This is a genomic window from Allobosea sp. 10L422, from assembly GCF_056395345.1.
Genome location: NZ_JBFTJI010000007.1, coordinates 57,672 through 115,342 on the forward strand (window position 1 = coordinate 57,672; position 57,671 = coordinate 115,342).

The window sequence follows — 57,671 nt, forward strand, 5'->3', positions numbered from 1 at the left end:
GTCGGCGACGCCGCGCTCGGCCTCAGCGTCACCGCCCACTGGAACACCGACTTCGACAACGCGGCCAACAAGAAGTTCATGGAGGCCTGGACCAAGGCCTATAACCGCGTGCCGACCTATTACGCCAGCCAGGGCTACGACACCGCGCTCGCCATCGCCTCGGCCTTGAAGGCGACCGGCGGAAAGACCGATGTGCCGGCCCTGCGCAAGGCGCTCGCCAAGGCGGATTTCCAGTCGGTACGCGGCGCCTTCAAATTCGGCCCCAACCAGCACCCGGTGCAGGATTGGTATTCGCTCAAGGTCGAGAAGGCCGCCGACGGCACGCCGGTGCTTAAGACGACCGGCAAGGTGCTGAGCAACCACAGCGACGTCTACGCCAAGGACTGCAAGCTCTGAGCCGTAGAAGGCTCGGATTCTACCCACTCGCGAGACGCGCCGTCATGGTCGGGCTTGTCCCGACCATCCACGTCTTCGCTGGTCAAGGCCCTGTTCACAACGTGGATGCTCGCCACAAGGGCGAGCATGACGAAACTGGAACAACGCCGGTGTTCCCAAGCGAACGCGGCTCACTCTAGCCCCGACAAAAATGACGCTCGTTCTCGAACAATTGCTCAACGGTTTGCAGTTCGGCGTGATGCTGTTCCTGCTCGCGGCCGGGCTGACGCTGATCTTCGGCATCATGGGCGTGATCAACCTCGCCCATGGCTCGCTCTACATGGTCGGCGCCTATGCCGCCGCCTTCGCCGCCGCCCAGACCGGCTCCTTCCTGCTCGCGGTGATCGCCGGGCTGACCGCCGCCGCCGTCATCGGGATGGTGATGGAGCTGGTCGTGCTGCGCCGGCTCTATGCGCGGGACCATCTCGATCAGGTGCTGGCGACCTTCGCGCTCATCCTGATCTTCAACCAGAGCGTGACCATCCTGTTCGGACGCCAGCCGCTCTTCGTCTCGATTCCCCCTGCGCTGAACGGCTCGGTCCAACTCCTGCCCGGCCTGACCTACCCGGTCTATCGCCTCGCCATCATCGCGGTCGGCCTGCTCGTGGCGCTCGGCCTCTATCTCCTGATCAACCGCACCCGCATCGGCATGCTCGTGCGCGCCGGTGCGACCCATCGCGAGATGGTGCGCGCGCTCGGCGTCGACATCCGCTTGCTCTACACCGCCGTCTTCGGGCTCGGAGCCCTGCTCGCCGGCCTTGCCGGGTTGATGGCCGGGCCGATCCTCGCCGTGCAGGTCGGCATGGGCGAGCAGATCCTGATCATGACCTTCGTCGTGGTGGTGATCGGCGGCGTCGGCTCGATCCGCGGCGCCTTCTTCGGGGCGCTGATCGTCGGCCTCGTCGACACCTCGCTGCGCGCCTTCATGCCCGGCCTGCTGCGCCATGTCATGACCGGCTCGGAGGCCGATGCGCTCGGCGCCGGCCTCGCCTCGATGGGCATCTACCTGCTCATGGCGATCGTGCTGCTGGTGCGGCCCAAGGGACTGTTCCCCGCCCATGTCTGACGACGCCATCACCCGCCCACATGCCGCGACGCCCGCGCTGGGCCGCATCATCGCGCTGGTCGCCCTCGCCGCCGCGCTGATCGCCCTGCCCTTCGTCGTCAAAGCGCTCGGCCAGCCCGCGCTGGTGCCGCTGGCGACACGCGTCCTGATCTACGCCATCGCCGCCGCCAGCCTCAATCTCGCGCTCGGCTTCGGTGGCATGGTCTCCTTCGGCCACGCCGCCTTCTTCGGCATCGGTGGCTATGCCGTCGGCATTCTCTACCGCACGATGATGGACGACGCCCTCTTCCTCGGCTTCATCCCCGGCACAGACCAGCTCCTGCTCACCCTGCCGCCCGCGATCCTCGTCGCCGGCCTCTTCGCCTGCGTGATCGGCGCGCTGTCCTTACGCACCAGCGGCGTACAGTTCATCATGATCACGCTCGCCTTCGCGCAGATGCTGTTCTTCCTGTTCGTCTCGCTAAAGGCCTATGGCGGCGATGACGGCATGACGATCCGCCGCCGCAACGCGCTCTTCGACCTCAACACCCGCGACGACGTGACCTTCTACTTCATCTGCCTCGTCGTCGCGGCGCTGGTCTTCCTCGCGCTCTGGCGCATCGTCGGCTCGCGCTTCGGCATGGTGCTGGCCGGCATCCGCCAGAACGAGCGGCGCATGGCCGCGATCGGCATCGCGCCCTATCGCTACAAGCTCGCCGCCTTCGTCATTTCCGGCATGGGCGCCGGCCTCGCGGGCGCGCTGATGGCGAACTATCTGCGTTTCGTCAGCCCCGACATGCTGCACTGGACCAAATCCGGCGAGCTGATGATCATGGTCATCCTCGGCGGCGTCGGCACACTGCTCGGGCCCCTGCTGGGCGCCGCCGCTCTCGTCATCCTCGAGACCGTGCTGACGGGCTGGACCGAGCATTGGCAGCTCGTTCTGGGTCCGATCCTGCTCCTTGTGGTGCTCTTCACGCAGGGCGGGCTCAACGGGCTGATCAGCCGCGTCGGCCTCGGCAGGAGCGCGCCATGACCGCGACGCTCCTCTCGATCCGTGGCCTGCGCAAGCGCTTCGGCGGGCTCATTGCCACCGATGGCGTCGATCTCGACATACGCGACGGCGAGATCCACGCGCTGATCGGCCCCAACGGCGCCGGCAAGACCACGCTGCTGACGCAGCTCTTCGGCGAACTCACCCATGACGAGGGCGCGATCACGCTCGAAGGCGAGGAAATCGGCGCGCTGTCGACGCCGCAGCGCGTCGCGCGAGGCCTTGCCCGCACCTTCCAGATCAACCAGCTCCTGCCGGACTTCACGATGCTCGACAATGTCGCGCTCGCCGTGCAGGCCCATGACGGCCACAGCTTCCGCTTCTTCGGCAATGCCAGGCGCGACGAGAGCCTGCGCGGCCGCGCCCGCCAGCATCTCGCCACGGCGGGCCTCAGCCACCGCGCCGAGGTCAAGGTCGCCGATCTCTCTCATGGCGAGCAGAAGCAGCTCGAATTCGCAATCGCGTTGGCCTGCGAGCCGCGCCTGCTCCTGCTCGACGAACCCATGGCAGGGCTCGGCCACGCCGAGAGCGAGCAGATGGTCGCGATGCTCTCCGCGCTGAAGGGCCGCGTCACCATGCTGCTGGTCGAGCACGACATGGAGGCGGTTTTCGCGCTGGCCGACCGAATCTCCGTGCTGGTCTATGGCCGCGTCATCGCCACCGGCACGGCCGAACAGATCCGCGACAATCCGGAGGTGCGCACCGCCTATCTCGGCGAGGGAGACGCCTGATGCTGAGCGTGCGCAACCTGCAATCGGCCTATGGCAGGAGCCAGGTCCTGTTCGATGTCGCGCTCGATATCGCCGAGGGCGAGGTCGTGACCCTGCTCGGCCGCAACGGCATGGGCAAGACCACGACGGTGCGCTCGATCATGGGGCTGCTGGCGCCGAAGGGCGGCGATATCCGCTTCGAGAGCCGGGACGTGCGCGGCATCGCGCCCGAGAAGATCGCCCGCTGCGGCATCGGCCTCGTGCCGGAGGGCCGGCAGGTCTTCCCGACGCTGAGCGTGCGCGAAAACCTCGTCGCCACCGCTTCGAACCGGCTGAAGCGTTCCTCGCCCTGGACGCTAAGCCGTGTCTACGCGCTCTTCCCCCGGCTGCAGGAACGCGCCGGCCAGTCGGCCCGCACCCTCTCCGGCGGCGAGCAGCAGATGCTCGCGGTCGGCCGGGCGCTGATGACCAACCCGAAGCTCCTCATCCTCGACGAGGCGACGGAGGGCTTGGCGCCGGTGATCCGCGCCGAGATCTGGGGCTGCATCGAGGCGCTGAAGGCGCAGGGACAGTCGATCCTGCTGATCGACAAGAACATCAATGTCCTCAAGCGCATCGCCGACCGGCACTACATCATCGAGAAGGGCCGCACGGTCTGGTCGGGCTCCAGCGCCGACCTCGCGGCCAATGCGGAACTGGTGCATCGTTATGTCGGCGTCTGAAACGGACCTCATCGAGATCATCGCGCACAGCGCCGAGAACGACCCGGTCGAGGCCTTGCGCGATGCACTGAGCGACATCCTTGGCGGGCTCATCGCCGCGGGCTGCGGCCCGCATCATCTGCGCGAAATGATCTGGGAGACAGACCGGCCCGAGGCCTTCCATCTCTCCCGCCATAGCGTCGAACTGGCCTACCGCGAGGTCTTCGCCGGCTTCCGCCCGCCGATCCGCCTTCAGCCGAGAGCGGAAGCCGGGCTGACCATCCGCGCCCGCCACGCCGCGCCGCAGCCGCTGCCCGAGACCATCGTCGAGGACTACAGCTTGCGCGAGCTCGGCCGGCAATACAGCCCGCGCCTGCAAGCCGACATGAAGGCGCTGTTCCGGCAATGGAGCCGCGACGGCGAGGCCTTCCGCGCCCGCCATGGCGCCGCCGATCTCGCCTATGGCCCCGGCCGCTTTGAGACGCTCGACCTTTACCGCCCGGCCGGGGCGACGCGCGCTCCGATCTTCGTCTTCATCCATGGCGGTTACTGGCAGGCCTCGGACAAGGTCCAGCATGCCCAGTTCGCGCAGGCGCTGCTCGATGCCGGCTATGCCGTCGCCATGCCCAATTACGGCTTGGCACCTGATACGCCGCTGGAAGCAAGTCTCGCCCAGAGCGTCGCAGCGCTGAACTACCTCGTCCGCGAAGCCGATGCGCTCGGCCTCGAACCGACGCGCCTGCACATCTCCGGTCATTCCGCCGGTGGACATCTCGCCGCGATGGTGCTCTGCGCGCCGGATGCCCCACCGATCGCCTCTGCCCTGCTGCTCTCCGGCCTCTACCACCTCAACCCGCTCGGCAACCTGCCGCTCGGCCGCCTGCTCGGCCTCGACGATGCCGCGCGCGCAACGCGGCTCAGCCCGATCGCCCAGCCCCGCCCGCAGGCCACGCGGATCGCTTTCGCGGTCGGCGAAGGCGAGAGCGACGCCTTCAAGGCGCAATCGGCGGCACTCGCCGCAACATGGCAAGCGCCGGCGCCCCTGATCTGCCCCGGCCATCATTTCAGCATGCTGGAGGGACTGAACGGCGGCACGCTCCTCGACCTTGCGTTGAGAACGGCTGAAGGCTCATGACGACGCGTTCGGCCAAGCCGCTGCGCCTTGCCCTGATCGGCTGGGGTGCCATCAATCGCCGCGTTGCCGAGCTTCTGGCCCAGCGGGACGGCGGCGACATTACTATTGCGGCCATCGCGGTCCGTAACCCCGCTGCGGCCAGTGACATCCCGGCCGGTGCCAAACTGATCACGACACCGGACGAGCTGGCCGCTCTCGACCTCGATCTCATCGTCGAGGCCGCCGGACGCGAGGCGGTCGGCATCTGGGGCGAAGCAGCGCTCGGAAACGCCCCGGCATTCGCCGTCGCCTCGACCAGCGCCTTCTGCGACGACGCGCTGCTCGATCGCTTGATCGTCACCGCCGAAAACCGGGGCAGCCAGATCCTGATCCCGCCCGGCGCGCTCGCCGGCATCGACGGCATCGCGGCCGCGGCCCTGCTCCCGCTCGACGAGGTCGTCCATCGCATCGTCAAGCCGCCGGCCGCCTGGCGCGGAACTTCGGCCGAAAGCCTGATCGCGCTCGATGGGCTTGCCGATGCGAAGGTCTTCTTCTCCGGCACGGCCCGCGAGGCCGCCTCACGCTTCCCGCAGAACGCCAATGTCGCGGTGATCTCCGCACTGGCCGGCATCGGGCTCGATCGAACGCGCGTCGAGCTCGTCGCCGACCCCGCCGCCACTGGCAACGGCCACAAGCTCAGCGCCCGCGGCGCCTTCGGCAAACTCGATATTGCCATCGAGAACCGGCCTCTCGCATCGAATCCGAAATCCTCGGAGATGACGGCGCTCGGACTGGTCAGGCTGATCGAGAACCGCGTGCGGACGCTGGTGCGTTAGACGATGCCCTCCAAGTCATGCCCGGGCCTGACCCGGGCATCTCGGAGGCCAGCCCGCCGTCGCGAGATTCTCGGGTCGAAGCTTGGCTTCGCCCGAGAATGACGCACGCAACGAGCGCAGCTCATTCATAACCAGATCGATCTGAATTTATCTGATTTAGCCGACTGGATCACAGAATAAGCCGCCCCCTATGGTCCCCCTGAGAATGGCGGAAACCACCCGAACAGACCGCTGAACGCACCGCCAGCCGAGGCTTTCATGACGACCTATCCCGATCTCAAGCTCTATATCGGTGGCGCCTGGCGGAAGACGGCGGAAGAGCAGGCGGTGATCAATCCGGCCGACGAAAGCGTCATCGGCACCGTGCCCCTCGCCTCCCATGCCGATCTCGACGATGCGCTCGCCGCCGCCGCGGAAGGCTTCAAGGTGTGGAGCCGCGTGGCGCCGCGCATCCGCGCCGAGATCATGCTGAAGGCGGCTGCGCTGATGCGCGAGCGCGTCGAAGAGATCGCCCACTCGATCACGATGGAGCACGGCAAGCCACTTGCCCAAGCCCGGCTCGAGGTGATCAGAGGCTGCGAATTCTTCGAATGGGACGCGGCCGAGGGCCAGCGCGCCTATGGCCGCGTCGTGCCGAGCGAGCCCGGCATCCGCTACATCGTCACCCATCAGCCGGTCGGCACGGTCGCGGCGTTCTCGCCCTGGAATTTCCCGATGAGCCAGCCCTGCCGCAAGATCGCGGGCGCGCTCGCGGCGGGCTGCTCGATCATCATCAAGGCGGCCGAGGAGACCCCGGCCGGCGCCCTCCATATCGCGCGTGCGCTGCACGATGCCGGCCTGCCGCCCGGCGCCTTCAACCTCGTCTTCGGCGTCCCCGCCAAAATCTCCGGCTATCTCATCCCGCAGGCGCAGACCCGCCTCGTCGCCTTCACCGGTTCGACAGCGGTCGGAAAGCACCTCTCCGAACTGGCCGCGCGCCACATGACGCCGGTGCTGATGGAGCTCGGGGGCCACGCCCCGGTCATCGTCTGCGACGATGTCGACCCCATTGCCGCAGCCCATCTCTCGGCCACCCGCAAGGTCCGCAATGCCGGCCAGGTCTGTACCTCACCGACACGCTTCTTCGTGCAGCAGGATATCTATGAACGCTTCACCAAGGCCTTCGTCGAGAGGGCGCAGGCCGTAACGGTCGGCAACGGCCTGGACGCGAAGACCGAGATGGGGCCTGTCGCCAACCATCGCCGCATCGAGGCGCTGGAAGCGCTGACCGCCGATGCGCGGGCCCGTGGCGGGCGCGTTCTGACCGGCGGCGAGCGCCTCGGCAATCGCGGGTATTTCTTTCCGCCGACCGTTCTCACGGAGCTGCCGGACGACGCCCGCGCGCTCCGCGAGGAGCCCTTCGGGCCGATGGCGATCATCAATCCCGTCCGCACGGTCGAGGAAGCCATAGAGAAGGCCAATTCCCTGCCCTTCGGCCTCGCGGCTTACGGCTTCACGCACTCTGCGGCGCGCGCCGACCAACTCGCCGAAGGTATCGAAGCGGGCAACGTGTCGATCAACACACTTGAGGCCTCCGTCGCCGAAGTGCCGTTCGGCGGCGTCAAGGATAGCGGCTATGGCCGCGAGGGCGGCGCCGAAGGGCTGGCCCATTACATGACCGTCAAGACGCTGTCGCACCGGATGGTCATATAGCCGCAATGCGCCGGGCAACCTGACCGGCTATCCTTCTGGCGGGATCGCCGTAGGGACGAAATATTGCGCATGGACGGGGTGAAAGGCTGGCGGCCTCGGGTTTTCCCGTCATTCTGGCCGCGATGATTCGCCCCGCTCCCCTCTTGATGCTGGCGCTGGGTCTCGGCGCCTGTGCCGTGGGGCCGGACTACACGCCACCTACGCTTGACCTGCCGCAACGCTGGAGCGCTGCGAATAGCGGGCCGAAGGCGCCGAAACCGAGCGAGTGGTGGCGCACCCTGCGCGACCCGACGCTGAACGCGCTGGTCGAGCAGGCCATCGCCGGCAATCTCGACGTCGCCCAGGCCAAGGCCCGCATCCGCGAGGCCCGGGCCACGCGCGAGCAGGCGGTCGGCGCGCTCTTCCCGCAGGTCGACGGCAACGCCTCCGCCATACGCTCCCGCTCTGCGATCGTGACGCGCAACAGCTTCCGCGCCGGCTTCGATGCCTCCTGGGAGATCGACCTCTTCGGCGCACAGGATCGCGCCGTCGAGGCCGCGACCTATGGCACCGATTCCGCTTTCGACGACCTCGACGGCGCAATGCTGACACTGATCGGCGATGTTGCGTCGACCTATGTCGAGGCGCGTGGCCTGCAGGCGCGGATCGCGCTGGCCCGCAGCACGGCCAAAACGCAACGTGAGACTGAGGCGCTGACCCGCACGCGCTTCCGCGCCGGCGACATCTCCGCCATCGACACCTCCCGGGCCACCGCCCAGGCCGCGAGCACGGAATCGCAGATCCCCTTGCTCGAAACCTCGCTCGCCCAGAACCAGCATCGCCTGGCCGTGCTGATCGGGCGCCCGCCGGCGGCGACGGCGCCTTATTTTGCGCGCGCAGCCGCAGTCCCCGCGACACCCGCCCCGCCGCGCACCGGGATTCCTGCCGACGTGCTGCGTCGCCGGCCCGATGTCCGCTCGGCCGAGCGCCTGCTCGCCCAGGCGACGGCGCGGATCGGCCAGGCGGAGGCCAACCGCTATCCCTCGGTCTCGCTGACCGGCAACATCTCGACCTCGGCGCTCAAGCTCGGCGATCTCGCCAAGAACAGCGCCATCGGCTGGACGATCGGCCCGAGCCTCAGCGTCCCCATCTTCAACGGCGGCGAGCTCGCGGCGGCCGTCGATGCGGCCAGGGCCCAGCGCGACCGGCAGGACGCGGCGTTCAGGCTGACGGTGTTGACCGCGTTGCAGGACGTCGAGGACAGCCTTGTGGGCTTGCGGCAGGAGCGGATCAGGCTCGGCAGCCTGTCGGAAGCCGCCCAGGCCTCGACCCAAGCCGCGCAGCTCTCGCGCGCGCTCTACACCTCCGGCAATGCGAGCTTCCTCGACGTGCTCGAGGCGCAGCGCACCCAGTTCGGCGCCGAGGAGGCGCTGATCCAAAGCCGGGTCACGCTCGCGACACAGTTCATCGCTCTCAACAAGGCGCTCGGCGGCGGCTGGCTCAGGCCCGTCGAAGTCTCGGCGCCGGCCGTGATCGACGGCGAAACCGGGCCGCGCCTACGCCTTATTCCCGTAGAGGAACCGCAACCATGAGGCCGCGCCGCCTCCTGCTCCCTGCCCTGATCGTCGCCGCTGTCGGCGGCTACTACCTCTGGCAGGCACGACAGCCCGCACCGGCTGAAACCGTCAACCTGCCGACCGTCGAGGCAGCGATGGGCAATGTTGAGGAAGCCGTGCTCGCTTCCGGCGCGCTGGAACCGGTCCGGCAGGTCAGCGTCGGCTCGCAAGCGACCGGCCGCGTCGTCTCGCTCAAGGTCAAGCTCGGCGACAACATCAAGGCAGGCGACCTGATCGCCGAGATCGACGGCATTACCCAGCAGAACACGTTGCGCTCGGCCGAAGCCGATCTTGCCGCACTCAAGGCGCAGCGCGCCGAGCGCTCCGCCAGCCTCGCCTATGCGGAGGCCGTGCTCGCCCGCCAGAAGCTGATGGTCGGCCAGAACGCCGTCTCCCGCGACGCCTACGAGAACGCGCAGATGACCGTCTCGACGACGCAAGCCCAGATCGAGGCGCTCGACGCCCAGATCGTCTCGGGCCAGGTCAAGGTCGAGACCGCCCGGGCCAATCTCGGCTACACTCGCATCACCGCGCCGAGCGCCGGCACGGTCCTCGCCCTCGTCGCGCAGGAAGGCCAGACGGTAAACGCCGTTCAGTCCGCGCCCACCGTCGTCGTGCTCGGCGACGTCTCGACCATGACGGTCAAGGCGAAGATCTCCGAAGCCGACGTGCTGCGGGTGAAGGCCGGGCAGGAGGTGTATTTCAGCGTGCTCGGCGCGCCCGAGCAGCGCTTCCCCGGCAAGATCTCCTTCGTCGAGCCCGCGCCCGACACGCTGAAGACGCAGAACACGACCTCGTCCTCCACGGCGAGCAGCAGCTCTTCGGCCTCCAGCACCAGCGCGGTCTACTACAACGCCCTCTTCGAGGTGCCGAATCCCGAGGGCCGCCTGCTGACCTCGATGACCGCGCAGGTCACGGTGATCGTCGGCCGGGCCCAGAACGTCGTCACCATCCCCTCGACAGCCATCCGCCGCCGCGGCCCCAACGCCTTCGTCGAGGTGCTCGGCGAGGATGGCAAGGTGGAGCAGCGCAAGGTCACGATCGGTCTCGACAACAAGATCGTCGCCGAGATCGCCACAGGCCTGAAGGCGGGCGAGCGCGTCGTCACTGCGCGCAGCGGCGGCGGCGCCGACGCGACCCGCCCGGCACGCCGTTCCCGCTCGCCCTTCGGTTTCTGACGATGGGCGTGCCGCTCATCCGTCTCGCGGGCGTCCGGCGCGATTTCGGCACCGGCGAGGCGACCGTCGCCGCGCTCGACGGCGCGGATCTCGTGATCGAGGCGGGCGAGATGGTCGCGATCGTCGGCCAGTCCGGTTCCGGCAAGTCGACGCTGATGAACATCATCGGCTGCCTCGACCGGCCGACCGGCGGAACCTACGAGATCGACGGCCGGCCGACGCGTGACCTCGACCCGGACGAACTCGCCCGACTCCGGCGCGAATATTTCGGCTTCGTCTTCCAGCGCTATCACCTGCTCTCCGAGCTGACCGCGCTCGCCAATGTCGAGGTCCCCGCGATCTATGCCGGCATTCCGCCGGGTCCGCGCGAGAAGCGCGCCGCGACGCTGCTCGACCGGCTCGGTCTCGGCCCCCGCAAGACGCATCGCCCCTCCGAGCTCTCCGGCGGCCAGCAGCAGCGCGTCTCGGTGGCACGCGCCCTGATGAACGGCGCACGCGTCCTCCTCGCCGACGAACCGACCGGCGCGCTCGACCGCAAGAGCGGCGAGGAGATGCTGGCCCTGATCGAGGAGCTAAACCGCGAGGGGCACACCGTCATTCTCGTCACCCACGACATGAATGTCGCCAACCGCGCCCATCGCATCATCGAGCTCAGCGACGGCAGGATCATCGCCGACCGGCGCACGGCGCCGCGCTCGGAAAAGGTGCCTCCGCCCTCTCCTGTCCCGCCGCCGGCGGGGCGCCTGCGCGCCGTCTTCGGCCGGCTGAAGGAGGCGTTCGGCATGGCGGTGCGCGCCATGGCCGCCCACAAGCTTCGGACGACGCTGACCATGCTCGGCATCGTCATCGGCATCGCCGCCGTGGTCAGCGTCGTCGCGCTCGGCGAGGGCGCCAAGCGCAATGTGCTGCAGAACATCTCCGGCCTCGGCACCAACACGCTCGAGATCTTCCCAGGCGCCGGCTTTGGCGATCTGCGCTCCGGCCGCGTGCGGACCCTGACCGTGCTCGACGCCCAGGTCCTCGCCGGCCAGCCCTATGCCGCCAGCGTGACGCCGACGGTGACGACGAGCGCGACGATCCGCTTCGGCAATGTCGAGGCCACCGCGCAGGTCAACGGCGTCAGCGAGCGCTATTTCGACGTGCGCGGCAGCGTGCTGACGCGCGGCTCCTTCTTCGATGCCGCGGATGTCCGCACGCTCGCGCAGGACGTGGTGATCGACGAGAACGCGCTGGGCGTGCTCTTCCCGCAGGGACGGGCGAACCCGATCGGTACGGTGATCCTGATCGGCTCGGTGCCCTGCCGCATCGTCGGCGTGATCCGCCAGCAGCAGGGCGGCTTCGGCGGCAGCCAGAACCCGCAGGTCTTCCTGCCCTACACCACCGTGCAGGGCCGTTTCCTCGGCGACCTCTCGCTACGCAGCATCACGCTGCGCGTCGACGACGAGACACCGATGGCCGCCGCGCAGGAAGCCGTGACGGAACTCCTGACCCACCGCCACCGCGCCAAGGACTTCTTCATCCTGAACCAGGACGAGATCCGCAACACCATCACCAGCGCCACCGCGACGATGACGCTGATGATCTCCTCGATTGCGGTGATCTCGCTGCTGGTCGGCGGCATCGGCGTGATGAACATCATGCTGGTCTCGGTGATCGAGCGCACCAGCGAGATCGGCCTGCGCATGGCTGTCGGCGCGCGCCGCAGCGACATTCTCCAGCAATTCCTGATCGAGGCCTCGCTGGTCTGCTTTATCGGCGGCGCGCTCGGCATCGGGATGGCGCTCGCCATCGGCTTCGCCTTCGAGGCTTCGGGCTCGCAGGTGAGCTTCATCTATTCGGGCGAGGCCTTCGTAGCTGCCATAGCCTGCTCGACGCTGATCGGCCTGACCTTCGGCTTCCTGCCGGCCCGCAACGCCGCGAGTCTAGACCCGGTGGTCGCGTTGGCGCGGGACTAGGGCTTTCGCCCGCGCCGCGCAGGAGCTTCCGGCAGGATGCGCCCGGCGCTCGACAGGATGCTGGTTGCCAGCGCCCGCGCCGCCTCCTGATGCGACTGGCCGCCGATAACAACGAACTCGATCGTCCCGAGCGTTGGTAGCACCTCGCGCGGCTCGACCTCGGCAAGCCCCGGCGGGATCAACCGCGCCGAATGGGCGGTGATGCCGAGCCCGGCAACCGCTGCCGCGCGAAGGCCCGCCAAGCTGCCGCTGGTGCAGGCGACGCGCCAGGGTCGCCCCGCCTGCTCCAGCGTCTCGATCGCATGGACGCGCGTGATGCTCGGCGGCGGATAGAGCACCAGCGGCACCTCGCGCTGCTCGGCGAGCCGCGCGCCCGGACGCCCGACCCAGACGAGTCGTTCCTGCCAGGCGACCTCGCCGCGCGCGTCACCCTTGCGGCGCTTGGCGAAGATCAGGTCGAGATCGCCGGCATCATATTGTTCGTAGAGCAAGCCGCTGAGGCCCACCGTCAGCTCCAGGTCGACTGCGTGATGCTGCATGGCGAACTCGGCCAGGATGTCCGGCAGCGCCGTGTAGGCGAAATCCTCGGAGACTCCGAGCCTGAGCCGCCCACGCAGGGTCGAACCTTCGAGATAGCGCTCGATCCGACGACCAGCATCGAGCGCTTCTCGCGCGAAGGGCAGAATGGCGTCGCCGTCCGGTGTCGGGCGCACCTCATGCGTGTCGCGCGCCAGCAAGCGTCGCCCGACCCGCTTCTCCAGCCGCGCGACGTGCTGGCTGACCGAGGATTGGCGCAGGCCGAGCTGGCGCGCGGCTTCCGTGAAGCTCAGCGTCTCGCAGACCTTGAGGAAGCTCTGCAGGAGGACGGAATCGAGCGGCTTCTTGTCCAGTTCCATGCCAATCACGATCCATGATGAGCGATATCATGTCCAGTCCGGATCAAAATGAACATGAAAGGGATTACAAGGCTGCATCCAATCGGAAGGACCGCAGATGATCCGCCGCACGCTCGCCCGCTTCGGCATCGACCCCTATCTCATCGCGCTCATGACGACGGTCGCGGTCGCAGCCGTGCTGCCGGCACGCGGCGTCGGCGCGGAAGTCGCCAATGACGCCGTTTCGGTGGCGGTCGCCTTGCTGTTCTTCCTCTACGGCGCGCGCCTGTCGCCGGTGGCAGTCTGGGAAGGCTTGCTGCACTGGCGACTGCAGTCGCTCGTCTTCGCCAGCACCTATGTGCTCTTTCCGGTTCTCGGGCTCATTCTCACCCGCGCCTTCGGCAACTGGCTGCCGTCGGAACTGGTAGCAGGGCTGATCTTCGTCTGCATCCTGCCCTCGACCGTGCAATCCTCGATCGCCTTCACCTCAATCGCCCGCGGGAATGTCGCGGCGGCATTGTGCAGCGCCTCCGTCTCCAACCTCTTCGGCATGGTGCTGACCCCGCTGCTCGTCGTGCTGCTGCTCGATTCGAAGGGCGGTGGCTTCAGCACACGCGCCGTCGAAAGCATCGCGCTGCAGCTCCTGCTGCCCTTCGTCGCCGGGCAATTGCTGCGTCGCTGGATCGGGCCGTTCCTGCAGCGCCACAAGGCGCCGATCTCGCTGGTCGACCGCGGCTCGATCCTGCTCGTCGTCTACGCCGCCTTCAGCGAGGGCATGGTCGCCGGCATCTGGTCGCAGGTCACGCTCGCCGACCTCGGCCTCGTCATCGGGCTCGACATCGTCATGCTCGCCGCCGTGCTGGTGATCACGACCTTCGCCAGCCGCCGTCTCGGCTTCTCCAAGGAGGACGAGATCGCCATCGTCTTCTGCGGCTCGAAGAAAAGCATGGCGAGCGGCATTCCGATGGCGAATATCCTCTTCCCCGGTCAGGCGCTCGGCCTGATCGTGCTGCCGCTGATGCTGTTCCATCAGGCTCAGCTCTTCGCCTGCGCCGTGCTGGCGCAACGCTATGCGCGCCGCCCGGCCAAGCCCGAGACGAAGGCGCCCGGCGAACCGGTGCTTGCTCCGGCGAAAGCCTGAGCATCGCTTCGCACGCGATCTTTCGAACCAGCAGAGGGAACAGCGCTTCGCGAACCTCGTTGATCCCGTGCACGGCTGAAGCCGTTGCCCTCTCCGAAACCAGGATCCCCCGCGAATGGGGAACCATCATGGAGACGCGACATGCAGGACGAGAAATCCCAGCACGAGATCAGGAAGATCGCCTACGCATTGTGGATCAAGGACGGCCAGCCCGAGGGGCGTGACCGCGAGCACTGGGACGCGGCCAAGGAAATCTGGGCCTATCGCAGCCACAACCACGTGCTGGAGGATGAGAACGTCTCGCGGCCGTCAGGCCAGCAGGCTGCCGAGATGCCGTCAAAGCAAGCTTCGGCCGGGAAGACCTCGCGTCGGCAGAGCACCTGAGACGGCGCCGCTGCCCGTCCGGACCAGCCAATGACCTAACTTTGCGACCGGGCCGACCTATCGGCCCGGAAGGGCTTTGTCGTGATCAGGGGCAGAGATAGCCGCCCTGATCCGGCAGGCAGCGCGCGCCCGTGGGCAGAATGAGCGCGCCGCCGGGATCGCGTTTGACGTAATCGCCATTGGGCAGCTCGAAGCCGCCGGTCGAGTCCGGGTTCACCCGCGTACCGTCCGGGAGGATGAGCTGTGCGCTGTCGCGGACGATCCGCTTGGCAGAGCCGCCCGAAGCAGCCGGAACCGCACGGGGCTGGGATGAGACGCAGCCTGCCACGAGGATGGCGACCACGCTTGCAGCTATCGATATCCTGATCATCAGCCATTGTTGCCGTGCCCCGCGCAGCGGTGCAAGCCCGTTCGGGCATATGAGAGGATATGGCGGCAGCATCTCACCGCCTCCCGGCTTCGCTTAGCCGGGCATCTCTGTTCTCCACAGGTGTTTTCGGGTTGATTCGACCGCGGCGGAGCAATGCCGGGCACGGTTTTCCGATGCGCCGGAAAGAAAAAACCGTGCCACCGCGAATCATCTTTGCCGGCCGGTAGCCGATCTGTGTTCATCGGTCGACTCGCGAACATTCTTTGAGCTGTCGCAATCGAAAGCGATCCACAGTTGGAATGAACCCGCGAATCATCTGTATTGCGGAAGGGGGGGAGTTCAGGCTGACCGTCGGCTCACAGCCGCGCGGCCACAGTTAACTATGCGTTAACCTGTGTTAACCAATGGTCGCGATATGACGATGCCGAGCAGACATCGAACGGCACGCCAATGAGTGTTTCGAGGCAGCTACCGCCCGTACACCCCACGGTGCGACGTCCAACACTCAGTCATGTGGCGATGTCCGCCGCGGCGGCCGGGTTGTTTTTCACGATCGCAGGCTGCGGCGAGCAGAAGCTTTCCGATTCCGAGCTGATGATCGCGTCGCGGTCCATCACGGTCGATGTCGGCAGGGCGATGGTCTTGCCGCCGCCCGGCAGCCTCCCTGTGACCGGCGTCACGCAACGCAGCTACGACAATGCCGTCTCGCAGGTTATTTCGCTGACGACGCGCGGCCGCACGCCGGGTGAAAATGCCATCCATGCCGCCTTCTTCACCGTCACCGATCTGCCCGACAGGCTCGGCGTCGAGGGCAATCTGCTGCGCGAACCGGGTATCGACGACTTCTCCATTGCCCAGGAAATGGAAGAGCGCCTGCCCGGAATCGCCATGGCGCCCGCAGCCGTCTTCGTCCAGAACAAATACGGCCCCTTCAGCTATGCGTTCGGGCGCGGAGTAGGCGGCGAAGCCTGCCTCTATGCCTGGCAGCGCATCGCGAGCGGCGACAGCCTGTTCATGCCGAGATCGGGCGTGATTTCGGTCCGCATCAGGGTCTGCGACCCCGTCGCCACCGAGGCGGCGCTGCTGCGCCTCGCCTACAGCTATTCGATCAACGCCTCGCTGCGGCGTACGGGCTGGAGCCCGATCGGCGATGCGCCGTCGCCTGCGCCGGAACTCGGCAAGGCCGGAGCGCCGATCTATCCGGTGCCGCAGGCCTCTGCTCCCGATGCCTTCGAGCAGGCCCCCGCCGCCCGGCCGCGCCCGGTCCGGGCGCCGCGAAGCGAGCGCCGCGTGCAGGAAGCTCCCGAGCCGATCCCGGACAAGCCTCTCGAAGGATATCCGACCGTCCCACCCCCGCCCGCGCCCTGAACACGATCCGGATTGCCGAACGCCCATGCGAACAGCATGCTACGTCATCTTCTGGGCCATCACAGCGATCGTGGTCGTCGCGCTCATCACGCTGCCGATCAGCTTGCAGGCGCATCTGATCGCCGGTGCGATCGTGGTGAGCGCGATGATCATCCTCAAATTCCTGAGGCCTTACGGCGTCTGGAGGCTGATCGCGCTGGGCCTGGGGACGGCAATCGTGTTGCGCTATATCTACTGGCGCACCACGAGCACCCTGCCTCCGGTCAACCAGCTCGAGGATTTCATTCCGGGCCTGATCGTTTACCTCGCCGAACTCTACAACATTGGCATGCTGTTCCTCAGCCTGTTCGTCGTGGCCATGCCCCAGCCGAGCCGCAAGGCACCGCCGATCGATCCGCAGAGCGCGCCCACGGTCGACGTCTTCGTACCCTCCTATAACGAGGATGCCGAGTTGCTGGCGACCACGCTCTCGGCGGCGCTGGCGATGGACTATCCCGCCGGCCGCCTGAAAGTGTACCTGCTCGACGATGGCGGCACCGACGAAAAGTGCAACGCCGACAATTTCGTTGCTGCCAGCGCCGCCCAGGAGCGCCGGGCGACACTGCAGAAGCTCTGCGATGGGCTTGGCGTCTCCTACCTGACGCGCGAGCGCAACATCAGCGCCAAGGCCGGCAACCTCAACAACGGCATCGCCCATTCGCAGGGCGAACTGATCGTCGTCTTCGACGCCGACCACGCCCCGGCACGCAGCTTCCTGACCGAGACAGTCGGCTATTTCGGCCAGGATCCGAAGCTCTTCCTGGTCCAGACCCCGCATTTCTTCATCAATCCCGACCCGCTCGAACGCAACCTCAAGACCTTCAAGACGATGCCGTCCGAGAACGAGATGTTCTACGGCATCATCCAGCGCGGCCTCGACAAATGGGACGCGTCCTTCTTCTGCGGTTCGGCCGCGGTCCTGCGGCGCGTAGCCCTGCAGACGACGAACGGCTTCTCGGGGAGGAGCATCACGGAGGACGCCGAGACGGCGATCACCCTGCATGCCACCGGCTGGCACAGCGTCTATGTCGACAAGCCGCTGATCGCAGGACTGCAACCGGCGACCTTCACCAGCTTCATCGGCCAGCGCTCGCGCTGGGCGCAGGGCATGATGCAGATCCTGCTGTTCCATCGCCCGATGTTCAAGCGCGGCCTCTCCCTGCCGCAGCGGCTCTGCTATTCGTCCTCCGCCCTGTTCTGGCTCTTCCCCTTCGCGCGGCTGACCTTCCTGATCGCGCCGCTGTTCTACCTGTTCTTCGGCCTGGAGATCTTCACCGCCTCCGGCGCCGAGTTCATCGCCTATGTGCTCAGCTACATGGCGGTGAACCTGATGATGCAGAACTACCTCTACGGCCGCTATCGCTGGCCTTGGATCTCCGAACTCTACGAATTCATCCAGTCGGTCTATCTGCTGCCGGCGGTGATCTCGGTGCTGCTCAGGCCGACCAAGCCGACCTTCAAGGTCACGGCCAAGAACGAATCCCTGGAGCAGCGGCGCGTCTCCGAGCTCGGCAAGCCGTTCTTTATCATCTTCGCCGTGCTGTTCCTCGGCGTCATCGCGACCTACTGGCGGATGATCGCGGAGCCCTACAATGCCGACACGACCCTCGTCGTCGGATTGTGGAACATCCTCAACCTGCTGATGGCGGGCTGCGCGCTCGGCGTCGTCTCCGAGCGGCCGGAAGGGCGCGCCGCCCGGCGCTTCCCGGTGAAGCGGCGCGGCGAGATCAGCATCGACGGCCACATCGCCCCGGTCGTGACGGAGAATGTATCCGTCGACGGCATCGCCATCCGGGTACTGTCCAGGGACCTCGACAAGGTGTCGATCGGCAGCGTGGGGCAGGTGTCGTTCGAAACGACCATCGACATGCCGCGTGGATCCCTGCCCTTGCGGGTCATGCGCGTCGCTCCCGACGACAAGGGTCTTCTGCTCGGCTGCAGCTACCAGCCGACCGAACCGCTGCACAGCCGCATCATCGCCGATCTCGCTTTCTCCGACGCCGAGAACTGGAGCCAGTTCCAGAAGTCGCGGCGGCAGAACATGGGGGTGATCTACGGCACGATCCGCTTCCTGCGGATGGCGGCCTTTCAGACGAGCCGCGGCCTGTCCTATTTCTTCGGCCTCTACCGGTTTTCACGGTCGTCCACGCGCACCGGAGCGGCGGAATGAGACGGCTCCCGCTCACCCTCCTCACAGTCGCGGTTGCCACACTGACGCAGGGCCTCCTCCCGCGGCTCTCGGCACAGGAGGCGCCAGCGACGGTGCCCGGTCCGGCCCCCTTCATGATTGCGCCGCCCGGCGCGCAGCCGGCCGAACCGCCGCCCGCGGCGAGCCCTGCCCCGCCTCCGGCCCGGGAGCCGGTGGCGCCATCGCCGGCTCCGGCCTTCGCCTTCAAGCCGCTGCTGCCGGCACCGCGCGTCATGCTCGAAGGCGAGAGCGATACACGCAGCTGGGCCTTCTACCTGACGCAGGACGAGGCGGCGGCCGATCCCAATCTCGATATCGCCTTTCAGAATGCACTGGTCGTGATGCCGGAGGTTTCCCGGCTGGCCGTCCGCCTCAATGGCGAACGGGTGATCGAGATGCCGATCGCATCGTCCGACCGCCTGAAGCAGACCTCGGTCGCGGTTCGCAAAGGCCTGCTCAGGCCGGGGCTGAATACGATCAGCTTCGAAGCCCTGCAGCGCCATCGCACGGATTGCACGGTGGCTTCGACCTATGAGCTGTGGACCCGCATCGACGGCGCGGGCACCCGGCTGACCTTCAAGGGACCGGCGGCGCAGCAGTTCCGGCTGCGCAGCCTCGACGATCTGCCGGCGATCGGCGCCGACGAGGGCGGCCAGACCACGATCGTCATCGTCGCCCCCGGCGCAGCGAGCGCGATTGCCGCGAACAGCATTTTCGCCGTGGCGCAGGCCCTTGCCCTGCGCGGGCGATACGGCCAGGTCGCAGTGAAGGTCTCGGAACGCCTGCCCGAACGTGCCCGGCCGGGCACATTGACCGTCGCACTCGGCACGAACGACGAGATCCGTGCGTTGCTCGGCGGGTTGCCCACCGAAGCCGGCGGACGCAGCTTCCTCGGCTTCGTGCCGAGCCCGAAGAAGAGCACCGACATGCTGCTCGTGACGGGCGCGAACTGGCCGGACATCGACGCGATCGTCGGCAAGCTGCTGACCGCCCCCGTCTCGAGGCCGGCCAACATCAATCGCAAGACCATGGATACGGCGAGCTGGCATGTGCCGGATGCGCCCTTCGTCGCGGACCGGCAGGTGGTGCGGTTTTCCGAGCTCGGCATCCCCACGCAGGAATCGTCCGGCCGGCGCATGCGGGTGCGGGCCGTCGTCGCGATGCCCGGCGACTTCTACGCCAACGCCTACGGCGAGGCGACGCTCTATCTCGACGGCGCCTATTCGGACGAAGTCCTTCCGGGCGACAGCCATATCGAGATCTTCGTCAACGGCAACGTCGCCGCGACCTTGCAGCTCAATGCAGTGACGGGCGGGCTGTTCCAGCAATTCCCGATCACCGTGCCGCTGCGGCATTTCCGGCCGGGCGTCAACGAGATCTGGTTCGAGGCGGTCACCGTAGCCAAGTCGGACCTGAGCTGCGGGCCTGGCGCGACGCTCCCCGGCAAGAGCCGCTTCGCGCTGTTCGACACCACTGTGCTGTCCGTTCCGAACTTCGCGAAGATCGGGGTCAGCCCCAATCTCGCGGCGGCAGCCGGCACCGGCTTTCCCTATTCGGTCGCATCGCAGGTCGCCCTCATCATGGGCCGGCAGGATGCCACCAATCTCAGCGCCGCGAGTACGCTGCTGGCGCGCATCGCCCAGCGGGCCAGCAGGCCGCTCACCGTCGAGGTGCTGTCCGGTCCGGCTGCTGTCGGCGACCGGCCGGTCCTGATCGTCGGCGCCGCCGGCCAGCTGCCGGCCGGGATGCTCCCGCGCGTCGGGATTGCCGACAATGTCCGTGCCACCTGGCCGCTGCGCTCGGACGCCGTGGTGGTGACGCCGGATGCGGAGGGCGCCGCCGTCTTTGACGCCGTGATCAACCGGTTGCAGGGCCGGCAGGCGACGCCCGAAGCCTCGGGCGGAGCAGCTCCGACCACCGAGGCCGTGCGCGACCGCTGGCGCGGCTCGCTGGGCGGCCCTCTTGCCCGCTACTTCATCGCCTTCGATCAGTGGCTCCAGCGAACCTTCGATCTCTCCTTCGCGCAGCTGCGCGCGCCCTCGCGTGCGCCGACGCTCTACGAGCCGGCCGAAGGCACTGACCTGATTGTCGCGCAGGCCGCCGATCCGGAGACGAGACAGGTCTGGACCGCCTTTATCGCCCGCCGCGAAGAGGCTCTGGAAAGCACGGTGGACAGGGTCGTCTCGCCCGGAAACTGGGCGGCCATGGCCGGCAAGATCACCGCGTTCCGAGGCGCCCAGGAGGCGCACATCATCTCGGCCGACAGCACCTCCTTCGTCATGACACGGCCGTTCAGCCTGACGAATATGCGCCTGGTCTTCGCCAACTGGATGTCGAGCAATATCGGCATCTATGCATTGGCTTTGCTCACGGCCTGCATCGGCCTTGGCATCGGAACATCCCTGATGCTCCGGCGGTTGGGGCGTCGATCGTGATCCGCTTTCTCGCCATGCTCGCCGCAGCTCTCCTCGGCTTCCTTCCGAATGCGCAGGCGACGGTGCCCGCCGATGCCTGGGCGCTGTACCGGCAGAAATTCGTCACCGCCGAGGGCCGCGTCGTCGACGATGCGAATGGCGGGATCAGCCATAGCGAGAGCCAGGGCTACGGGCTCCTGCTGGCGTGCCTGGCGGGAGATCGCAGCACCTTCGCCAGCATCTTCGCCTTCACACGCACGGAACTGCTCATCCGCGACGACGGGCTCGCGGCCTGGCGCTGGGATCCGAAGGCGAGCCCCCGCGTCACCGACATCAACAACGCCAGCGATGGCGATCTTCTGATCGCCCACGCCCTCGCCTGCGCCGGCAGCCGCTGGAACATGCCCGCCTACAGCGCCGCCGCCCGCCAGCTCGCCCGCGCTCTTGCGAAGGTCGCACTCCTGAAGCGCGGCAACGATGTCTGGCTGATGCCGGCAGCGGTCGGCTTCTCCGAGAAGGATCGTGCCGACGGCCCGGTGATCAACCCCTCCTACTGGGTGTTCGAAGCCTTCCCCGTCATGACCCAGCTGACCGGCGATCCGGTCTGGACCCATGTCCAGGCCAGCGGGCTCAAGCTGCTCGACGAGCTGGCCAAGCGGAAGTTGCTTGCGCCGGAATGGCTGTCGATCAAGGCCGAACCGAAGCCGGCCGAAGGCTTCCCCGCCCAGTTCGGCTACAATGCGCTCCGCATCCCCCTCTATCTGCTGCGCGCCGGGCTCGGCGAGAAGGCGCGGCTCGAGCCCTTCCGCCAGGCCTGGGCCGGCGGCACGGCGGTCGTCGACGTCCGCAGCGGCAAACCCGTCGAGCCTCTCCCCGATGCGGGCTATCGCATACTCGCCGCAGCGATGGCCTGCGCGCTCGACAAAACCCCGATTCCGGCTGAGCTGAAGACCTTCCAGCCTACGCTGTACTACCCGTCGACGCTGCATCTTCTCTCCCTCTCGATGCTGAGCGAGAGGTATCCGCAATGCATGTGAGATCGGTCCTGATCGTCGCCGCGGCCTCGGGCGCCGCCTTCTATGCCCTTGGCCGCTACAGTGGTCAGGATACAAAATGGCCGGGCTCGCAACCCGTGATCCGGCCGGCGCTCGCCCAGGGCGAGACGCAGCAGGCCATGCCGGGCAACGAGCCGGCCCTCGAACTGGCGCAGGCCCCGAACGCGCCCGCGCGCCCCGCGACGCCGTCAGCGACTCAGCCCCAAACGCAGCAGCCCCCGCAGAAGGTCGATGAAACCGCGCTCCGCTATTTCGCGGCGCAGGGCGACGTTCGCCGCTTCGAAGCCGAACTCGCGAGGCTGCGGGCGCTCTACCCCGAATGGAAGCCGCCGACCGATCTGACCTCGCAGGGGCAGGTCGGCGATCCCGAGCTCGAGCGGGTGTGGAAGCTCTTCGCCGAGGGCAAGTACGGCGAGGCCCGGGCCGCGATAGCCCAGCGCGGCAGCGCCGATCCAAGCTGGCGTGCGCCTGCCGACCTCGTGGCGCAGCTCGACACGGCCGAAGCGCGCCAACGCCTCGTCAACGCCTCCAATGCCCGGCAATGGGAACAGGTCATCCGCCTCGGCACCGAGACGCCGGCGATGCTGACCTGCGCCAATGTCGATGTGCTCTGGCGCGTCGCCGAGGCCTTCGTCCAGACCGGCAAGCCCGACCGCGCACGTGACGCCTTCGCCTATGTGCTGACCAACTGCACCAACCCGGCCGAGCGGGTCGGCACCATGCAGAAGGCGCTCGCGACCCTGCCCGAAAATCTGGTCGAGCCGCTGCTGGCGCAGGAACGGCAGACCGAATTTGCCAGCATTCGCGACGAGCTCGCACGGCGTCGCATCGGCAAGGCTGCCGACGCCCCGACGCAGACAGCCACACCCGAGGATCTCCGGCGCATCGAAACCCTCGCCAACGCAGCCACGACGGCCGACGACCCCATCCTTCTCGGTTTCTACGCTCTCCACCACAACGACCCGACCAAGGCCGTGACCTGGTTCCAGACCGCGCTCGCGCGCAAGGGCGGGGCGAAGGCGGCGGAAGGCGCGGTGCTCGCCCTCGGCGCGACGCGGAAATATCAGGAGGCCGAAACGCTCGGCGCGCAGTGGCTGGAAGCTGGCGCAGCCAATCGCAAGGCCTATCTCGACGTCATCACGGCGCTGCTCACCCAGGAGCCGCCGCCGCGCCTCGACCGTGCCGTGATCGAGCGCATCGCCAAGGCCGTGGGCAAGGACCGGTACGCTCCCGGTGCGGGGGCGCTTGGCTGGTATGCCTACAACTCCGGGCAGACTGCGCCGGCCAGCACCTGGTTCGCAACGGCGCTGTCCTGGGACAGTGACTACGAGCCGGCAGCCTATGGGCTGGCGCTGGTGCGCCAGCGTCTGCGCGACCAAGCCGGGCTGCGCGCCTTGATGTCCGAATGGGGCGGGCGTTCCCAACGGATCGCCGATATCCTCAACCCTGCGCGCAGACCGCCCCAGCCCCCGACCCAAGCCCGTGTCGACCGGCCTCCCACCGCCGAGCCGCGCCAGAGCGCGCGCGTGGAACCTACCTTGGAACCGCTGGAACGCGCGCCTCGGTCCGCGATAGCAGCGGTGCGCGCTCACCCCGTCGAACGTGAAGACACGACAATCGCTGCGACGCCGTCCCGGTCGAGCACGGCCCGCCCGAGCAGCGGCAGCTGCGGCGCTGGCTCATCCGGCGCTGCGGCCCTGCAGCGTGGCTGGTGCCTTCTCAATCTCAAGCGCCCGGTCGCGGCGGCGGAAGCCTTCGAAGCCGCGCGGCGCACCGGGACCGCACAGATCGTCTCAGATGCATCAGCCGGCCTCGCCTATGCCAAGATCCAGCAGGGCCTGACGTCGGAAGCCAGTGTCGCTGCCGGCAGTGCGGCTCTACCTCCCGGACGGCGCAACGAGCTTTCGGCCCTGCTCCTGTCCGAGCGCTTCTTCGCGCAATACGATGCCAAGGATTACAACGGCGCGCTCGTCACTCTTGCGGCGCGGGCGCGCTACGCGCCGGAGACGACCGACTTGCTGCTGATGCGCGGCTGGTCCTACTTCAACCTCGGCCGCTACGACGATGCGAGCCAGGTCTTCCAGGCGCTCTACAAGACCAACAACTCGCCGGATGCCCTGTCGGGGCTGACCGCGATCCGCGACGTGACCCAGCGCAATAGATACTGAATAGTTCGGACCTTGCGGGCAGCCTCGATCGAGACGGCCCGCAAGGTCCGATACATTTGCGAACAGAAGCGTGATCGATGGCTCCGCCCGGAGCACCGCGGAAGATCGGTGCTCCAGGCTTAAGCAACAGGCCTTACTCGGCCGGGACCGCCAGGACCTCACCGTCGACCACCAGCGGAGAGTGCCCGCTCAGCGCGGCCTTCAGCTGGTCCTGATCGAGCTCGCCTTCCCAGCGCGCCACGACGATCGTCGCCACCGCATTGCCGATGAAGTTGGTCACCGCGCGGCATTCCGACATGAAGCGGTCGATGCCGAGGATCAGCGCCATGCCCGCGACCGGGACGGCGGGAACGACCGAGAGCGTCGCCGCCAGCGTGATGAAGCCCGCGCCGGTGATGCCGGCCGCGCCCTTCGAGCTCAACATGGCGACGAGCAGCAACAGAATCTGGTCGCCGAGCGGCAGGTGAATGTCCATGGCCTGCCCGATGAACAGCGCCGCCAACGTCATGTAGATGTTGGTGCCGTCGAGATTGAAGGAATAGCCGGTCGGGATGACCAGGCCGACGACGGAGCGCTTGCAGCCGGCCGCCTCCATCTTCTCCATCAGGCTCGGCAGCGCCGCCTCCGAAGAGCTGGTGCCGATAACAAGGAGGATCTCTTCCTTGATGTAGCGGATGAGGGCGAAGATCGAGAAGCCGTTGTAGCGGGCGACCGCACCGAGCACCCCGAGCACGAAGATCGCCGCGGTCAGGTAGAAGGTCAGGATCAACATCGCGAGATTGGCGACCGAGCCGATGCCGTAGCGGCCAATGGTGAAGGCCATCGCGCCGAAGGCGCCGATCGGGGCCGCCTTCATCAGGATCGCTACCAGCTTGAAGATCGGAGCCGAAAGCGCCTGCAGGAAGTCGAGGACCGGCTTGCCGCGCTCGCCCACCATCGAGAGCGAAAGGCCGAAAAGCACCGAGAAGAACAGCACCTGCAGGATGTCGCCGGAGGCGAAGGCGCCGACGATCGTGTCCGGGATGATGTTCTGCAGGAAGCCGACGATGCTGGAATCATGCGCCTTGGCCGCATAGCCCTGCACGGCCTTGGCATCGAGGCTGGCCGGGTTGATGTGCAGCCCGGTGCCGGGCTGAATGACGTTGCCGACGATGAGGCCGACGATCAGCGCCAGCGTCGAGAAGACGAGGAAATAGATCATCGCCTTACCGGCGACGCGCCCGACCTTCTGCATGTCGCTCATGCCTGCGATCCCGGTCGAGACCGTCAGGAAGATCACCGGCGCGATGATCATCTTGACCAGCTTGATGAAGGCGTCGCCGAGCGGCTTCATCGCCGCGCCCTGCTCGGGCCAGAAATGGCCGAGCAGAATGCCCGCCGCGATGGCGAACAGAACCTGGACATAGAGGTGTTGGTAGAACTTTCTGGGGCGCGCCGGCTGAGCGGACGCGAGGTCGAGCGTGGTCGCCATGATGTGCTCCTTGGGTCGGCGGTGTTCTTGCTCTTGTTCGAAACCGCTAGGCCCGTTGCGCAATCGGCGTGCCAACCGCGCGAAATCGACAGACTTCCTATAGAACAACGCGTTAGCGGGGCCGCGACGCGGGCCGGGGCGGGTTATTTGGCGAAAATCCGCACGGGCCCCTCTTGATTTGTGCGGAAATCCGCACAACGACTGGTTATGAGCCATTTCCTGCTCGATCCTCGAAGGGGGGCCGCGAAGCTGCGCTGGTTGGTCTTCGGGCTGGTCGTCGCAGCCATCGCCATCGCCTCGCTCTTCGCCGCCGGCGAATTCGGTCGCAGCCGGGCCATCGCCGGCACGCAATCGCGGGCCGAGGATGCCGGAACGCTGGCTCTCGCCATCCTGCGCGGCGAGCTCGAGAAGCAGCGCGCTCTGCCGGTGATCCTGGCCCGCGACCCGGACGTTCGCCAGGCACTGACAGGCGGTAGCCGCCACGGTCTCGACCTCAAGCTGGAAGCCATCGCGCGCGAAGCCCGCACCGCCGTGATCTATCTGCTCGGCCCTGACGGCATCGCAATCGCGGCCAGCAACTGGAACGAGCCGACGAGTTTCGTCGGCAACGACTACAGCTTCCGCGACTACTTCCGCGGTGCCGTCGCATCCGGCGGCGCCGAGCAATTCGCGCTCGGCACGGTCAGCCAACGTCCCGGCCTTTATATCACCCGGCGGATCGAGGAGGCCGGCCAGAGCCTCGGCGTGATCGTCGTCAAGGTCGAGTTCGACCGGGTCGAGGCCGACTGGCGAGCGCTGGGCGGCCAGAGCTATGTCGTCGACCAACGCGGCGTCGTGCTGCTCGCGACGGTCGAGGACTGGCGCTTTCGGGTCGAGGCGCCGCTCGACCAGGCGACGGCCGCGGCGATCCGGGACTCGCTCCAGTTCGGCGCCGCGCCGCTGACGCCCTTGCCGCTGCTGCAGCAAGGTGAGCTCGTCCAGGGGACGACCCCGCTCACCGGCCGCTATGTCCGGATACGCCACCCCGTGCCGACGACGGATTGGGTGCTCGAGGTACTGCTGCCTGTCGATGCAGCGATCACCGCAGGTCGTTCGCAATCGCAGGCGCTCGTCGCGCTCGTGCTGATGCCGGGCGCCGCGCTCGCCGCCTTTGCCCTGCGCCGGCGCCAGCACAACCTCGTCCGGCGCGAGGCCGACGCGCGCGCAAAGGCCGAGCTTGAGGAACGCGTTGCCGAGCGCACCGCCGAGCTGGCCGGCGCCAACCAGCGCCTCGTCGCCGAAATGGCGACGCGGACCCTGGCGCAGGAACGGCTGTCCAACCTCCGGGAGGAACTCGCCAAGGCCAACCGCCTGGCCACGCTCGGCCAGGTCACCGCCGGCGTCGCTCATGAGGTCAATCAGCCGCTCGCGGCGCTGCGCACCTATGCCGAGAACGCGCGCGCCTTCCTGAAGCGGTCCGACACGATCGAGGCTGACGGCGCACTGGCGCGGATCGTCTCGTTGACCGACCGGATCGGCGCGATCACCGAGGCGCTGCGGGGCTTCGCGCGCCGCGGCAAGGGGCCGCCGGTGCCGGTCCCGGTCGCCACCGTCATCGAAGGCGCCCTGACCTTGCTCGAAGGGCCGCTGCGCCTGGCCGGAGTAACGCCGGTCGTCACAGCTCCAGCCGGGCCGGTCCTCGTCAGCGCCCGTCCGATCGAACTCGAACAGGTGCTCGTCAATCTCCTGCGCAACGCGATCGAGGCCATTCTCGAAGGGGGCGATGGAGGCGAGCCCGCGCTCGCTATCACCGTCACCCCGCGTGGAGACCGGGTCGAGATCGCGATCACGGATCGCGGACCGGGCCTCTCGGCCGACGCGCTGGCGCAGCTTTTCACCCCGTTCAGCACGACCAAGCCCAAAGGGCTCGGCCTTGGCTTGGTCATTTCGCAGGACATGATCACGTCCTTCGGGGGCACGCTGACGGCGACGAGCCGGCCGGGGGAAGGCGCCAGCTTCGTCATCAATCTCGAAAGGGCAGCCGCATGAGCGATTCCAGCGCTTCCATCGCTGCGATCGAGGTCGCCTTCGTCGACGACGATCCCGATCTGCGCGACGCTAATGTCCAGGCGCTGCGTCTGGCCGGCTTCCCGGCGGTCGCATTGCCTTCCGGCCACGCGGCGCTAAAACGGATCGGGCCGGACTATGCCGGCATCGTCGTCACCGACATCCGCATGCCCGGCATGGACGGCATCGAATTGCTCCGGCGGCTGCGGACGCTCGATCCCGACATCCCGGTGATCATGATCTCGGGCCATGCCGATATCGAGACGGCGGTGGGTGCCATGAGCGAAGGCGCCTACGACTTCATCGCCAAGCCCTATTCCGGCGAGCGCCTCGTCGAGACCTTGCGTCGCGCCGCCGAAAAGCGCGCGCTCGTTCTCGAAAATCGCCGCCTGCGGGCGTTGGCGACACGCGGCGAGGAAGAAACCACCCTCATCGGCGAGACGCCTGTCATCATGCGTCTGCGCCAGACCATCCGTGAACTCGCCGATGTCGATGTCGACGTGCTCATTCAGGGTGAGACGGGAACCGGCAAGGAGGTCGTCGCCAACCTGCTGCATCACCTCGGGCGGCGGCGCGACAAGCCCTTCGTCGCGCTGAATTGCGGCGCTCTGCCGGATAGCGTCATCGAGAGCGAGCTCTTCGGCTATGAGCCCGGTGCCTTCACCGGCGCGCAGAAGCGGCGGATCGGGCGCATCGAGCATTCGAGCGGCGGCACCCTTTTCCTCGACGAGCTGGAAAGCATGCCGCTGGCCGCGCAGGTCAAGCTGCTGCGCGTCCTGGAAATGCGCGAGATTGCGCCGCTCGGCTCGAACGACCTGCGCCGCGTCGACCTCCGGGTCGTAGCCGCGACCAAGGCCGACCTGGGCGACTCCGTGCGGCGGCGCGATTTCCGCGAGGATCTTTATTACCGCCTCAACGTCGTGACGCTGCACATCCCGCCGCTACGCGAGCGCCGCGGCGACATCCCGCTGCTGTTTTCGCGCTTCCTGGCGCGGGCGGCGGAAAAATACCGCCGGGAGGTGCCCGCCCTCGACCGCGCCGTCGAACGGCACCTCGTCGAGAACGACTGGCCGGGCAATGTCCGCGAACTCGTCCATTTCGCCGAACGTGTCGCACTCGGCCTGCCGGAGAATCTGCTGCCGGTCACGAAGGCGGAGGAAGGCGGCCCGCTGAGCCTGCCCGAGCGGCTGAACGCCGTCGAGGCGACCCTGATCCGGGAGGCGTTGGAAGAAACGCAGGGCGATGTCCGGGCCGCGCTGGAGAAGCTGCGCATCCCGCGCAAGACCTTCTACGACAAGCTCGCAAGGCATGGCATCGACCGCGCGGCCTATGAGCCCGGAGCAGAACGGGAGCCAAGAGTGCCCGCGCGCTGAACACCCGGGCGCCTGCGGTCTTCCTGATCGGCGCGCAGGGCAGCGCCGACCCGCCTATCTCAGCTGGCTGTCCTTGCTGCCGCGCCGGTTGTAGGCGGAGGACGCCGCGGAGCGATCATGGCCTGACTGGCAGTGCACGCACAGGCGCGCGCCCGGCATGGCGCGGCGGCGCGCTTCGGGGATTTCATCGCCGCATTCCTGGCAATGGATCTCGCCCGGCCCGGCCGGCAGCCGCGAGCGCACCAGCCGGACCGCGTCATTGATGGAATCGTCGATCTGGTCCTGAACGGCCCCGTCGGGCGCCCAACCACTCGCCATCCTGATACCTCCGTGCCCGGAGGATATGGGGTCGGCGTGCAGGAATCCAACGCGGATGCCTGGCCTGGGCCGAGCCCTTCCCGGTCAGATGCGGTTGCTCTCCGCGGCCTGGGCGTTCTCGAGCGTGCTCACCACCTCGTCGAGGCTCTCCTTCACGCCGAGCAGGAAGTCCTTGCGGAAGGCGATGATCGTATCCGGCGGCTCGCCCTTGAAGGTGTAGACCACGCTGACCTGGTCGGGATTGACGTAGACGGGCTGGCCGTCCTTCGGCGAGGTGAACTTGCAGAGCTTGGGCATGGTGCGATCTCCATCGTCTGCCGAACGCTGACATTGCCGGGCCAACCCATGCGGCGACATCGTTGTCGGAGGAGCTTTCGCTACAGGCTCACATCGCGTCAGTCCACGGCCCCCTGCGGACGAAGCTTGCAAGGCGACCCCCGCCTTCGCAGCGGCCGGCTGAAACACCGGGGTCGCCGAGCGTTCGGACGGACGCCTTGGCCGCGATGGCACGATTCCTGATTGGCCCATCGCGAACCGTCCCAAAGGAACAGCCGAAAGGCATGGCGCCAAATCTGCGGATCCTCATCGTCGACGCGAACCAGGTCAGGGCCACGATCATCGAGGAAGGCTTGCGGGAAGCGGGCTACCGGCAGCTGATCCGCCTGTCCGCGACCACCGGGCTGATCGCCGCCATCGAGGCCCATGATCCCGATGTCGTCGTGATCGACCTCGAGGATCCCAGCCGCGACGCGCTGGCCGACATGTTCCTCGTCAGCCGGCATGTCCGCCGGCCGATCACCATGTTCGTCGACCAGTCGGATTCCGCCTCGATCGAGGCCGCGGTGGAGGCCGGCGTCTCCGCCTATATCGTCGATGGGCTGAAGAAGGAGCGGATGCAGCCGATCCTGCAGACCTGCATCAGCCGCTTCAACGCCTTCCGCAAGCTGCGCGAGGAACTCGACGAGGCCCGTTCCCAGCTCGAGGACCGCAAGACGATCGACCAGGCCAAGCGCATCGTCATGCGGCTGAAGGGTCTCTCGGAAGACGAGGCCTACGCGCTGATGCGCCGAACCGCGATGAACGAGAAGCGCAAGCTCGTCGACATCGCCCGCTCCCTCATCACCGCCGCGGAGATGCTGAAATGACGACGCTGCACCTGCGGGTCGGCTTCATGCCGCTGGTCGATTGCGCCTTGGTCGTTTTGGCGAAGGACGAGGGCTTCGCCGAGGCCGAAGGGCTCGATCTCGAACTGGTTCGCGAAGTGTCCTGGTCGAACCTGCGCGACAAGTTGAATGTGCGCCTGTTCGACGCCGCCCATATGCTCGGCCCCGCCGCTATCGCCGCGACGCTGGGCATCGGTGGCGTCAAGGCTCCGATGGCGGCGCCGCTGGCGCTCAATCGCGATGGTGCGGCGATTACGCTTTCGTTGCGGCGCTTCGAGGAAATGACGCGTCTGGCGGAGGGCGATCCCGCCGACACCGCCGTCTCCGCCCGCGCGCTCGCCACGCTGGTCGCGCGCCGCCGGGCCGCTGGCCTGCCGCCGCTGACCTTCGCCGCTGTGTTCGCATTCTCGACGCATATCTACCTGCTCGGAGAGTGGCTGGAGAAGGCCGGGCTCAAGCTCGGCGACGACGTTCGTTTCGAGGTCGTGCCGCCGCCCCAGACCGTCGAGGCGCTCGCCAGCGGACGGATCGACGGCTTCTGCGCCGGCGCGCCCTGGAATTCGGCGGCCGTGGCGGCCGGCGTCGGCGCGATGGTGCATGCCAGCGTCGATCTGCGCCGCAATTGCCATGACAAGGTTCTCGCCTGGCGCGCCGACGACATCCAGAAGCGTCCGGCCGCCGTCGCGAAGCTCGGCACCGCGATCCTGCAGGCCAGTGCCTGGGCCTGCCGCCCGGAGAATTTTCCGCGCATGGCGCAGCATCTTTCCGCGCCGGATCGGCTCGCGCTGCCGGCCCCGCTCATCGAGCGCATCCTGCACGGCGAGCTGATCCAGGGTGCTGAGAGGCCGCCGCGCCAGATCGATCACTTCATCCGGCTCGAGCCGGAGGCGCTGCGCCCCGATCCGGACGATGCCGACTGGGTTCTGGCCGGCATGGAACGGGCCGGCCAGATCGTCGCGACGCCGCAGATGCGCGACATTGCCCGAGGCGTTTACCTGCCGGCCTATTTCGAAGGCATTTTGGCCAACCATCCCATTATGCCCAAACATTAGGCCAATGCGCTTCTCTTGTGCGATGCAGCAAAGCGATTGCGCCGATGGCGCGCCAGCTCGTAAGTTCGCAAGTTATTGCAATTCAAGGATCGCAGCGCCCCCCGAGCGGTTGGCACGATCCTTGTAGAGCTTGATACGACGCGGCCAACGCTGCCCGCGCCATCCCCGATCCGGAAGACACAGCAACGCCGCTGTCGAATGCGCCTGTCCAGGCGTCTTTCGCGCGGCGTTTTTCGCGTTCGGGGCTGGCTCAAACGCGCGGCTTTTCAGCAACCGAGAGGCGATCGATGACGCATAGCTCCAGAACCGGGATCAAAGCGGCCGCATCCATGCAAGGCGGCGCCAGCCGTCGCCAGTTCCTGCAAGTGTCCGGGACGGCTGCATTGCTTGCGGCGGCAAGGGCGGCGTTGCCCTCTGGCGCCTTCGCGCAAGGGACCGGTCCAGAGGTCAAGGGCACGCGTCTAGGCTACATCGCTCTCACCGACGCCTCGCCGCTGATTATCGCCAAGGAGAAGGGCCTCTTCGCCAAATACGGCCTGCCCGACATGGACATCGCCAAGCAAGCGAGCTGGGGCGCGACGCGCGACAACATGGCGCTCGGCTTCAAGGCGAACGGCATCGATGGCGGCCATATCCTGCGGCCGAAGACGCATCTCTATTCCACCGGCAAGGTCATGCAGAACGGCCAGCCGCTGCCGATGTACACGCTGCTCAACCTCAACGAGGACGGGCAGGCGATCTCGGTCTCCAACGAATACAAGGATCTCAACGTCCAGAAGGATTCCTCGCCGCTGAAGCAGGCCTTCGAGCGCAAGAAGGCCGCCGGCAAGGAGCTGACCGCCGCCATGACCTTCCCGGGCGGCACCCATGACCTCTGGATCCGCTACTGGCTCGCCGCCGGCGGCATCGACCCCGACAGCGACATCAAGGTCATCGTCGTGCCGCCGCCGCAGATGGTGGCGAACATGAAGGTCGGCACGATGGACTGCTTCTGCGTCGGCGAGCCCTGGAACGAGCAGCTCGTCAACCAGAACATCGGCTACACCGCGCTGACCACCGGCGAGCTCTGGCTCCGCCATCCCGAGAAGATCCTGGGCATGCGCGCCGATTTCGTCGATGCGAACCCCAAGGCGACGCAGGCCATCCTGATGGCCGTGATGGAGGCCCAGATCTGGGCGGACAAGATGGAGAACCGCCAGGAACTCGCCGAGATCGTCGGCAAGCGCCAGTGGTTTAACGTTCCCACCGGCGACATCAACAAGCGCCTGCTCGGCGACATCAACTACGGCAATGGCCGCGAGGCGAAGGGCACCAATCTCTACATGAAGTTCTGGGGCGAAGGCGGCACGACCTCCTATCCCTGGAAGAGCCTGGATACCTGGTTCGTCACCGAGAACATCCGCTGGGGCAAGTTCGAGTCGACGATCGACATCAAGGCGCTGGTCGACAGGACCAACCGCGCCGATCTCTGGCGCGAGGCCGCGAAGACGCTCGGCGTCGCCGGCGCGCCGACGACCGATTCCCGTGGCGTCGAGACCTTCTTCGACGGCATGAAGTTCGATCCCGCGGCGCCGATGGACTACCTCAAGGCGCTGAAGATCAAGCGGATCGCCTGACGCCATGGCCGAGCCCCTGATCATCGTCGGCAATGGCATGGCCGCGACGCGATTGGCTGACGAACTCAGCCAGCGCGCGCTCGGGCGCTATTCCCTGGCGGTGATCGGAGACGAGCCCCGACTCGCCTATAACCGCGTCCTGCTCTCCCCGCTGTTGGCGGGCGAGATCGGCGAGCGGGAGATCGAGCTCAAGCCCGCCGCATGGTGGCGCGAGCGCGGCATCTCGACCTTCTATGGCCGGCCCGTCCAGACCATCGATCGCGCGGCGCAAACGGTCACGCTCAGCAGCGGTGCGACCCTGCCATATGGCAAGCTCGTGCTGGCGACTGGTTCGACGCCGCTGCGGCCGCCCTTTTCGGGCGGCGAACTCGCCGGCGTCGTCACCTTCCGCGATACCGCCGATGTCGGCACGATGCGGGCTTATGCCCAGCGCGGCGCCCGCATCGTCGTGATCGGCGGTGGGCTTCTCGGGCTCGAGGCAGCCTATGGGCTCGCACGGGCCGGCGCCGAGGTGACGCTGCTGCATCTCGTCGACCGCCTGATGGAGCGCCAGCTCGACCACGAGGGCGCAGCCCTGCTCGCCGCGGCGATGGCCGGGCGCGGCATCGACGTGCGCCTCTGCGCCGAAACGAAGGGCTTCCGCGGCGAGGGTCGGGTCGAGGCGGTCGAGCTGGCGGACGGAACTGAGATCCCCGCCGATCTCGTGGTCATCGCCATCGGCGTGCGCCCGAATATCGGGCTCGCGCGAGCGGCGGGCCTCGGCGTGGGGCGCGGCATCCTGGTCGATGACGGCCTCGCCACCGACGACCCTGCGATCTTCGCCATCGGCGAATGCGCGGAGCATCGCGGCCTCGCCTATGGCCTTGTCGAGCCAGCCTATGAACAGGCGCGGGTGCTGGCCGCGAGGCTCGCCGGTCGCGAAGGCGCCTATCAGGGCTCGCTGCTCTCGACCAATCTCAAGGTCTCCGGCGTCGGCGTCTTCTCGGCCGGCGAGTTCGAGGCCGGCGATGGCACTGAGACCGTCGTGCTGCGCGATCCGGCCGCGGGCATCTACCGCAAGTTCGTGCTGCGCGAGGGCCGCCTCGCCGGTTGCGTGCTCGTCGGCGATACGCAAGGCGCGCTGTTCTATCTCGGCCTGATCCGCTCGGGGCAGGACATCAGCGCGATCCGTGCCGATCTGCCCTTCGGCGAAAGCTATTGCGTCGGGAAGGCCGCCTGATGCGCCACGACGCCCCCCTTGCTCCGGTTCCCGTGCGCACGACCTGTCCTTATTGCGGGGTCGGCTGTGGTGTGCTGGCGACGCCGGACGGGCTGGGTGGCGCCGCGATCGCAGGCGATACCGAGCATCCGGCCAATCGGGGGCGGCTCTGCTCCAAGGGCTCGGCGCTCGGCGAGACGCTGGGGCTGGGCCACCGGGTGCTGCACCCGCTGAAGCGCAATACGGAAGGCAGCTACGACAGGATTGGTTGGGACGAGGCGCTCGATGCTGTCGCTGCCGGCTTGCGGGCCATCGCCGCCGAGCACGGCGCCGCGGCGATCGCCTTCTACCTCTCGGGCCAGCTCCTGACCGAGGACTATTACGTCGCCAACAAGCTGGCGAAGGGCTTCATCGGTTCGCCCCATGTCGACACCAATTCGCGGCTGTGCATGTCCTCGACGGTCGCCGCGCAGCGCCGGGTCTTAGGCTCGGACACGGTACCCGGATCCTACGAGGATTTCGACAGCGCCGACCTGATCGTCCTCGTCGGCTCGAACACGGCCTGGTGCCACCCGATCCTGTTCCGGCGCATGCAGGATAATCGACGCGAACGCGGCGCGCGTCTTGTCGTGCTCGACCCGCGCATTACCGCCACGGCGGAAGAGGCCGACATGGTGCTGGTGTTGAAGCCCGGCTCCGACGCGGCCCTCTTCGCGGGGCTGCTCGTTCATCTCGCCGATCGCGGTCTCATCGACCGCACCTATGTCACGCGCCATGTCGCCGGCTTCGACGAGGCCCTCGCCAATGCCCGCGAGATCGCGCCCGACGTGGCCTCGGTCTCAGCCATGACGGGCCTTCCGGTCGAGCAGATCGCAGCCTTCTATGAGCTCTGGGCCAGCACGCCCCATGTCGTCACGGCCTGGAGCCAGGGCGTCAACCAGTCGGCGCAAGGTACCGACAAGGTCGCCGCGATCCTGAGCTGCCACCTCGCCACCGGCCGGATCGGGCGCCCCGGCTGCGGCCCGTTCTCGCTGACCGGCCAGCCCAACGCGATGGGCGGGCGCGAGGTCGGCGGGCTCGCCAACATGCTCGCCGCCCATATGGGCTACGGCGCGGAAGAGATCGATCGCGTTCGCCGCTTCTGGCGCGCGCCGAGCATCGCCCGCCGCGAGGGCCTAAAGGCGGTGCAGATGCTCGAAGCGGTCGCTGATGGCGGCATCCGTGCGATGTGGGTGATGGCGACCAACCCGGCAGTCTCCCTCCCGAACGCGGACAAGGTGCGTGCCGCGCTCACCGGCCTCGATCTCTTCATCGTTTCCGAGAACGTGCTCTCCAACGACACGCTCGCCGCCAAACCCCACTACATCCTGCCGGCCGCGGCCTGGGGCGAGAAGGACGGCACCGTCACCAACTCCGAGCGGCGCATCTCGCGCCAGCGCGCCTTCCTGCCGCTGCCGGGCGAGGTGAAGCCGGATTGGTGGATCGTCGGCGAGGTGGCGAAGCGCCTCGGATTCGGCGAAGCCTTCGCCTATGTCGGCGCGCACGAGATCTATGCCGAGCACGCGGCGCTCTCCGCCTTCGAGAATGACGGCACGCGCGATTTCGATATCGGCGCCCATGCCGGTCTCGACCGGGCCGGCTATGACGGGCTGCGTCCGGCGCAATGGCCCGTGCCGGCCCATCAGCCGCAGGGCACCGCGCGGCTTTTCGGCGATGGAAACTTCTTCGGCCCCGGGCGTCGCGCGCAGATGCGCCCGCTCGCCGCCCCAAAGCTGGCCGCGGCAAAGAGCGAGGCTTTCCCCCTGCTGCTCAATACCGGCCGCGTCCGCGACCACTGGCACACGATGACCCGCACGGGCCTCAGCCCGCGGCTCAGCGCGCATGTCGCCGAGCCTTCTGTCTCCGCGAACCCGGCCGACATCGTGCGCTTCGGGCTGAGCGAGGGCGGTTTCGCCCGTCTCGCCAGTGCCAATGGCAGTGCGGTGCTCAAGGTCGCGGCCGACAGGGGCGTCACCGAAGGAGAGCTGTTCGCGCCGATCCACTGGTCCGGGGAAACGGCCTCCGACGCCCGCATCGGCGCCCTGGCGCAGCCGCTCTGCGACCCGTTCTCCGGCCAGCCCGAATTGAAGGCGACGCCGGTTTCGATCGCGCCGGTCGCTTATCGTTTTGAGGGTTTCGTCCTGTCACGCACGCCCTTCGCCGTGCCGGAGCCSAGCTGGTGGGCACGGTTGGCGGTGCAGGGCGGCGAAGGAAGGCTGTTTGCCACCGACGCGCCCGTCGATGCGATGGCGGCGCTGATGCGCGAGCGCTTCGGCCCGGACGAGCTGACCGAGCTGATCGACCGCGACGGTGGCAGCTATCGCTGCGCCGCGCTCCGCGAAGGCCGGCTCGCGGCCACCCTCTTCCTCGCGCCTGCGGGCCGCCCCCCGCTCTGGGACACGGTCAAGACCATCTTCGCCGATCCGGCGGCGACCGTGGAGAGCCGGCTCTCCCTGCTGTCCGGGCGCAGCCCCGGCGGGACCGATCCCGGACCGACCGTCTGCGCCTGCTTCGGCGTCGGCCTGAATGCGATCCGCGCCGCCTTCGAGGCCGGCGCGGCGACGGCCGAGGAGATCGGCCTTCAGCTCAAGGCGGGGACCAATTGCGGCTCCTGCCTTCCCGAAATCCGCCGCATCGGCGCGCAGGCACGCGCGAGTGAAGCGGCATGACCAACGCGACGGACAATCTCGGTCAGAGGAGAGACTGGAACATGGGTCAGCCTGTCTTGAAGGACGCGATCGCGAGCGCGACGGTCGTCACGCTCCCGGGCAAACCGCCGGAGGTGGTGTCGCTGCCGGCCGGGCCGTCGAAGCCGTTCGCCGCCAAACTCGTTCCCTGGGCAAAGAGCGTTCTTGTCAACTTGATCCCGCCGCTGATCACGGTCGCGCTCATCCTCCTGTTCTGGCAGCTCGCCGCGCATGGGCCGCAATCCTCGCTGCCGACGCCAACCAAGATCTGGGCCGAGGCGAAGGACCTGATCGTCGAGCCGTTCTACTGGGCTGGGACGCAGGATATCGGGCTGGGCTGGCGCATTCTCGTCTCGCTGCAACGCGTCGCCATCGGCTTCAGCCTCGCGGCGATCGTCGGCGTGCTGCTCGGCGCGCTGGTCGGCCAGTCGGTCTGGGCGATGCGCGGGCTCGACCCGGTCTTCCAGGTGCTGCGCACGGTGCCGCCGCTGGCCTGGCTGCCGCTGTCGCTCGCCGCCTTCCGCGACAGCCAGCCCTCGGCGATCTTCGTGATCTTCATCACCGCGATCTGGCCGGTGATCATCAACACGGCGGTCGGTATCCGCAACATCCCGCAGGACTACCGCAACGTCGCGAAGGTGCTCCGGCTGAACCAGATCGAGTTCTTCTTCAAGATCATGGTGCCTTCGGCTGCGCCCTACATCTTCACCGGGCTTCGGATCGGCGTCGGCCTGTCCTGGCTCGCTATCGTGGCGGCGGAGATGCTGACGGGCGGCGTCGGCATCGGCTTCTTCATCTGGGATGCGTGGAACTCCTCGCGGCTCTCCGACATCATCGTGGCGCTGGTCTATATCGGCGTGGTCGGCTTCCTGCTCGACCGCCTCGTCGCTCTCATCGGCCATGTCGTCACCCGCGGCACCGCGACGAACTGAGGAGCGGAACGATGAGCTATCTCAAGATCGACCACGTCGACAAAAGCTTCCAGCGCGGCGCCGCCACCACGGAAGTGCTCAAGGAGATCAACCTCGTCATCGACAAGGGCGAGTTCGTCTCGATCATCGGCCATTCCGGCTGCGGCAAGTCGACCCTGCTCAACATCGTCGCCGGTCTCACGCCGACAACGACCGGCGGCATCCTTCTGGAAGGCAAGGAGGTCAACGCGCCGGGGCCGGACCGGGCCGTGGTCTTCCAGAACCATTCGCTGCTGCCCTGGCTCACCGTCTACGACAATGTCGCGCTCGCCGTGAACAAGGTCTTCGGCGGCTCGAAAAGCCGGGCCGAGCGGCATGGCTGGATCATGCACAATCTCGACTTGGTCCAGATGGCCCATGCCAGGGACAAGCGGCCGGCCGAGATCTCCGGCGGCATGAAGCAGCGCGTCGGCATCGCGCGCGGGCTCTCGATGGAGCCGAAGATCCTGCTGCTCGATGAGCCCTTTGGCGCGCTCGATGCGCTGACCCGCGCCCACCTGCAGGACTCGGTGATGCAGATCCACGCCGCGCTCGGCAACACCATGATCATGATCACCCATGACGTCGACGAAGCCGTGCTGCTCTCGGACCGGATCGTGATGATGACAAACGGCCCCTCCGCCCGCATCGGCGAGGTGCTGGATGTGCGCCTCGCCCGCCCGCGCAAGCGGCTCGAACTGGTCTCGGACCGCACCTACATCGCCGCCCGCGAGGCGGTGCTGAAGTTCCTCTACGAGCGCCACCGCTTCGTCGAGGCGGCGTGAGGTGTCATCCCGCGCGCGCTGCGGCACGAAAGTGCTGCTGCGCAGATGCGGGATCGCAAGACGAGAAGGCGCCGACAACGGCGCTTCATCCTGAGGACGGTCCCGGATCGCCGCTTCGCGTCGTCCGGGATGACCGAGGATCACCATGAGCGACGATTTCACTCCCGAGCAGAAGCGCTATCTCGAAGGCTTCACCAGCGGCATGCAGTCGGCGCGTACGGCGCGCGGTCTCGCTCCGCTGGGCGGGGCGGGCGGCGCTTCGGCCAAGCCAAGCGGCCCCGACAAGGAACATGCCGAGGCGCAGGCGCGGACGGTCGCCGCCGGCGGCAAGCTGGTCGATCAGGAGAAGTGGAAGGCCGCCGAGCACCCCTTCGACGCTTATGCCCGCTTCAAGGAACAGGCCGGTGCCGGCGTCTATCCGAAGCCGGAGGACAATTTCCGCTGGCGCTATCACGGTCTGTTCTACGTCGCGCCCGCGCAGAACAGCTATATGTGCCGGCTGCGCATTCCCAACGGCATCCTTAAGGCCTGGCAGTTCGCGGGCGTCGCTGATCTCGCAGAGATGCTGGGCGGCGGGTATTCGCATGTGACGACACGCGCCAATCTCCAGGTGCGGGAGATTTCTGCCGAGGATGGAGCATCGTTTCTCGAAGGCCTTACCGATCTCGGCCTCACCGCCAAGGGCTCGGGCGCCGACAACATCCGCAACGTCACGGGCTCGGCGACCGCCGGCATCGATCCGCTCGAACTCCTCGACACGCGGCCGCATGCCCGGGCCTGGCACCATCACATCCTGAACGACCGCTCACTCTACGGGCTACCGCGCAAGTTCAACGTCGCCTTCGACGGCGCGGGCTCGATCGCGACGCTGGAGGACACCAACGACATCGGCTTCCAGGCCATCGAGGTCGGGGAGGGCGCCATCTTCGAGGGGCAGCCGATCGCGCCCGGCATCTGGTATCGCCTCGCGCTCGGCGGCATCACCGGGCACAAGGACCTCGCCCGCGACACCGGCGTGATCGTCGCTCCGTCCGACGCGATTGCTGTCGCGGATGCGATCGTGCGGGTCTTCATCGCCAACGGCAACCGCACCGACCGCAACAAGTCGCGGCTCAAATACGTGCTCGACGCCTGGGGCTTCGACACCTTCCTCGCCGCCGTCGAGGAGAAGCTCGGCCGCCGGCTGATCCGGCTCGACAGCGCCTTCGTCAAGCCGCGCCCGGTCTATGACCGGCTCGCCCATATCGGCGTCCACGCCCAGACCCAGCCCGGCCTCAACTGGATCGGCGTGGCACTCCCGGTCGGCAAGCTTACGGTGCAGCAGATGCGCGTCATCGCGACGATCGCGCAAGACTGCGGCGACGGCGATATCCGCCTCACCGTCTGGCAGAATCTGCTGATTTCCGGCGTGCCCGACGCGAAGGTCGAGGATGTGCTCGCCAATCTTCAGGCCATCGGCCTCTCCGCCGAAACCTCGGTGCTGCGCGCCGGGCTGATCGCCTGCACCGGCGCGACCGGCTGCAAATTCGCCGGCGCCCACACCAAAGAGGATGCGCTCGCCATCGCCGCCCATTGCGAGCCGCGGATCACGCTCGACCAGCCCGTCAACATCCACCTGACCGGCTGCCATAATTCCTGCGCCCAGCATTATATCGGCGATCTCGGGCTGATCGGCGCCAAGGTTCCGGTCAGTGACGAGGGCGACACCGTGCCCGGTTACCATGTCTTCGTCGGCGGCGGCTTCGGCGTCGAGGGCGGGATGGGCCGGGAATTCCGCACCAATGTGAAGGCGGAGGATGCACCGGCTGTCGTCGAGGCGATCCTGCGCAGCTGGCAGACGCATCGCGCCGCGCCGGAGGAGAGCTTCGTCGCCTTCGCCCGCCGCCATGACATCGCAGCCCTGCAAGCCCTGGTCGAGCAGATCGGAGACGCGGCATGACCGCCCAGAGCCCGAACCCGATCGTCCAGGTCCTGCCGGAGACCGCGCCCTTCAGCGAGGAGCAGCGCTCCTGGCTGAACGGCTTCTTCGCCGGGCTGCTCTCGCTCGACAATGCCGGCGTGACCGCTTTGTCGCCGGCCGAGAACGCGGCCGTCATGGCCGAGGCCGAGGACGGGGCGCCCTGGCACGATCCCTCGCTGGAGATGGCCGAGCGCATGAATCTGGCCGCGGGCAAGCCGCTGCCGCGCCGGCTTTTCGCGGCGATGGCCCAGCAGGATTGCGGGCAATGCGGCTATATCTGCGAAACCTACTCCGCGGCCATCGCCTCGGGAGCCGAGGGACGGCTCAATCTCTGCGCCCCCGGCGGCAAAGAGACGCTCCGCCAGCTCAAGTCGTTGATAGAGGAGCGCGGCGCCGATACGCCGGCAATCCCGGCCGAGACCGCACCCTCTGCTGAGCTTGGGCCGAAGGGGCGCTGCCGCGAGGCCCCCGCGCTCGCGACCTTTCTCTCGCGCCGCAAGCTGAACGGTGAGGGCTCGGAGAAGGAGACCTGGCATGTCGAGTTCGACCTCTCCGAATGCGGTCTCGACTATGTCGTCGGCGACGCCTTCGGCATCGTCGCACAGAACGATGCCCGCCTCGTCGATGCGGTGATCGCTCTGCTCGGCGCCCGGCCCGATGCCGGAATCGGTGGCAAATCCTTGCGCACGAGGCTCCTGGAAGACTGCGCGCTCGGGCCGGCGCCGGACGCGCTGTTCCAGCTGATCTCGTACGTGACGGGCGGGGAAGCCCGTGCCAAGGCCCGGCGCCTTGCCGCCGGAGAAGATCCCGATGGCGACCTCGACCGGCTCGACGTGCTCGGGACGCTGCACAAATTCTCGCAGGCACACCTGTCGGCGGAGGCTTTCGTCGAGGCGCTAGACCCGCTGCAGCCTCGGCTCTACTCGATTTCCTCCTCGCATGTCGCGACGCCCGGCCGCATCACACTGACGGTCGATGCTGTCCGCTACAAGGTCGGCTCGCGCCCGCGCTGGGGGGTGGCCTCGACCTTCCTCGCTGAACGCGTCGCCCCCGGCGACAAGGTGCCGGTCTACGTCCAGCGTGCGCATGGCTTCGGCCTGCCGGTCGATCCGGCGACACCGGTCATCATGTGCGGACCCGGCACGGGCGTCGCGCCCTTCCGCGCCTTCCTGCACGACCGGCAGGCGACGAAGGCGGCGGGCCGCAACTGGCTGTTCTTCGGCCACCAGCGCCGCAGCTGCGATTTCTTCTACGAGGACGAGCTGCAGGCGATGAAGGATGCGGGGTTCCTAACCAATCTCACGCTCGCGTGGTCGCGCGACGGCGAAAAGGTCTATGTCCAGGACCGCATGCGCGAGCGCGGCGCCGAGCTCTGGGCCTGGCTCGAACAGGGCGCGCATTTCTACGTCTGCGGCGATGCCAAGCGCATGGCCAAGGATGTCGAGCGCGCTCTGGTCGATGTCGTCGCGGAGCATGGCGGCCGCTCCGGCGAGGAAGCAGTCGCCTATGTCGCGTTCCTGCGGAAGGCCGGGCGCTACCAAGCTGATGTCTATTAGAACGCCCGGCTCGCAAGCGGTCCGGAATCAGCTTCCTCTGCAATGTTGCGGCAAGCATCGGGGTCGATATCGGGCAAAGTTCAGCCCGACGCGAAGCCCATGCCGCAGCCGTCAGCGCCTCCAGCCACTGCCAAGCCCGATGCAGGCGCCTCGCTCATGCGCGGCCGCTAAGGACCCGGCATGCGCATTCTGCTGGTCGAAGACGAACCCGAGATGGCCAGTGCATTGCGCACGGCTCTCGGGCAACGCGACATGGTCGTCGATCATGTCACCACTCTGGCCGAAGGCGAGGAAGCGATCGCGGCCGGCGTTCACGGCGCGGTGCTGCTCGATCGCAATCTGCCGGATGGCGACGGGCTCGATCTTCTTCCCCGCATACGCGCCCGGAAACTCGCCGCTCCCGTCATCGTGCTGAGCGCGCGTGGCAACATCGAAGAGCGGGTCGAGGGGCTCGACACGGGCGCCGACGACTATCTGGCCAAGCCTTTCGTGATCGACGAACTTCTCGCCCGCTTACGCGCCGTACTGCGCCGATCGGCAGAGGTGGCGCCGGACCTCCTGCGCATCGGCGTTTTCGAATTCGACTGGCGAAATCGCAGCGCAAGCGTGGATGGGCAGGTCCTCGATCTGCCGCGGCGCGAGTTGTTGGTGCTGGAGAGCCTGCTGCGCCGTCACGGCCGCACCGTCCAGCGCACGACATTGGAAGAAGCAGTCTACGGCTTCGATGACGAAATCCAGTCGAACGCCCTCGATATGCATGTCTCTCGTCTGCGCCGGAGGCTGAGCAATGCGGGGGCGGAGCTCGAAATTCACGGGATCCGGGGTATCGGCTATCTGCTGAAGCGGGTGGCATGACCTTCCAGGCACCGCGCGCCCATTCGCTGAAGTGGCGGCTGGTGCGCCGGCTGCTCGCGCTGCAAGCTGGTCTGCTTTCGCTGCTGATGGTGTCGATCATCGCCGCGCTCTATCTCGGCGGCCATCTCCTCAACTTCGAATCCGAAGACATTACGATCGACGCGCTGAAGGACGCAGTGTTGCGCGACACCAATGGCAGCCTGGCGATCCGCGAGACGCCGGAGCTGATCAAGCTGCGCGCCGAGGTGCCCGACCTCTGGTACATCGTGCGAGACCGGCAGGGGCGCCAGCTTGTCGAGGGATCTCCGCCGTCTCATTTCGCGCACATCGGCGATGCGCTGGATGAGATCGGCGTTGCCCGCCTGGGTTGGAACCTGGGGGACCCGCCGCGCGCGAACGCCCAGATGCGCTGGATCAGGAGCGCAGCTGGCGACATCCAGGTCGTGACCGGTCCCGGAGGCGAGGCGCCGCTCCGCTGGCTGATCCAGGGCACTCTCGTCGTCTTCGCGAGCTTCGTGTTGCCCGCGCTGGTCGTCATGGCCCTGGCGACCCTGATCGCGACGCCCATTGTGGTCAGTCGGGCACTAGGCGGGCTTGGAACCGTTGCTGCGGAGGCGGAGCGGATCGACATTGACCGCCAAGGCACCCGCCTGCCGACGGTGCTGACGCCAACCGAAGTCACGCCGCTCGTCGATGCGGTCAATCGCGCCCTGCAACGACTGGACGAGGGGCATTCCCGGCGAAAGCGCTTCCTCGCCCACGCAGCTCACGAGTTGCGGACGCCGATCGCGATCCTGCAGACCCGGCTCGAGACCTTGCCGGGTTCCGCGGAACGCATCCGGCTGCTTGAGGATATTGCCCGCCTCGCCGTGATGGCCGAGCAGTTGCTCGATCTGCAGCGTTTGGAACGTGCTCCCGACGCCTTCGTCAGGCTCGACCTCGTCGCGATCGGCCGACGCGTCGCCATCGATCTCGCGCCGCTTGCCATCAACGCCGGCTACGCGCTCGCCTTCGATGCCGACGCCGAGCGGGTTGAGGTCATCGGAGACGCTGCGGGGCTCGAACGGGCGCTGGTCAATCTGGTGCAGAATGCCATCCAGCATGGCGGCCGGCGCGGCACGATCACCATCGCGGTAGGGGCCGAGCGCATCATCGATGTGATCGATGAAGGTCCGGGGATCGCAGCCGAACAGCGCGAGCGGGTCTTCGAGCCCTTCTCCCGCCTCGCCCATCAGGACCGGGGCGCGGGTCTCGGACTGCACCTCGTGCGGGGAATTATCCAGTTGCACGGCGGCGTAATCGCAATTCTGGATCGATCGCGCGGAACCTGTTTCCGCCTGAGCCTGCCGATGCCGACCTGAACACCTCAGGCTCAGCGCGGGCATAATGCTGAGATAATCGAGCAAGGCGAGATCTCCCGCAGCCCGGGCGTCTCGACAAGAGAAGACGGCGGGCGATGGAGATTGCGCCCGCATGGTTCTCAAGCCGCCAAGCCAGCCGACTGCCGGCTGCTGGAAGAAGGCATTCAAGGTTTTGGGAGCAGTGGCGCTGTCGGTCGACCTGACGGCTTGCGCAAGCCCCTCCAATCCTCCCTCGAACGTGCCCTTGACGGACATCACGGCGTCAATAGGCGCGCGCTCATCGACCGTGCGTCCGCGAAAAACTGCCGTCGTGCTGGCTCTGTCAGGCGGAGGGGCCCGTTCTGCCGCTTTCGGATACGGCGTTCTGTCGGCGCTCGCCGAGCAACAGGACCCCGAGGAAACCGGCCGGACCCTCGCCGACGATATTGCAGTGGTGGCCGGCGTTTCGGGCGGCGGCATGCTGGCGGCCTATCTCGCCTTGCACGGCCCGTCGGGCATACCGGCCTTCAAGCACGATTTCCTCGACCGGGATCCAGAAGCGTCGCTGCGGACCGCCATCACGCCGGACAATCTGCTGCGCGGCTATCGCGGCGGCATCAATGACCTCACCGGCTTGGCGGCTTGGCTCGATGCCCATCTCTACCATGGCGCAACGCTCGGCGACCTCGAACGCACGGGAGGGCCGCGCCTCCTGCTGCACGCGACGGACCTCTATAACCGCGCACCCTTCTCCTTCGATCGCGCGAGCTTCCGCACGATCTGCAGCGACTACAACAGCTTCCCGCTATCTCATGCCGTCGCGGCATCGTCAGCCGTGCCGGTCTTGTTTGCGCCAATCGTCCTGGAAAACTTCAACCCGGCCTGTCCGCTTGTTCCGGGCGTCCCTGCGACGCCGGCAGCAAGTTCCGCGGTCGTGTCCCATCTTCAGGAAACGCAAGCGCGTTACGCGACGGCTCCTGACCTGCGCTACCTCAAGCTGCTCGATGGCGGGCTCGTCGACAATCTGGCCACCCAAAACCTCATGAAGTCGATGCGCGGACCGGCGCCGTCGCCGCTCCCGGAGGCGACCGCGCGGGAGGTGAGGCGCATCGTCGTGATCGTAGCCGACGCCTCGCTGCGCGTCGGCGGCGACATGTCGACGACAACGGACGGCCCGGGAGCGCTGGACGCCATCACGGCCTCGATCGACGCGATGATCGACAATTCAAGCCGGGCCAGTCTCGACAGGCTGCAGGAAGAGACCGGGCGCTGGCGGCAACGCCTGATCCGCTGGCGTTGCGATGCCGTGCGAACACAGGATTGCGACAAGCTCGAGGTCAGGCTCGTAAGGCTGTCCCTGGCCGATATACGCGCGCCCGAGGCGAGAGCCCGCATTCTCCGGCTCCGCTACAAGCTTTCGCTCAAGGCCGACGAGGTCGATTTCCTCTCCGGCCTCGGGCGCGACCTTCTCGCTGCCGGTCTCCGGCACGATCGGATCATCGCCACGCGGTGATCCCGATTGCGGAGCCCTATATCGCTGACCGCGCGGAGGGCGTTTGCGGGACCGCGTGACCGATCCCCGCTATGCGTCTAGCGGGAAGATCGGGCGGCGCGCGCGGCGATAGGGCAGTTTGGTGAGATCGGGCGTGCAGAGCGCGCCACTGTCGCAGACGATGACCTTGCCAGCGATCGGCTCGAAGGCGGCACGGAAATGCTGCATCGACTTCAGCGCCACCACGCGCTTGGCAGCGGGATCGATCCCGAAAGCGCGGAATTGCTGGAGATCGTTCATCTGCGCGCGGATCGTCGTGACGAGGATCTCGACGTCGCCGACGTGCAGGACCGCGCAGGGGCCCCAGCTCGCATGCAGCCCGCCCATCATCGGCCCGTCGCCGACATAATCGCCGTCGCTCAGGCTGAGGAGCGTGCCGGTGAGCGCAAGCGGCCCCCCGCCAATCTCAGGGTCGACCTTGCCGCCGAGCCGGATGGATACTGTCGAGCCCGGTTTGGCCCGGTGCAATTCGGCCGCAGCCTCCGGATCGACGATCGGTCCGAAGCAGGCATCTTTCAGATCGGCCGCGATCATGCCTTTCAGCAGTCCGGTCGCGTCGCCATAGCCGCCGCCACCGGGATTGTCGGCATAATCGGCGATGATGAGCGGGCCGGAAGTCGCGACATAGCCGGCCGCCTCGGCAACCGCCTCCTCGACCGTAAGGAATGGCGTGACCTTGTCGTGGCGGCGCTGCCACATATCCTCGACGAGCGCTTCGGCAAAGGCACTGTGGCGCTCGTGATCGCCCTGGCAGGTGACGAGGACGGTCGGGCCGACCTCGGCGATATCGGCGTTGCCGAAGCCGCCATTGACGCTGACCGCGAAGACATCGGCCTCCTCCTCATAGGCCTTGGCCTTGGCGATGCGCTCGACCATGGGGCCGATATCGGTGCGCCCGCCATTGACCTCTTCCAGCATCGGCCGCTCGGCGCGCAGCGTCACCGGCCTGATTTCCCCGGCCATCGTCCGCTGCATGATGCCGGCCGCCAGCCGCCCGGTCTCGCGGACATCGACATGCGGATAGGTCTTGTAGGAGACGACGATATCAGCCAGCTCCGTCATTTTCCGGGTGACGTTGGCATGAGGGTCGAGCGTGATGCCGATCGGCACGTCGCGTCCGAGCACGGCGCGCAGGCGCTCCAGCAGTTCGCCTTCGCCATCCTCGCAGAAACCCGTGACCATCGCGCCGTGCAGGCCGAGCAGCACACCATCGATCGCCCCGCGATGCGCCTTCGCCGCATCGACGATGACGCCGGCGATGTGATCGAAGGCCTCGCGCGTCACCGGGCCGGAGGGCTGCGCGGCGGCGCTGATCGCATGGACCACCTGCCAACCGGCCGGGCGGCCGATATCGAGGAAGCCGGCGATCGGCGTATTGGCCTCGCCGCGCTCGGCGATGGCAGCCTCGCCCAGGCTGATGCCGCGGTCCTCGAAGGCGGACAGGTCGGCCGGGCAACGGCTGAAAGTGTTGCTCTCATGCGAGAACTCGGCGGTCAGCACGGTGAAGGTCATGGCGTTCCTCGCGGTTTTTTCTGCTTCTCGGTGGTGGCAGGCGTCAGCCGTCGCGCAGCGGCCGGCGGATATCGAGCGCCTCGATCAGCGCGTCGCCGAACAGGTTGATGGCGATCACGGTCGTGGCGATCACGAGGCCGGGAAAGATGATGATCCAGGGCGCGATGAAGATCTGGGCGGTGCCGGAACTCATCATCGCACCCCAGCTTGGCACCGGCGGCTGGGCTCCCAGCCCGAAGAAGCCGAGCGTCGCCTCGAGCACGATGGCATCCCCCGTCGCCAGCATGCCCGCGACGATGACCGGCGTCATCGCGTTCGGCAGCAGATGCAGGAAGAGCACGCGGGCGGGGCTGGCACCGGCCGTCACGGCGGCATCGACGAAGAGCTCTCCTCTCAGCGCCATGACCTGCGCTCGCGTCAGCCGGGTGAACTGGGCGAGATAGGCGATGGCGATGGCGATCGCCGTCGAATGCAGGCCCGGCCCGAGGATGGCGATCAGGATCAGCGCCAGCAGGATCTCCGGAAAGGACCAGGTCAGGTCGACCACGACCGTGACGGCCCGGTCGAACATGCCGCCGAAATAGCCGGCAGCGGCGCCAAGCGTCGCCCCCGCGATCACCGAAAGGGCGATGGAAAGCACGCTGACGCTGAGCGAGGTGCGGGCGCCCTGGATGATGCGCGAGAGCAGGTCGCGCCCGAACTCGTCGGTGCCGAGCCAATGCGCAGCCGAGGGGGGCGTGTTGGCGAGGCTGAGCTTCTGCGCGGCATAATCATAGGGCGCGATCCAGGGTGCGAAGATGGCGCAGAGCACGAGCGCGATCAGGAACAGGGCGCAGAGGGCGCCGCGCGGCGAGCGCGCGAGCCGGGACACGAGGGACGAACGGCTCATCGGGCACCCATCGCTTCGCGCAGGCGCGGGTCGAGCGCCGCCTGGGCGAGGTCGCCGAGCAGCGTGCCGAGCATCACCGCAATGGCGAGCATCAGGAGGCAGCCCTGCACCAGCGGATAATCGCGCTGCCCGAGCCCCGTGATCAGCAGGGAGCCGAGGCCCGGACGGGCGAAGACATATTCCACCGTGACGGCGCCGCCGAGGATCCAGCCGATGCGCAGGCCGAGAATGGTCATCACCGGCAGCATCGCCTGCTGGAGCACGTGCCGGAGCTGGATGCGCCAGAACGGCAGCCCCTTCGCCTTGAGCACGCGCACGAAGTCCCGGCCGGATATCTCGACCATCGCAGCGCGGGTGACGCGGGCGATCAGCGCCGTGCCGCCAATGCCGATGGTCAGAGCCGGCAGCACCAGCGCCTCCCAGCTCCGGGCGCCCGAGACCGGGAACCACTCGAATTGCACCGCGAACATCAGGATCATCAGCAGCGCCAGCCAGAAGCTCGGCAGCGTCGAGCCAAGCAGGATGAAGCCCATCACGGCCCGGTCGAACAGGCTGTCGCGGAAGGAGGCGGCCAGCACGCCCGCGGTGATACCGACGGTGGTGGAGAACAGGAGCGCCGTGCCGCCGAGCGCGAGGCTGTGCGGCATGTTCTCGGCGATCAGCTGCGCGACCGGCTGACGCATCACGATGGCGTCGCCGAGATCGCCGGTCACGACCTTGGCGAGCCAGCGCCCGTACTGGACGAGCAGCGGCTGGTCGAGGCCGTAGCGGGCGATCATCTGCGCTCGCTGCTCGGGCGACGAGCCGACCTGGATCAGATGCTCCAGCGGGTCGCCCGGCACGAGATGGATGATCATGAAGATCACCAGCGAGACGGCGAGGAACACCGGCACAAGCATGGCGAGCCGCCGGATCGCGAAACGCAGCAAGGGTCTCTCCCGTGTGCGGCCGTGGCCTGGAGCATCGGACCGAAAAGTGGGATCCACTTTTCGGAAGAATCCGATGCGGCAACAAAGAAATTGGTCGCCGTTATCGCGTCCTGTCGGACGCGGCGATCAAGGCTCAGTTCGCCGGGGCGATGTCGAGCATGGTCGGCCCGTAGAGCCCGGTGCCGCGGATCTTCCCGGGCATCGCGATGCGCTTGCCATAGGCGAGGCTCTGCGCCGGCTGGTAGATCGGCACGAACGCGTACTGCGACAGTACGTACTCATGATACTTGGTGAAGTTCGCGACGCGCTCGTCCCAGGTCTTCGACTTGTTCATGGCGATGTCGTTCAGCCGCTCCGCCTCGGGATCGTTGAACATCGAGACATTGGGGTAGCCGGCGCGCTTCGCAGCGAAGAACCAGTCGACGATATCGGCATTGGTCCACTGATAAGAGCGGATCGCCAGCTGGTGCTCGGTCTTCTTGCGATACTGCGCGTTGATCGAGCCGGCATCGATGATGCTGATATCGGCCTGCACGCCGACAGCCTTGAGCTGGGCCTGGACGATCTCGACGAGGCGCTTGAACTCGGTGCCGTTCTGGGTCCAGAGCTTCACCTCGAGGCGCTTCCCGTCCTTGACGCGGATGCCGTCGGGGCCGGCCTTCCAGCCGGCGTCGTCGAACAGCTTCTTCGAACGCTCGGGATCGAAGGAGATCTTGAACTTCGGATCGACCTGCGACTCCTTCAGCGAAGAAATCAGGAAGGTGTCCGCAGCCGCACCGTTGCCGCCATAGAGGCTGGTCAGGATCTCCTTCTGGTTGACGGCGAAGGCGGTGGCTTCACGCACCTTGATGTCGGTGAACGGCTCGACGCTGGTGTTGATCGGCATATAGACCAGCTCGTTGCCGGGAATGGTGACGAGCTTCACCGCCTTGTCGGCCTGGATGCGCGGCAGGAAGTCGGTCGGGACATTGACGAGCAGGTCGGCGCCGCCGGTCTTCAGTTCGAGATAGGCGGTCGATTCCTCGGCGATCTCGCGGAAGGTCAGCTTCTTGAACTTGGCCGGCCCCTTATTAGCCGACAAATCCGACGCCCAGGCATAGTCGTCGTTGCGAACCAGCACGGTCTGCTGGCCCACGGTGAACTGCTGCATCTTGTAGGGGCCGGTGCCGACGGCCTCCGTCACGCCGAACTTGTCGCCGAGGGCCTGATAGGCCTTGGGCTCGGGAATGCACATGAAGGAGCTGGCGAGGTTGAACAGCAGGTTCGGGTCGGGATGCTTCATGTGGAAGCGCACCGTCAGATCGTCGACGACCTCGACACGGTCGACCGCCTCGACGGTGAAGGCGTTTTCTGTGCCCTTGAACTGCGGCACCCACCATTCGATCGTCCTGGCGTTGAACGGCTCGCCATTGTGGAACTTCACGCCGGGCTTCAGCTTGAAGGTCCACTGCATGCCGTCGGGGCTCGCTTCCCACGACGCAGCAAGCTGTCCATGGAAACTCTGATCGGCATCCTGCACGACCAGCCGGTCGAAGATCAGCGTGGTGGCGGTGTTGAGCTTGGTCGCCTTAACCGGATTGTAGGTCGGCGCGCCGACGAGGCGCGCGGTCATCACGAACGTCGCCTCCTGCGCCGGCGCGGCGGTCGCGGCGAGGGAGACGAGGCCCAACGCCAGAAGGCTCCCTTTGATCATCGTCTTCATCCCGTTTCCCCTTATGTTTCGAGATGTTGCGAAAGGCTTGGATGGTTCAGCCGAGAGGACCTGAGCTGTCGCCGACATGGCCGGTGAAGCGGCCATAGAGTTCGGCCATCCGGTTCAGCCGCTGCTCGACCTGCGGGCCGAGCTCGACGAAGACCGCGTTGATCAGCAGATTGCTCAGGCTCGCCATATGAGCGGTCGAGTCCCAGAACAGGTTGAACTCGGTCGAGACGACCAGCATCTCGTCGACGAGGCCGCGGCCCCAGTCGCAGAAGGAATCGGTGACGAGGGTGGTCGGAATGCCGGCTGCCTTCGCTTCCTGCGCCAGCACCTTGGCCATGCGCGAATAGCGCCGCGCCTCGAAGATCACGAGATGGCGCCCGGCCTCGCCCGAGAGCAGGAGGTCAGAGAAATTGCCGGCCGCGAGGTCGACGAGATGCACACCGTCACGCAGATACTGGAGCTGGTTGGCGAGGTATTGCGCGAGGCCGCGCTCGGTCTGGAAGCCGGTGACGTAGACGGAGGATGCCGTCGCCAGGCGGCGGGCAACCCGCTTCCACTCTTCGCTCTGGGCGAGTTCGTAGAGCCTGACGAGACCGGCGATCTCGAGCTGGAGGCTGCGCGCGAGCTGGTCGTCGCCGGCGAGGCTGCGCTGCTGGAAATCGCGCAGCCGGTCGCTGATCAGCCAGGGCCGGTCCCCGATCTCCTCGGCGAGGCTGCCCTTGAGGTCCTTGAGGCTCTTGTACCCCAGCGTCCGGCAGAAGCGCCCGACCGTCGGCTCGCTGAGAGAAACCTTCTCCGCCAGGCTGGCCGCCGTCTCGAAGGGCAGGCTCGGCAGCTGCGCCAGCATGTAGCTCGCCAGCGCCTTGTCGGCCTTGGAGCCGTTGGCGAGGCAAGCCTGCAATCTCTGGCGAAGGGTTTGAGACATCGAAACTCCCGGCGATGCCTCATCAAGAAATTTTTCTTTCACGTCGTCAAATGATTTTTATTTTCTTGCAAACCCTCTCCGTTTGAGGCTCGTCTTGCCGGTGCCCGCTTCGGGCGGATGGAGACGGGCATTCCCGCGCGATGAGCACTGCCATGCGACATGCCGATGTGATCGTGCTCGGCGCCGGAATCGTCGGTGTCAGCGTTGCGCTGCATCTGCAGGAACGCGGCCGCAGGGTCTTGCTGGTCGACCGCGGCGAGCCCGGCGCCGAGACGAGCCACGGCAATGCGGGGCTGATCGAACGATCCTCGGTGGTCCCCTATGCCTTTCCCCGCGACTTCGCGACGCTTGCCGCTTTCGCGTCGAACCGCTCGATCGCGGTGCGCTACCGCCCGGCCACGCTGCTGCGGATGGCGCCGTGGCTCGCTCGCTATTGGCGGAATTCCGCGCCCGCGCGCCTGGACAAGCTGGGCCGCGCAATCCTGCCGCTGATCGAGCGCTGCATCGAGGAACACAACCATTGGACGAAGGCGGCCGGAACCGAAGCGCTGATGCGAAGCGGCGGCTGGATCGAGCTCTATCGCGACCGGCGCGGGTTCGAGCAAGCGACGAGGGCGGCTTCGGATCTCCAATCCTACGGCCTTGCCTACGACGTGCTCGATGACCAGAACCTGCACCACCGCGAGCCCGGACTGCTGCCGGACGCGATAACCGGTGCCATTCACTGGCGCGACCCTGCGACGGTGACCGACCCCGGAGCGGTCACGCGCGCTTACGCAGCGCTCTTCGCGGCCCGTGGCGGCATCGTGGCAAAGGCCGACGCGCAGGGCTTGAGGCAAGAGCATCCGGGCTGGCGTCTACCAACCGAAGCAGGCGAATGGCAGGCATCCGAGGTCGTCGCCGCTTTGGGGCCCTGGTCGAAGGAGCTTTACGGGCGCTTCGGCTATCGCTTCCCGCTGGGATTCAAGCGCGGCTATCACATGCACTACGAGATTGCGTCCCAACTGGCTCCGCGCCACCCGCTCTGCGATGCTCGGGCCGGCTTCGTGCTGACGCAGATGCAGCGCGGCGTCAGGCTTACGACGGGGATCGAGCTGGCCGGGCGCGACCAGCCCTCCGACACCTGGCAACTCGACCGCGCCGAAGAGATCGCGCGAGGCATCATGCCATTGGGGCGGCGTCTGGATGCCGAGCCGTGGCGCGGTGCACGTCCCTGCCTGCCCGACATGCTCCCCGTAATCGGCCGTGCACCCCGGCACCCCGGCCTCTGGTTCGCATTCGGCCACGCCCATCACGGCTTCACGCTTGGCCCCGCGACAGGGCGGCTGCTGGCGGAGGCCATGACCGGCGCTCCGACCTTCTGCGACATGGCGCCTTTCGCGGCCGAGCGTTTCCTGGCGAAATAGCTCGGTTCAGGCGGGTCATGACCCAGCCTTCTCACTCTATGACGGGCGCACCCTCCACGAGCTGCAGGAACACGGCGGCGCAGGCGAGGTAAAAAATCCCGACATAGATCACGGATGCCCCTCCGAGCTATTATTGTCTATCGAACCCGAATCCGTCCGGTCAGACTGCCATATCGGGGCAAAAATCGAATAAAATTCTCAAGCCTATCCCCATTGATCGATGATGCGGCGCATCATGAGCCCCCTGCCGGAGGCAAGGCCGGCAGGAGACCGGGCTGTCGCGAATTTCGCCGAAGCCTCCTCAGGCCACCCCACCGATCGCCGCGCCGACGATGCGCCGCGCATCCTCCTGGATGGCCGCCAGATGCGCCTCGTCGCGGAAGCTTTCGGCGTAGATCTTGTAGACCTCCTCGGTGCCGGAGGGGCGAGCGGCAAACCACCCGTCCGCGGCGGTTACCTTCACGCCGCCAATCGCAGCGCCGTTGCCCGGCGCCTCGTTGAGAATGGCGGTGATGGGCTGACCCGCGAGTTCCTTGGTCGTGATCTGCTCGGCGGACAGGGTCTTGAGGATCGCCTTCTGTGCCGATGTCGCGGGGGCATCAACCCGCGCATAGCGGGGGTTGCCCAGCTCGGCCGTCAGCTTTCCGTAGAAGACGCTGGGGTCAGCGCCGGTCTTCGCGGTGATCTCGGCCGCGAGCAGGCCCAGGATGATTCCGTCCTTGTCCGTCGTCCAGACCGTGCCGTCCCGGCGCAGGAAGGAGGCGCCGGCGCTCTCCTCGCCGGCAAAGCCGAACGCGCCCGAGATCAGGCCGTCGACGAACCATTTGAAGCCGACCGGCACCTCGACGAGGCCGCGCCCGAGCTTGGCCGCGACGCGATCGATGATCGCGCTCGACACCACGGTCTTGCCGATAGCGGCATCGCGGCTCCAGCCCGGCCGGTTGGCGAAGAGATAGGCACTCGCCGTCGCCAGATAATGGTTGGGATTCATCAGCCCGCCGCTGCGGGTGACGATGCCATGCCGGTCGGCATCCGTATCATTGGCGAAAGCGACGTCGAACTTATCGCGCATGCCGATCAGGCTCGCCATGGCATAGGGCGAGGAGCAATCCATGCGGATCTTGCCGTCCCAATCCGCGGTCATGAAGCCGAAGGTCGGATCGACCTCCGTGCTGACGATGGTCGCGTTCAAACCATAGCGGTCGATGATCGGCTGATAATAGTCGAGCCCGGCCCCGCCGAGCGGATCGATGCCGATGGAGACGCCGGCCCTGGCAATCGCCTCCATGTCGACGACATCGGCAAGATCGGCGACGTAGCCGCTGATGTAGTCGTGCCGGCGGACATGCTCGCTCTTCAGCGCCCGCTCATAGGGGATGCGGCTGATCCCGGCGAGCTTATCGGCGATGAGGGCGTTGGCCTTCTTCTCGATCCAGCCGGTGGCATCAGTGTCGGCCGGGCCGCCATGCGGCGGGTTGTACTTCAGGCCGCCATCCGCCGGAGGGTTGTGCGAGGGCGAAATGACCACGCCATCTGCTTTGCCGGAGGTGCGGCCACGATTGTAGGTCAGGATCGCGTGCGAGATCACCGGCGTCGGCGTAAAGCCGAGCTTGTCGTCGATCACCGTGGCCACGCCATTGGCAGCGAAGACCTCCAGCACCGTTTCGAAAGCGTTGCGCGAAAGCGCATGGCTATCAATGCCGAGGAAGAGCGGCCCGTCTATGCCCTGCGCCTGGCGATAGAGGCAGATCGCCTGGGCGATGGCGAGAATATGGGCCTCGTTGAACGACAGCGAGAAGGCCGAGCCACGATGGCCGGACGTGCCGAAAGCCACCTGCTGAGAGCGCTGCGACGGGTCTGGCTGCTCGAAATAGGCATTATTGAGAGCCGCCACATCGACGAGCATGCCCTGCTCCAGCCGCTTTCCCGCAAATGGACTGACATCATTGGACATGCTGAATCTCTGAAATCCGTTCGAGGGTCGTTGCGTCCGGCAGAAGAATCGCCAGACGCCAACCGGCGCCGGGAGAGACTCCCCAGGGTACATCGCAACCTAATGTCTCGGAATCATGATCGTCCAGCCGACAGCTGCACGGCCGCACGTCTCTTTGGACGCGAAGCGCGATCTAACCTGATGTTTAGGAACGGGATTTCTCCGAAAAGTGGATTCCACTTTTCGGTCCGGCGCCCTAAGCCGCGTCGATCGCCTTGGCGGGCGCGTCCGGCGGAAGGCCCCTCCCCACATCGACATAGGTGAAGCCCTTCGCGCGCAGTTGCTCCGGCCGGTAGATATTGCGCAAATCCAGGAGAACCGGAGCAGCCATCAAGCTTTTCACGCGGTCGAGGTCGAGCGCGCGGAAGATGTTCCACTCGGTCACAATGACGGCGGCATCCGCCTGGGCCACGCAATCATACGCATCCGCGCAGTAGGTCACGCCGGCAGGCAGCACCGCCTTGGCCTGCTCCATGCCTTCAGGATCGTAGGCGCGGATCGCGGCCCCGCCATCCTGCAGCGCCTGAACGATCGCCAGTGAGGGGGCATCGCGCATGTCATCGGTGTTGGGCTTGAAGGTCAGACCGAGCACCGCGACCGTCTTGCCGCGAACCGATCCGCCGCAGGCCGCCACCACCTTTCGGCCCATGGCGCGCTTGCGCTGATCGTTCACCGCCGCGACGGTCTCCACGATGCGCGCCGGCGTGCCATGATCCTGGGCCGTCTTGATCAGAGCCAGTGTATCCTTCGGGAAGCAGGATCCACCGTAGCCGGGGCCGGCGTGAAGGAATTTGTTGCCGATCCGATTGTCGAGCCCCATGCCGCGGGCCACGTCCTGCACGTTGGCGCCGACCTGTTCGCACAGATCCGCCATCTCGTTGATGAAGGTGATCTTGGTCGCCAGGAACGCGTTCGCCGCATATTTGGTCAGCTCGGCGGTGCGACGGCTCGTATTCAGGATGGGCGCGCTGTTGAGGTAGAGCGGGCGGTAGACATCGGCCATGATCGTGCGCGCCCGCTCCTCCTCGGCGCCGATCACGATGCGGTCCGGCCGCTTGAAATCCTCGATCGCCGCGCCCTCGCGCAGGAATTCGGGATTGGACACGACAGCAAACTCGGCGTCCGGACGCAACTCGCGGATGATCCGCTCGACCTCGTCGCCCGTTCCGACCGGGACCGTCGATTTCGTGACGATGACGGTGTAGCCGCTCAAAGCCTGCGCGATCTCGCGTGTCGCCGCATAGACATAGGAGAGGTCGGCGAAGCCGTCGCCGCGCCGGGACGGGGTGCCCACCGCGATGAAGACCGCATCGGCCTGCCCGACCGGACCTGCGAGATCGGTCGTGAAGGACAGCCGGCCAGCCGCGGCATTGCTGCGCACGAGATCGGTCAGACCCGGCTCGAAGATCGGGATCTCGCCCCGCTTCAACGCGACGATCTTGCTTTCCTGCTTGTCGACGCAGACGACATCATGGCCGAAATCCGCAAAGCACGCGCCCGACACCAGGCCGACATAGCCGGAACCGATCATAACGATCTTCATCATTCACTCCTCGGCAGCATCGACGCTCCGGCCCAGAAAGGCGCCGCCTTCCGAAACACGCACGCATCGGCTGTTCACATCTCGCCTGGCCGCCCCAGCCCGCAGGCCCTGGCGTATATATCCTCGATCCGCACGATATCATCCTCGCCGGTATAGCTGCCGACTTGGACTTCGATGAGCTCGAGGTCAATCTTTCCGGGATTGGCCAGCCGATGCGTGCAGCCGATCGGCAGATAGATCGATTCATTCTCGTGGATGTAGGTGACGCTTTCATCAAGGGTGACTTCCGCCGTTCCGCGGACCACGATCCAGTGCTCCGACCGATGGAAATGTTTCTGCAGGCTCAGCTTGCCGCCGGGTTTGACGTTGATGCGCTTGACCTGGAAGCGCGAGCCGATGTCGATCCGCTGATACCAGCCCCAGGGGCGGTACATGCGCAGATGCTCGCTCGCCTCGGGCCTCCGCTGTTCCTTGAGCTGCTCGACAAGCACCTT

General features: G+C 67.0%; 46 protein-coding genes (2 of these 46 cut by a window edge). 33 read left to right on the top strand and 13 right to left on the bottom strand.

Annotation, left to right across the window (positions count from 1 at the left end):
• From AC1DEZ_RS15270 to AC1DEZ_RS15320, 11 genes are all read left to right on the top strand, one after another.
• Positions 1-396, top strand: the 3' portion of a protein-coding gene (locus tag AC1DEZ_RS15270; RefSeq protein WP_441510714.1) for an ABC transporter substrate-binding protein. 768 nt of this gene lie to the left of the window's left edge; only the last 396 of its 1,164 coding nucleotides appear in the window; its start codon lies off the left edge, out of view; its stop codon occupies positions 394-396.
• Between the two features lie 190 nt (positions 397-586).
• A complete protein-coding gene (locus AC1DEZ_RS15275; RefSeq protein ID WP_441510495.1) occupies positions 587-1,501 on the top strand; it encodes a branched-chain amino acid ABC transporter permease in 915 nt (304 codons plus the stop codon).
• Positions 1,494-2,516 carry a branched-chain amino acid ABC transporter permease gene (locus tag AC1DEZ_RS15280; protein ID WP_476779890.1) on the top strand — a complete coding sequence of 341 codons (1,023 nt, stop codon included), beginning with the start codon at positions 1,494-1,496 and terminating at the stop codon, positions 2,514-2,516. The genes AC1DEZ_RS15275 and AC1DEZ_RS15280 overlap by 8 nt, the downstream gene beginning before the upstream one ends.
• Positions 2,513-3,265, top strand: coding sequence for an ABC transporter ATP-binding protein (locus AC1DEZ_RS15285; protein ID WP_476779891.1), 753 nt, complete (start codon positions 2,513-2,515; stop codon positions 3,263-3,265). Before AC1DEZ_RS15280 ends, AC1DEZ_RS15285 begins: the two co-directional genes overlap by 4 nt.
• Complete coding sequence (locus AC1DEZ_RS15290; RefSeq protein WP_441510498.1) at positions 3,265-3,966, top strand: ABC transporter ATP-binding protein; 702 nt, start codon at positions 3,265-3,267, stop codon at positions 3,964-3,966. Before AC1DEZ_RS15285 ends, AC1DEZ_RS15290 begins: the two co-directional genes overlap by 1 nt.
• Complete coding sequence (locus AC1DEZ_RS15295; protein ID WP_441510499.1) at positions 3,953-5,080, top strand: alpha/beta hydrolase; 1,128 nt, start codon at positions 3,953-3,955, stop codon at positions 5,078-5,080. Before AC1DEZ_RS15290 ends, AC1DEZ_RS15295 begins: the two co-directional genes overlap by 14 nt.
• On the top strand, positions 5,077-5,895 hold the full coding sequence (locus AC1DEZ_RS15300) for an aspartate dehydrogenase (protein WP_441510500.1): 819 nt from the start codon (positions 5,077-5,079) through the stop codon (positions 5,893-5,895). Before AC1DEZ_RS15295 ends, AC1DEZ_RS15300 begins: the two co-directional genes overlap by 4 nt.
• Positions 5,896-6,153: 258 nt before the next feature.
• The gene (locus AC1DEZ_RS15305; RefSeq protein WP_441510501.1) at positions 6,154-7,587 is read left to right on the top strand and encodes an NAD-dependent succinate-semialdehyde dehydrogenase; all 1,434 of its coding nucleotides are present in this window, start codon (positions 6,154-6,156) and stop codon (positions 7,585-7,587) included.
• 146 nt (positions 7,588-7,733) lie between these two features.
• A complete protein-coding gene (locus AC1DEZ_RS15310) occupies positions 7,734-9,158 on the top strand; it encodes an efflux transporter outer membrane subunit (RefSeq protein WP_476779892.1) in 1,425 nt (474 codons plus the stop codon).
• Positions 9,155-10,360 carry an efflux RND transporter periplasmic adaptor subunit gene (locus tag AC1DEZ_RS15315; protein ID WP_441510503.1) on the top strand — a complete coding sequence of 402 codons (1,206 nt, stop codon included), beginning with the start codon at positions 9,155-9,157 and terminating at the stop codon, positions 10,358-10,360. Before AC1DEZ_RS15310 ends, AC1DEZ_RS15315 begins: the two co-directional genes overlap by 4 nt.
• Before the next feature lie 2 nt (positions 10,361-10,362).
• Positions 10,363-12,315 carry a MacB family efflux pump subunit gene (locus AC1DEZ_RS15320; protein ID WP_441510504.1) on the top strand — a complete coding sequence of 651 codons (1,953 nt, stop codon included), beginning with the start codon at positions 10,363-10,365 and terminating at the stop codon, positions 12,313-12,315.
• Here the strand turns inward: AC1DEZ_RS15320 and AC1DEZ_RS15325 are convergent.
• Positions 12,312-13,211, bottom strand: coding sequence for a LysR family transcriptional regulator (locus AC1DEZ_RS15325; RefSeq protein ID WP_441510505.1), 900 nt, complete (start codon positions 13,209-13,211; stop codon positions 12,312-12,314). The two genes, AC1DEZ_RS15320 and AC1DEZ_RS15325, sit on opposite strands and share 4 nt — an antisense overlap.
• A 97-nt stretch (positions 13,212-13,308) precedes the next feature.
• Between AC1DEZ_RS15325 and AC1DEZ_RS15330 the strand changes: the two genes are divergently transcribed.
• Positions 13,309-14,331 (top strand): bile acid:sodium symporter family protein, encoded by a 1,023-nt coding sequence (locus tag AC1DEZ_RS15330; protein WP_441510506.1) that lies wholly within the window; start codon positions 13,309-13,311, stop codon positions 14,329-14,331.
• A 141-nt stretch (positions 14,332-14,472) separates the two neighbouring features.
• Positions 14,473-14,715 carry a DUF2934 domain-containing protein gene (locus tag AC1DEZ_RS15335; RefSeq protein ID WP_441510507.1) on the top strand — a complete coding sequence of 81 codons (243 nt, stop codon included), beginning with the start codon at positions 14,473-14,475 and terminating at the stop codon, positions 14,713-14,715.
• A gap of 85 nt (positions 14,716-14,800) precedes the next feature.
• Here AC1DEZ_RS15335 and AC1DEZ_RS15340 read toward each other — a convergent pair whose 3' ends face one another.
• A complete protein-coding gene (locus tag AC1DEZ_RS15340) occupies positions 14,801-15,085 on the bottom strand; it encodes a hypothetical protein (RefSeq protein ID WP_441510508.1) in 285 nt (94 codons plus the stop codon).
• Positions 15,086-15,625: 540 nt separating this feature from the next.
• Here AC1DEZ_RS15340 and bcsN point away from each other — a divergent pair.
• The 5 genes from bcsN to AC1DEZ_RS15365 are packed head-to-tail and all read left to right on the top strand — an operon-like array spanning position 15,626 to position 24,317.
• Positions 15,626-16,453, top strand: coding sequence for a cellulose biosynthesis protein BcsN (bcsN, locus tag AC1DEZ_RS15345; RefSeq protein ID WP_441510509.1), 828 nt, complete (start codon positions 15,626-15,628; stop codon positions 16,451-16,453).
• 25 nt (positions 16,454-16,478) lie between these two features.
• Positions 16,479-18,662 carry a UDP-forming cellulose synthase catalytic subunit gene (gene bcsA / locus AC1DEZ_RS15350; protein WP_441510510.1) on the top strand — a complete coding sequence of 728 codons (2,184 nt, stop codon included), beginning with the start codon at positions 16,479-16,481 and terminating at the stop codon, positions 18,660-18,662.
• The gene (locus AC1DEZ_RS15355) at positions 18,659-21,115 is read left to right on the top strand and encodes a cellulose biosynthesis cyclic di-GMP-binding regulatory protein BcsB (protein ID WP_441510511.1); all 2,457 of its coding nucleotides are present in this window, start codon (positions 18,659-18,661) and stop codon (positions 21,113-21,115) included. Before bcsA ends, AC1DEZ_RS15355 begins: the two co-directional genes overlap by 4 nt.
• A gap of 14 nt (positions 21,116-21,129) precedes the next feature.
• Entirely contained in the window at positions 21,130-22,131 is a 1,002-nt protein-coding gene (locus tag AC1DEZ_RS15360) for a family 8 glycosyl hydrolase (RefSeq protein WP_476780011.1), read from the top strand.
• The gene (locus AC1DEZ_RS15365) at positions 22,122-24,317 is read left to right on the top strand and encodes a tetratricopeptide repeat protein (RefSeq protein ID WP_476779893.1); all 2,196 of its coding nucleotides are present in this window, start codon (positions 22,122-22,124) and stop codon (positions 24,315-24,317) included. Before AC1DEZ_RS15360 ends, AC1DEZ_RS15365 begins: the two co-directional genes overlap by 10 nt.
• A gap of 133 nt (positions 24,318-24,450) precedes the next feature.
• Here AC1DEZ_RS15365 and AC1DEZ_RS15370 read toward each other — a convergent pair whose 3' ends face one another.
• Entirely contained in the window at positions 24,451-25,788 is a 1,338-nt protein-coding gene (locus AC1DEZ_RS15370) for a dicarboxylate/amino acid:cation symporter (RefSeq protein WP_441510513.1), read from the bottom strand.
• Positions 25,789-25,995: 207 nt separating this feature from the next.
• Between AC1DEZ_RS15370 and AC1DEZ_RS15375 the strand changes: the two genes are divergently transcribed.
• Complete coding sequence (locus tag AC1DEZ_RS15375) at positions 25,996-27,816, top strand: sensor histidine kinase (protein WP_441510514.1); 1,821 nt, start codon at positions 25,996-25,998, stop codon at positions 27,814-27,816.
• Complete coding sequence (locus tag AC1DEZ_RS15380; protein WP_441510515.1) at positions 27,813-29,207, top strand: sigma-54-dependent transcriptional regulator; 1,395 nt, start codon at positions 27,813-27,815, stop codon at positions 29,205-29,207. Before AC1DEZ_RS15375 ends, AC1DEZ_RS15380 begins: the two co-directional genes overlap by 4 nt.
• A 54-nt stretch (positions 29,208-29,261) precedes the next feature.
• Here AC1DEZ_RS15380 and AC1DEZ_RS15385 read toward each other — a convergent pair whose 3' ends face one another.
• Both AC1DEZ_RS15385 and AC1DEZ_RS15390 read right to left on the bottom strand, forming a co-directional pair.
• Positions 29,262-29,525 (bottom strand): DksA/TraR family C4-type zinc finger protein, encoded by a 264-nt coding sequence (locus tag AC1DEZ_RS15385; protein WP_441510516.1) that lies wholly within the window; start codon positions 29,523-29,525, stop codon positions 29,262-29,264.
• 84 nt (positions 29,526-29,609) lie between these two features.
• The gene (locus tag AC1DEZ_RS15390; protein WP_441510517.1) at positions 29,610-29,822 is read right to left on the bottom strand and encodes a hypothetical protein; all 213 of its coding nucleotides are present in this window, start codon (positions 29,820-29,822) and stop codon (positions 29,610-29,612) included.
• Positions 29,823-30,085: 263 nt separating this feature from the next.
• Here AC1DEZ_RS15390 and AC1DEZ_RS15395 point away from each other — a divergent pair, with 263 nt between their 5' ends.
• From AC1DEZ_RS15395 to AC1DEZ_RS15450, 12 genes are all read left to right on the top strand, one after another.
• The gene (locus tag AC1DEZ_RS15395; protein WP_441510518.1) at positions 30,086-30,670 is read left to right on the top strand and encodes an ANTAR domain-containing response regulator; all 585 of its coding nucleotides are present in this window, start codon (positions 30,086-30,088) and stop codon (positions 30,668-30,670) included.
• A complete protein-coding gene (locus AC1DEZ_RS15400) occupies positions 30,667-31,740 on the top strand; it encodes a CmpA/NrtA family ABC transporter substrate-binding protein (RefSeq protein WP_476779894.1) in 1,074 nt (357 codons plus the stop codon). Before AC1DEZ_RS15395 ends, AC1DEZ_RS15400 begins: the two co-directional genes overlap by 4 nt.
• A gap of 287 nt (positions 31,741-32,027) precedes the next feature.
• The gene (locus tag AC1DEZ_RS15405) at positions 32,028-33,356 is read left to right on the top strand and encodes a CmpA/NrtA family ABC transporter substrate-binding protein (RefSeq protein WP_441510520.1); all 1,329 of its coding nucleotides are present in this window, start codon (positions 32,028-32,030) and stop codon (positions 33,354-33,356) included.
• Positions 33,357-33,360: 4 nt separating this feature from the next.
• Positions 33,361-34,575 (top strand): NAD(P)/FAD-dependent oxidoreductase, encoded by a 1,215-nt coding sequence (locus AC1DEZ_RS15410; RefSeq protein ID WP_476779895.1) that lies wholly within the window; start codon positions 33,361-33,363, stop codon positions 34,573-34,575.
• Entirely contained in the window at positions 34,575-37,262 is a 2,688-nt protein-coding gene (locus tag AC1DEZ_RS15415) for a molybdopterin-dependent oxidoreductase (RefSeq protein WP_441510522.1), read from the top strand. The genes AC1DEZ_RS15410 and AC1DEZ_RS15415 overlap by 1 nt, the downstream gene beginning before the upstream one ends.
• A gap of 41 nt (positions 37,263-37,303) precedes the next feature.
• Entirely contained in the window at positions 37,304-38,212 is a 909-nt protein-coding gene (ntrB, locus tag AC1DEZ_RS15420) for a nitrate ABC transporter permease (RefSeq protein WP_441510523.1), read from the top strand.
• An 11-nt stretch (positions 38,213-38,223) separates the two neighbouring features.
• Complete coding sequence (locus tag AC1DEZ_RS15425) at positions 38,224-39,015, top strand: ABC transporter ATP-binding protein (RefSeq protein WP_441510524.1); 792 nt, start codon at positions 38,224-38,226, stop codon at positions 39,013-39,015.
• 145 nt (positions 39,016-39,160) lie between these two features.
• Positions 39,161-40,954: a NirA family protein gene (locus AC1DEZ_RS15430; protein WP_476779896.1), complete on the top strand. Its 1,794-nt coding sequence runs from the start codon at positions 39,161-39,163 to the stop codon at positions 40,952-40,954.
• Positions 40,951-42,531 carry a sulfite reductase subunit alpha gene (locus AC1DEZ_RS15435; RefSeq protein ID WP_441510526.1) on the top strand — a complete coding sequence of 527 codons (1,581 nt, stop codon included), beginning with the start codon at positions 40,951-40,953 and terminating at the stop codon, positions 42,529-42,531. The genes AC1DEZ_RS15430 and AC1DEZ_RS15435 overlap by 4 nt, the downstream gene beginning before the upstream one ends.
• Before the next feature lie 180 nt (positions 42,532-42,711).
• Positions 42,712-43,386 carry a response regulator transcription factor gene (locus AC1DEZ_RS15440; RefSeq protein WP_441510527.1) on the top strand — a complete coding sequence of 225 codons (675 nt, stop codon included), beginning with the start codon at positions 42,712-42,714 and terminating at the stop codon, positions 43,384-43,386.
• Positions 43,383-44,747, top strand: a complete 1,365-nt coding sequence (locus tag AC1DEZ_RS15445) for a sensor histidine kinase (protein ID WP_476779897.1) — start codon at positions 43,383-43,385, stop codon at positions 44,745-44,747. Before AC1DEZ_RS15440 ends, AC1DEZ_RS15445 begins: the two co-directional genes overlap by 4 nt.
• Positions 44,748-44,859: 112 nt before the next feature.
• Complete coding sequence (locus tag AC1DEZ_RS15450; RefSeq protein WP_476779898.1) at positions 44,860-46,239, top strand: patatin-like phospholipase family protein; 1,380 nt, start codon at positions 44,860-44,862, stop codon at positions 46,237-46,239.
• A 69-nt stretch (positions 46,240-46,308) separates the two neighbouring features.
• On the opposite strand, the gene AC1DEZ_RS15455 is transcribed toward AC1DEZ_RS15450, so the two are convergent.
• The 5 genes from AC1DEZ_RS15455 to AC1DEZ_RS15475 form a co-directional block, all read right to left on the bottom strand.
• Positions 46,309-47,790 carry a M81 family metallopeptidase gene (locus AC1DEZ_RS15455; RefSeq protein WP_441510530.1) on the bottom strand — a complete coding sequence of 494 codons (1,482 nt, stop codon included), beginning with the start codon at positions 47,788-47,790 and terminating at the stop codon, positions 46,309-46,311.
• Between the two features lie 43 nt (positions 47,791-47,833).
• Positions 47,834-48,679 carry an ABC transporter permease gene (locus tag AC1DEZ_RS15460; protein ID WP_441510531.1) on the bottom strand — a complete coding sequence of 282 codons (846 nt, stop codon included), beginning with the start codon at positions 48,677-48,679 and terminating at the stop codon, positions 47,834-47,836.
• The gene (locus AC1DEZ_RS15465) at positions 48,676-49,608 is read right to left on the bottom strand and encodes an ABC transporter permease (protein ID WP_476779899.1); all 933 of its coding nucleotides are present in this window, start codon (positions 49,606-49,608) and stop codon (positions 48,676-48,678) included. Before AC1DEZ_RS15465 ends, AC1DEZ_RS15460 begins: the two co-directional genes overlap by 4 nt.
• 133 nt (positions 49,609-49,741) lie before the next feature.
• Positions 49,742-51,301 carry an ABC transporter substrate-binding protein gene (locus AC1DEZ_RS15470; RefSeq protein WP_441510533.1) on the bottom strand — a complete coding sequence of 520 codons (1,560 nt, stop codon included), beginning with the start codon at positions 51,299-51,301 and terminating at the stop codon, positions 49,742-49,744.
• Between the two features lie 55 nt (positions 51,302-51,356).
• Complete coding sequence (locus tag AC1DEZ_RS15475) at positions 51,357-52,235, bottom strand: MurR/RpiR family transcriptional regulator (RefSeq protein ID WP_441510534.1); 879 nt, start codon at positions 52,233-52,235, stop codon at positions 51,357-51,359.
• A gap of 152 nt (positions 52,236-52,387) precedes the next feature.
• Between AC1DEZ_RS15475 and AC1DEZ_RS15480 the strand changes: the two genes are divergently transcribed.
• Positions 52,388-53,641, top strand: a complete 1,254-nt coding sequence (locus AC1DEZ_RS15480) for an NAD(P)/FAD-dependent oxidoreductase (RefSeq protein WP_441510535.1) — start codon at positions 52,388-52,390, stop codon at positions 53,639-53,641.
• 301 nt (positions 53,642-53,942) lie between these two features.
• On the opposite strand, the gene pgm is transcribed toward AC1DEZ_RS15480, so the two are convergent.
• From pgm to AC1DEZ_RS15495, 3 genes are all read right to left on the bottom strand, one after another.
• Entirely contained in the window at positions 53,943-55,595 is a 1,653-nt protein-coding gene (gene pgm / locus AC1DEZ_RS15485; protein ID WP_441510536.1) for a phosphoglucomutase (alpha-D-glucose-1,6-bisphosphate-dependent), read from the bottom strand.
• A 235-nt stretch (positions 55,596-55,830) separates the two neighbouring features.
• Entirely contained in the window at positions 55,831-57,177 is a 1,347-nt protein-coding gene (locus tag AC1DEZ_RS15490; protein ID WP_476780012.1) for a UDP-glucose dehydrogenase family protein, read from the bottom strand.
• A gap of 74 nt (positions 57,178-57,251) precedes the next feature.
• A protein-coding gene (locus tag AC1DEZ_RS15495; protein WP_441510537.1) for a mannose-1-phosphate guanylyltransferase/mannose-6-phosphate isomerase crosses the window boundary here: on the bottom strand, positions 57,252-57,671 show its final stretch. 1,017 nt of this gene lie beyond the right edge of the window; the window shows 420 of its 1,437 coding nt (coding positions 1,018-1,437); the start codon falls outside the window, past its right edge — the gene reads right to left on this strand; it ends in the stop codon at positions 57,252-57,254.

Coding starts and splice junctions, on each gene's coding strand:
- AC1DEZ_RS15425 (WP_441510524.1), top strand. CDS start 38,224: ATGAGCTATCTCAAGATCGACCACGTCGACAAAAGCTTCCAGCGCGGC.
- AC1DEZ_RS15325 (WP_441510505.1), bottom strand. CDS start 13,211: ATGGAACTGGACAAGAAGCCGCTCGATTCCGTCCTCCTGCAGAGCTTC.
- bcsA (WP_441510510.1), top strand. CDS start 16,479: ATGCGAACAGCATGCTACGTCATCTTCTGGGCCATCACAGCGATCGTG.
- AC1DEZ_RS15445 (WP_476779897.1), top strand. CDS start 43,383: ATGACCTTCCAGGCACCGCGCGCCCATTCGCTGAAGTGGCGGCTGGTG.
- AC1DEZ_RS15315 (WP_441510503.1), top strand. CDS start 9,155: ATGAGGCCGCGCCGCCTCCTGCTCCCTGCCCTGATCGTCGCCGCTGTC.
- AC1DEZ_RS15375 (WP_441510514.1), top strand. CDS start 25,996: ATGAGCCATTTCCTGCTCGATCCTCGAAGGGGGGCCGCGAAGCTGCGC.
- AC1DEZ_RS15365 (WP_476779893.1), top strand. CDS start 22,122: ATGCATGTGAGATCGGTCCTGATCGTCGCCGCGGCCTCGGGCGCCGCC.
- AC1DEZ_RS15450 (WP_476779898.1), top strand. CDS start 44,860: ATGGTTCTCAAGCCGCCAAGCCAGCCGACTGCCGGCTGCTGGAAGAAG.
- AC1DEZ_RS15360 (WP_476780011.1), top strand. CDS start 21,130: ATGCTCGCCGCAGCTCTCCTCGGCTTCCTTCCGAATGCGCAGGCGACG.
- AC1DEZ_RS15285 (WP_476779891.1), top strand. CDS start 2,513: ATGACCGCGACGCTCCTCTCGATCCGTGGCCTGCGCAAGCGCTTCGGC.
- AC1DEZ_RS15440 (WP_441510527.1), top strand. CDS start 42,712: ATGCGCATTCTGCTGGTCGAAGACGAACCCGAGATGGCCAGTGCATTG.
- AC1DEZ_RS15395 (WP_441510518.1), top strand. CDS start 30,086: ATGGCGCCAAATCTGCGGATCCTCATCGTCGACGCGAACCAGGTCAGG.
- AC1DEZ_RS15480 (WP_441510535.1), top strand. CDS start 52,388: ATGCGACATGCCGATGTGATCGTGCTCGGCGCCGGAATCGTCGGTGTC.
- AC1DEZ_RS15430 (WP_476779896.1), top strand. CDS start 39,161: ATGAGCGACGATTTCACTCCCGAGCAGAAGCGCTATCTCGAAGGCTTC.
- AC1DEZ_RS15290 (WP_441510498.1), top strand. CDS start 3,265: ATGCTGAGCGTGCGCAACCTGCAATCGGCCTATGGCAGGAGCCAGGTC.
- AC1DEZ_RS15385 (WP_441510516.1), bottom strand. CDS start 29,525: ATGGCGAGTGGTTGGGCGCCCGACGGGGCCGTTCAGGACCAGATCGAC.
- AC1DEZ_RS15490 (WP_476780012.1), bottom strand. CDS start 57,177: ATGAAGATCGTTATGATCGGTTCCGGCTATGTCGGCCTGGTGTCGGGC.
- AC1DEZ_RS15275 (WP_441510495.1), top strand. CDS start 587: ATGACGCTCGTTCTCGAACAATTGCTCAACGGTTTGCAGTTCGGCGTG.
- AC1DEZ_RS15370 (WP_441510513.1), bottom strand. CDS start 25,788: ATGGCGACCACGCTCGACCTCGCGTCCGCTCAGCCGGCGCGCCCCAGA.
- AC1DEZ_RS15400 (WP_476779894.1), top strand. CDS start 30,667: ATGACGACGCTGCACCTGCGGGTCGGCTTCATGCCGCTGGTCGATTGC.
- AC1DEZ_RS15410 (WP_476779895.1), top strand. CDS start 33,361: ATGGCCGAGCCCCTGATCATCGTCGGCAATGGCATGGCCGCGACGCGA.
- AC1DEZ_RS15330 (WP_441510506.1), top strand. CDS start 13,309: ATGATCCGCCGCACGCTCGCCCGCTTCGGCATCGACCCCTATCTCATC.
- AC1DEZ_RS15355 (WP_441510511.1), top strand. CDS start 18,659: ATGAGACGGCTCCCGCTCACCCTCCTCACAGTCGCGGTTGCCACACTG.
- AC1DEZ_RS15310 (WP_476779892.1), top strand. CDS start 7,734: ATGCTGGCGCTGGGTCTCGGCGCCTGTGCCGTGGGGCCGGACTACACG.
- AC1DEZ_RS15390 (WP_441510517.1), bottom strand. CDS start 29,822: ATGCCCAAGCTCTGCAAGTTCACCTCGCCGAAGGACGGCCAGCCCGTC.
- AC1DEZ_RS15335 (WP_441510507.1), top strand. CDS start 14,473: ATGCAGGACGAGAAATCCCAGCACGAGATCAGGAAGATCGCCTACGCA.
- AC1DEZ_RS15380 (WP_441510515.1), top strand. CDS start 27,813: ATGAGCGATTCCAGCGCTTCCATCGCTGCGATCGAGGTCGCCTTCGTC.
- AC1DEZ_RS15305 (WP_441510501.1), top strand. CDS start 6,154: ATGACGACCTATCCCGATCTCAAGCTCTATATCGGTGGCGCCTGGCGG.
- AC1DEZ_RS15340 (WP_441510508.1), bottom strand. CDS start 15,085: ATGATCAGGATATCGATAGCTGCAAGCGTGGTCGCCATCCTCGTGGCA.
- AC1DEZ_RS15280 (WP_476779890.1), top strand. CDS start 1,494: ATGTCTGACGACGCCATCACCCGCCCACATGCCGCGACGCCCGCGCTG.
- ntrB (WP_441510523.1), top strand. CDS start 37,304: ATGGGTCAGCCTGTCTTGAAGGACGCGATCGCGAGCGCGACGGTCGTC.
- pgm (WP_441510536.1), bottom strand. CDS start 55,595: ATGTCCAATGATGTCAGTCCATTTGCGGGAAAGCGGCTGGAGCAGGGC.
- AC1DEZ_RS15435 (WP_441510526.1), top strand. CDS start 40,951: ATGACCGCCCAGAGCCCGAACCCGATCGTCCAGGTCCTGCCGGAGACC.
- AC1DEZ_RS15405 (WP_441510520.1), top strand. CDS start 32,028: ATGACGCATAGCTCCAGAACCGGGATCAAAGCGGCCGCATCCATGCAA.
- AC1DEZ_RS15295 (WP_441510499.1), top strand. CDS start 3,953: ATGTCGGCGTCTGAAACGGACCTCATCGAGATCATCGCGCACAGCGCC.
- AC1DEZ_RS15455 (WP_441510530.1), bottom strand. CDS start 47,790: ATGACCTTCACCGTGCTGACCGCCGAGTTCTCGCATGAGAGCAACACT.
- AC1DEZ_RS15300 (WP_441510500.1), top strand. CDS start 5,077: ATGACGACGCGTTCGGCCAAGCCGCTGCGCCTTGCCCTGATCGGCTGG.
- AC1DEZ_RS15320 (WP_441510504.1), top strand. CDS start 10,363: ATGGGCGTGCCGCTCATCCGTCTCGCGGGCGTCCGGCGCGATTTCGGC.
- AC1DEZ_RS15460 (WP_441510531.1), bottom strand. CDS start 48,679: ATGAGCCGTTCGTCCCTCGTGTCCCGGCTCGCGCGCTCGCCGCGCGGC.
- AC1DEZ_RS15470 (WP_441510533.1), bottom strand. CDS start 51,301: ATGATCAAAGGGAGCCTTCTGGCGTTGGGCCTCGTCTCCCTCGCCGCG.
- AC1DEZ_RS15475 (WP_441510534.1), bottom strand. CDS start 52,235: ATGTCTCAAACCCTTCGCCAGAGATTGCAGGCTTGCCTCGCCAACGGC.